The sequence below is a fragment of the Bradyrhizobium sp. CCH5-F6 genome (assembly GCF_001556045.1).
In the GTDB taxonomy this organism is placed as follows: Bacteria; Pseudomonadota; Alphaproteobacteria; order Rhizobiales; family Xanthobacteraceae; genus Bradyrhizobium.
The window spans coordinates 115,344-163,399 of record NZ_LSIC01000078.1 but is presented as its reverse complement, the minus strand read 5'-3'; the positions used below and the strand labels follow the sequence as shown (position 1 = coordinate 163,399).

The window sequence follows — 48,056 nt, the reverse complement described above, 5'->3', positions numbered from 1 at the left end:
CCCAGCAAAGCCACGCCGCCTGATCGGCTCCGTCACCCAGATTCAGGCATAGCTCCGCCGACAGGGGATATCGCGGCCACAACGCGCCGCCCGATTACAAGTTCAGGGTGTTCCTCTCCGGCCAGAAGCGAGGGGTAACGCCCGCGATCAAGCGTGAACTACGCCGCAGGGCGGCCGTCGAGCCCGTCATCGGCCATCTCAAAGCCGAGCACCGCATGGGCTGCAACTATCTCGCCCACCGCCGCGGTGACGCCGCCAACGCCGTCCTCGCTGCCGCAGGCTACAACTTCCGACGCCTCATCCGCTGGCTCAGGCTTTTGCTGCGCCAAATCCTCTCGGCTCTAACTGCCGGGCTTCAGACCGTTCCAGTCTGAGGCCAGAGTTCTTCACGGACGACTAACCAGAACCTTGCTGGAGGTCACCAACCATTGTCCTCTAGCACTTTGCCTTAGGCAATTGAGATCCCTCTATACAAAGGGCCATCCCAGAGTCGAATTTCGAAAAACCTTCCCGTAACATTTCGCCGGACTAGGGCGTCGGACAGTCTCGGCGTGGGCGCTGAGCCGGCACTTGAAATTCTCAATTCGGAAACGATCCTCTTGAGGAGTAACGCGATGCTAAATCTGGCGCCATAAACTTGGTCGCCCGAGAGCTTCTTTACGTGCTCCACGAGATCCGATATGATTTTTTTTTGCTCGTCACTCATCCGTTCCGACAACGCGGGGTGAGCTAGGAAGTGAAGAACGGTCACTTCAAAATCACGATATGACCATGCTGTACGGATACAACCCTCGCCGTTGATGACTTTCGAACATATAAGACTCTTGGCATCGCCATTACTGTGAAACTTGATCTCGCTACGACAGTACGCGCAAGTCGCCAGGCCGCTAAAAACATTCGCAATGTTGTTTCCTTTCCGCCCCCTCCCCGAGATGAGGTTTTGACGTCGTGCCGCTTGAGCTGCATTAAACGTCGCTTCGTCGATCGCGGCTGGATAGTAGCCCGCGACGGGACGGCCCACGGGCACGCCTTTCTTGCTTCCGCCTGCGTAGCTTTTCGGTTGGTGCTCGCCAAACGTAGCCCGATTCCTCAGCATGCTGTCGATGGTCGTGTGATCCCACGTCAGAGAAGGTCCGAATGGCGTAACTTTCTGTCGATTAAGGTGGTTCGCTATTGCGTAGCTACCTACACCTCCAATAGCCAATTCAAATATCTTCCGAACGATTTCGGCTCTCTCTGGCAAGAAGACAAAGCTCTGACGATCGTCAGTCAATGCGAGCCAGCTAGGGCACGCCGAAATCTTTTTCATACTAGTTCAGCGTTTTCTTGGTTTGAATCATATCAGGCGGCCTCGGCGAGCTTGTAGGACCATCTGTGGATGACGGGATGGCGGTTGACGTCGTCGATGCCGGCCATGATGCGCTCCTCGAGCTCATGTTTTGACGCCACCCGGATGTGGCGCAGGACTGAACGGGCGAACTTGGAGAAGAACCCCTCGATGAGATTGAGCCACGAGCCGTGCTTGGGCGTGAAGGTGAACTCGAAGCGCCCGGCTGGTCGGGTGGCGAGCCAGGCTCTTGTTTCTCTCGATATGTGTGCAGAATGATTGTCGAGTATCAGCTTGATCGCCGTGTTCGGCGGATAGGCGGCATCGATAAGCCTGAGGAGTTCGATGAACTCTCGACTGCGGTGGCGATCCTTGACGAGGGCGTGAACCTTGCCGGTGAGCAGATCAATCCCAGCCAGCAGGCTGAGCGTGCCATGGCGTTTGTATTCATGGTCGCGCGCAAAGGTGGCGTGGACGCCAAGCTTGGGCGGCAAATCCGGGGCCGTCGTTCCGATAGCCTGGATTCCCGGCTTCTCGTCGCAGGAGACGATCGTCACCGGCTTTCCCTGCCGCTTTCCCTTGGCAGCGGCTTTCTTCAGGACTTCGACTTCACGATAGACGCACAGGACCTCCGCCATCTTCTGCTCGAACTCGGCGTCGCGATTTTCAAGATAGTAGCGCACTTTGTGCGGCTTGATGCTCTCTTGGCCGAGGATCTTGCACATCGTGCCCTGGACCAAATTGGCCAAACACACATGCCCCGCCGCCGGCCCGTCTTCGCGCGCATGGCGCGCCAAAAGCCGCGTCGTCCACAACTCGTGCGGATAGCCGTGGTCCTTGGCCTTGTCGCACGCCAGCGACACCAACCAGGCTTTGGCCTCGGGCGTGATGGTCGGTTCCTTGCCCGGCCGCGGGCGATCGTCGAGGGCCGCCAGCGGGCCATCGGCCAATGCTCGCTCGACACAGCGCTGCACCGTCTGATGATGGACCTCAAGTCTTTGGCCCACCGCGCAGAACGACGGATTTGCCAAATACGCCAGCAACATCTGCGCGCGCGAGACCCGGCTCGCCAGCTCAGTTCGCGACCGCGACAGCGTCGTCAACGTCGCAATCTCTTCGTCGCTCATTGCCAATTCGACCGCTCGCCGCCATCCTGCCATGAGACAATCCTCGTTTCGCCGACCGCAAAACGAGGAATCCGCCAACAAACCGTCCGTTCCATCAATCAGCCTGATCCCAGGATGCAGGTTTCACAAAATCGATCGTCTAGCCGACCAAGGGAGGCTCCGCGGGCTCTGCCGGGAGGCAGCAGAAGTTTGTCATTTCAGACAGTCATCCACCGACGAAACTCGCGACTCGTGAGCCACCACGCGCACGAGACGGACTTTCCCGATGGACGTCTAGGCCAGCTTAAGCCATAGCAAATGGGAGTGCAAATGACTGTCGCGCTGCGCATGATTCTGTTTGCGATTGGACGGAATTGCCTTTACACGTCGGCGGAGGCTCGAAGCTGCCACGCGAAGCGATCCAGCGCAACGCACAAGGACAGCAGGTCCACCGTGGAAAGGCGGCTTTGCCCTGCGCAATCCGCCGGAGTTCGTCCACCGGATCGATATCCGTGAACGCGGCGGCGATCGTGCAGAGCCGCCCATTGCCGCGCGGCAAGCAGGATGCCGAGAGCTCCGTCCAACCGGCCGCAATATCCGTGAGCACCAGCGTCTGGATAGATCAAAAATTATGTCGCGATTTCAATAACATATGAGTTCGCAATTTTATTCTGAATGGCGCACCATCCTCTTGCAAGCCCAGCCTGGTTGCGACCGCTGCAACGCAGGCGGTGTGCGGCGCCCGCTTCTGCTTCGGCCCAGATGTGCGCGGTTCGGCCTTTTACCCGTTATCGATCACCGCATCCTGACTTAGCCGACGCATCCAGACGGCGGTGTCATGGAAGGCGCTGCCGCCGTTTGGCGGCACCGGATCGTCGCCGATTAGCTGGTTGACGCCAAGTCCTCCCGAGAAATCCGTATTCGGCCAGATGCCTTCGACAATCACGACCCCGGGGCGACCGCTTTGGTCGATTTTCGCCGGCAGTTCGAGCCGACCGCGGCGATTGCCGAGCTGCACGATGTCGGCATCGGCCACGCCTTGGCGCGCGGCGTCTTCGGGGTGGATGATCACGTGAGGCGCGCCTTCGCGTTTCCGCGAGCTCTCAATCTCCGTGAAGGTGGTGTTGAGGAAGGTCCGCGCCGGCGGCGCAACGAGGCGGAACGGGTGCTCGCTGTCGGCAACTTCATAGTTTTCCATGAAGTCCGGCAACGGTCGCATGCCATGACCGTTCGGACCGATCTTGGTCCAATCCGGCTTGAAATGGAATTTGCCGTCCGCGGTCGGGAAACGATTGGTGAAATGAGCGTCGTCGAACGGTTCGGCGCATTCCACCCAGCCGGTCTCGAAGGCCTCCGCCGCCGTTCCCCGCCCCGACGCAGTGAGCGTCTTGTCGATCAGCTCGAACGCGCTCATTCGAAAGCTCGGATTATCCGATCCCAGCCGCCGCGCGATGCCACAGACCACTTCGTGATTGGTCCAGCTCTCCCGATAGCGGTCGAGAACTCGCGGGCCCGCGGTAATGTAGGTGTGCCCAAGGCCGTAGTAGATGTCGTCCGCCTCTAGAAACATCGCCGCCGGCAGGACGATGTCGGCATAGCGAGCCGTCGGCGTCATGAACTGCTCGTGCACGCAAAGGAACAGGTCTTCCCGGCCGAGCCCCTGAGCCACCTTGCGACTATCCGGGGCCACATTGGCCGAGTTCGCATTCTGCATGATCATCGCGGCGACCGGCGGCCCGCCCTTGAGGGCGACCGGGTCGCCGGTCAGGATTGCGCCGATGCGCGACTGGTCGAGTATGCGGGTGTGGGGATCGCGCATGTCGAGACCATGCGCCAAGGTCGTATCGAGGCGCCAGTTGTCGAGCGCGAGAAAGAAAGCGCCGCCGCCCTTGTGCTGCCAGGAGCCCGTGATCGCCGGCAGGCAGGAAACGGCGTGCATGCTGGCGGCGCCGTTGCGCGAGCGGGTGAAGCCGAAGCCGAGACGCAGGAAGCTGCGCTTGGTCCGTCCGTAAAGCCGTGCGATGTCGACGATCTGCGCGACGTCGACGCCGGTCACCTGCGCCGCCCGCTCCGGTGGCCAGCTCTCGATGTGACGCCGCACGTCGTCGTCGAAATCCGTCAGGCGCGCGAGATAGGCCTCGTCCGCGAATCCCTCTTTCAAGAGGACATGCATCATGCCGAGCGCGAGGGCAGCATCAGTGCCGGGGCGGACAATGACGGCGATATCCGCCGCAGCGATGGTCGGCGTCCGATAGACGTCCACGACGATCAGCTTCGCACCGCGTTTGCGCGCCCGCGCGATGTGAGTCATCGCATTGACCTGGGTGGAGACGGGATTGCCGCCCCACATCAGGATCAGATCGGCCTCGACCATCTCGCGCGGGTCGCAGCCGCGCAATTCGCCGATGCCGGCCTTCCAGCCCGACTCTGCCGGCGTCACGCAGATGGTGGTCTGCTGACGCGAATAGCGGAAGGCGTGCCGCAGCCGGTCGAGACCCCAGCGCTGGATGACACCCATATTGCCACCCGAATGATAGGGCCAGACGGCTTCGGATCCATGGCTCTGTGTCGCGCGGGTGAACCGGTCCGCAATCTCGTCGAGCGCATCGTCCCAGCTGATCGGCGCAAACTCACCCGATCCCTTGGTGCCCACGCGCCGCATCGGCTGCGCGAGCCGGTCGGGATGATGCACGCGTTCGGCATAGCGCGACACCTTGGTGCAGCAGACGCCCGACGTATAGCTGTTCTCGGCGCTGCCGCGAACGCGTCCGATTCGGTTCGATGACAAGCGTTCGACTTCCAGCGCGCAGGCGCTCGGGCAGTCGTGCGGGCAAGCCGTCTTGACGAAGCTGCTGCTCGGCATGCGCGCCTCAATCGTTGCGGAATTCGGACGACCAATGCAGCAGTCGTCGCTCGATCGCGCTGATCAGATATACCAGACCCACGCCGACCAGACTCAGGATGACGATCGAGGCGAACATGTCCGTCGCATTGAGCGTCGCCAGAGCCGTCGTCAGAAGATAGCCGACGCCGGTCGTCGATCCCACGAACTCGGCAAGCACCACGCCGATCAGTGCGAAGCTGATGGCATTGGGCAGCGATGCGAAGGTCCATGCCGCCGCCGTCGGAATGCGCACGCGCCAGAGGATCTGCGAACGCCGGCCGCCGAGCGTCCGGCAGAAATTCACCAGTTCCTGCTCGACGCTGTTCGCGCCCTTGTAGGTGTTGAAGAAGACGAGGAAGAACACCATGAACCAGGCGGTCACGACCTTCGAGGCGAGACCCAGGCCGAACAGCATCGTGATCAGCGGCACGAAGGCGATGCGCGGCATCGAGTTCATCGAGACGATGAAGGGGTTGAGCACCTTTGCCCAGAACCGGCTCTGGGCGAGCATCACGCCGACGGCGAAGCCGGACGCAGTGCCGACCAGCAGACCCAGGCCGGTGGCATAGAGTGTCGACGCCAGATGGGGCCAGATGGCGTTCTTGCCCGGCTGCATCCACTGCCAGATGCGCGCGCCGATCAGCGAGGGCCGGCTGATAAAGAACGGATCGAAGATCGTATTCTGCTGAAACCAGGTGATGCGCGTCAGCGCTTCCCAGACTCCGAGCGCCACGGCCAGGATCAGAACTTGCGTGAGCGTGATCCGCAAGCCGCCTGCCGAACGACGTCGCGGCTGCATCCCGGATGCGCGGCCCGCAGAAACCTCCGGACCGGCGATCTGCACCTGTTCGCTGCTCATGCTGCCGCCCTGAACTGGTTGCCGAGCACCTTCCAGACGCGCTGGATATGAGAGGTGAACTGGCTCGATTGCCGCAACTCGAAGACGTCGCGCGGATAGGGAATGTCGATGACTTCTTCGAGCAGGATGTGGCTGGGTGGCGCCGACAGAACGATGACGCGGCTGGCGAGCGTGACCGCCTCGTCGAGATCATGCGTGATCATGACCACGGTTTGGCCGAGCTCGCGCCAGATCTCGAGCAGTTCACTGTGCAGATGCGTCTTGGTATGCGTATCGAGGGCGCCGAACGGTTCGTCGAGCAGCAGGATCTTCGGATCCACCGCGAGACTCATGCAAAGCGCGACCCGGCGGCGCATGCCGCCGGAAAGCTGATGCGGATAAGCCTCCGCAAAATTGCTGAGATGCGCGAGCCGCAGCAGCCGGTCGATCTTCTTGTCGGTATCCTGCCTGGCCGCGCCGGCGAATTTGAGGCCGAGACCGACATTCTGCCGCACCGTGTACCAGGGCAGCACGGTGTCCTTCTGGAAGATGTATCCCAGCGACGCCGGCACGTCGCGATCGACGCGCGCGCCGTCGACATACACCTCGCCGGCGGTCGGCGGCATGAAGCCGGCGATCATGTTGAGGATCGTGCTCTTGCCGCAACCGGACGGTCCGACGATGCAGACGAACTCCCCCTTCTCGACGGTCAGGGAGACGTCGCCTACGGCCTTCACGATCTCGCCGCTCTTGCTCTCGAACGACTTGCCGATGTGTCGAAGCTCGATCATCGCGCTCATGCCGCGCGCGCCTTGCGAACGAAATCCATGTTGATCGCCGCCTTGTACGGAATCTTCGCCATCTGATCGGGCGTGAACTGGCGGTCCTTGATGATGTTGGAGAGAAGCGCGTAGCTGTCCTCGGAAATGATGTTGTCCGGCGAGAAGACGTTCTGCTTGTAGAAGGTCAGGCCGCTCTTCACGGTCTCCTTCGGCAGCGAGTTCATATAGTCTTCGTGCAGCAACTCGGTGAGTTGCTCGGGCGAACTCGAGTTGATGAGGTTCTGCGCCTTCACAAGGGCGGTGACCGCCGCCTGGATCGCTGCCGGATTCTTGTCGATCTGCTCCTGCAGGACATAGCAGCCGATGCCCGGGACATCGCCACCGAAGGTCGATTTCCAGCTGGCATCGTCGCCGATGCTGAACAGCGGCACCGCCCAGTCCTCGCCCTTCATCTGTTCGAGCATGGCTGAGGTCGCGATCGTCGCCGCCACCTGCTTCGATTTCAGCGCACCGAGCATGGTCGCAAAGTCGCCGAGGCCGCGGATATCGACGTCCTTGGCGCCGCCCTTCTCGGTGATGAAGACGGCCATCAGCCAAGTGGCCGATTGGAGTTGAGTCACGGCCAGTCGCTGACCACTGAGGTCGGCGACCGACTTGAACTTGCCGGCGTCTTCCTTGCGGATCAGGATGTTTGCGTAGGTAATTCTGCGATCAAGCCCGAAGACAACCGTGGTGGGCTTGCCGGCAACGGTGGTGGCGAGTGCGTCATTGACGCCGCTGCATCCCACCAGCACCTGCCCCGCCGTGAGGATCTGCTTGGTGCGAGGCCCGCTCTGGGAATTCAGGTAGCCCACATCGATGCCGGCTTCCTTGAAGTACCCCTTTTTGAACGCGATGTAGGGCGCACTGTAGATGGGGTCGATGCCGGCAACGCCGAATTCGTACTTCGCGGACGACTGTGCTTTGGCCGCGGTGGACAGTACAAAGGGTGCGGCCAGCAACCCTTTGGCGACTTCGCGACGGCTCCACCGGCCATTGCCATTTCTGCTCGTCATTTTCCCTCCGGAACAATCTGCTAACCGGCGAGGCAATCTTCGGGCCTGCCTTAAAATTCATCAAACAGTAAATTGCGCTGACTGCGATCTGATTTTAAGATCGCTCGTGGATCGATCCCGGCTGCAATGGCGCACCCATGAATCTCAAACAACTCGTGCATTTTCAGAATGTTGCGACTCATGGATGCATCACAAAAGCCGCTGCACGTTGCAACATTGCCCAGTCGGCGCTTTCGAGCCAGATTGCGGCCCTGGAGGCCGATCTCGGGGTCCAGCTCCTTTTCCGCCACGCCCGCGGCGTGACCTTGACACCCTGTGGCGAGGTTCTGCTGGATCATGCCCGGCAGATCCGTGCCCAATTCGAACTGGCCCGCCGGGAGGTTCGAGAAGCTGCCGACGTGGCGGGGGAACTCACCATCGGTATCCCCGTAAGCATGGCGTCCGTGCTGACGCTGCCGCTGCTGCAGGCCCTGGAGGGCCAGTTTCCCGGCGCGCAGGTGCATGTGTTCGAAGGCCTGACGGGTGACCTGCGCGGCTGGCTCCGGTCGGGCAAGATCGATACCGGCATCCTCTATGGCGATGACCAGGCCGACGGCCTGTCGCTGACCGGGCTTGCCGAGGATGAGCTGGTGTTGTTCGGGAAAGTCGGCGAAGAGTCGGCCGGGCGCCAAAGCATTCCACTTGAGGAACTCCCCCGCTGGCTCATCTACACGACCGACGGCGAGCACCCGGTGCGCCCATTGCTGAGCAAGACCGCAAAGGCTCATCATCTCGCGCTGAAATTCGGGGCGCAGATCAATTCCGTGGGGCAGCTCAAAGCCCTTGCGCGCGAAGGCCGTGGTCACACCATCCTCCCGCGCGTGGCGCTCGCAACGGAAGAACCGACGGAACGTGCGCAGATTCTGGCGATCGAGCCCTCGATCAAATTGCGCAGCTATGTGGCCACCAAGACCAATCCAGGCCGCCTGGTCCGCAAGGTTGGCGATATCCTGCGCGACGTCGTCGAACGTCTCATTCGCAGCGGGGATTGGCCGGGAGCCCGTCTGCTGCAGGCGGATGCCTTGTCCGGGAATATCGAGCGACCCCTGCCGGCGCGACCTCGCTTCGAAAAATAGCCCGTGCGTCCGATTCCTTCGGGCGCCGGGTAGTTCGAGCGCACAGGGCCGTTGCGCCCTGAGCTGCGTCAGCTTTGGCGTGCAAAAACCAGCTGTCGGACGTCGATCTTTCCGGCCCTGAACCCTGCCTCGCAGTAGCACAGATAGTATTCCCACAGCCGGCGGAAGGGCTCGTCGAACCCGAGCGAGGTCAGGTCTGCCCATGCCTGGCTGAAGTTCTCTCGCCAGAGTGCGATCGTCTTTGCATAGTCCTGCCCGAACACACGCTCTCGGATGACAGGCACCTCGAAGCGATCGCCGAGCGAGCGCAGGATGTTCGTCGAAGGGAGCATCCCTCCCGGAAAGATGTATCTCTGGATGAAGTCCACGCGCTGCCGATAGCTGTCGAAGAGCTCGTCGCGGACCGTGATGGCCTGGATGCCTGCCAGCCCGCCGGGCTTGAGTCGCCGGTTCAACTGATGGAAGTATGCTGGCCAGAATTGCTCGCCGACGGCCTCGATCATCTCGATGGAGGCGATGCGGTCGAAATGGCCTTCCTGGTCGCGATAATCCTGCAACCGGACCTCGACTTTTTCGGAAAGGCCGGCTTCGTGGATTCGTCGACGGGCAAATTCGTGCTGCTCCTTGCTGATGGTCAGCGCCACCACGCTCGCACCGTAAGTCTTCGCGGCAAATTCGGCGAAGCCGCCCCAACCGCATCCGATCTCGAGCACGCTCTGACCGGGCCGCAATTCGATGGCCTTCGCCAGTTGCTCGTATTTGTGATGTTGAGCGGCGGGCAGGTCGGCTGTCTCGGCCGGGAACAGGGCCGACGAGTAGGTCATGCTCGAATCGAGCCAGGCAGCGAAGAACTCGTTTCCGAGATCATAGTGCGAATGGATGTTGTGCCTCGACCCCTGTTTCGTGTTCCGGCGCAGGCGATGAAGCACCCGCCGGCAGAGCCGGACCAGCATGTTCCCCGCAAAGGCGCTGTCGACCAGCTCTTCGTTGAGACAGAACACGTAGAGAAGCTGGGTGAGATCGGGCGTGGACCAATCGCCTCGAATGTAAGCCTCGGCCATGCCAATGTCGCCGCCTATGACGAGGCTGCGCGCGAACCTGTAATTGTTCAGCTCGATGGTGGCCGCCGGACCCGGAAGCGGGCCGCGCAACGTGACGATTCTCTGGTCGGGAAGGCGTACATGAACGGTGCCGTACCGGATCTGCGATGCAAGGCGCAGAGTCAGTCGCGCAAGGAATGGGACTCCATCGAATTGGACGGCCTGATGCGTGGCTGCGAGGTCCATGGTTCAAGTCTCGCGTTGTTTCAAACGTGGCACATACGGAGCACCTTTCAGCCAAAGCCGCAACGCTTCCCAGTGGATGGCTGCGATCACCTTGAAAGTCAGGAAGGGCAGACCGAACAGCGCCGCCAGTAGCGAGTGGCTGGTCAGAGGGCGGCGTCGTCCGCGGAACGCTGCCGCAAACATCGCGCCCTGCTCGCTCGTCTGCACGATCCTGACCCTCACATCTTGCTCCGGTGGAGAAATGCTGAAGCGGTAATGCGTCTCCATCTCCATGAAAGGTGAAACGTAAAACTCCTTCGCCCGGGTCTGTCGTATTGTGCAGCCCGGTCGCGCGTCTTGCACGGGCAGGACGTAGGAATGCATCTCCCCGAATGTGTTGCGGACCTCGTAGATCAACAGGGCGAGATCGCCGGACGCGCCGTAGCAGAAATAGACCGATAGCGGGTTGAACACGTAGCCCAGAAGCCGGGGATAACAGAGAAGCAGAATACGGCCTCCGGAGAGATCGATGCCGTGCTCCGCTGCCAGCCCGCGAACGTGCTGGCTGAGGCACATGCTCCTGTCTTCGCCGTGATCGCTCTCGTGGAAGCTGAACAGTGCTGCTCGATTGACGCCAAACAGCCGGGACTGGCGATCTGCCTCGTTCAACCGGTCGAGATCGATCAGCAGGCTCATCACCCGGTAGCTGAACCTGTGTTGCACGGGCCGCCAGCGCGCGTGCAACACTTTTCCCCAGTAGAGTGCGGCGGGCGCTATCGCATTCTCCGCTCTCGTCGATTTCGTTCGGACCATCATGCTACTCAGCGGCCTGGACCAGCAGCGGGTCGGCCTGACGCCATGGAACCTCGCCGCCAAGTGCCTCGGCAACGGAGATGCCGGCCTGCAAGCCGTCCTCGTGAAAGCCATAGCCGGTCCAGGCGCCGCAGAACCACGTCCGGCGGCGGCCTTGAATTGCGGGGAGCCGTTGCTGCGCCGCGAACGCTGCCAGATCGTATTGCGGATGGGCGAAGCTGAATTTTCCAAACGTCAGATGTTCCGCCGGCTCGAAAGGCGGGTTGAGACTGACGAACAATGGCTTGCTGTCGTCTATGCCCTGCAGGCGGTTCATCCAATAGGTCACGGCCACGTCGTTCTGCGCGGGCGTTTGTCGCGGCCATTGCAGGAAGTTCCAGGATGCCCATGCCTGGCGGCGCCTGGGCATGAGATTGCGATCGCGGTGCAGATAGACGGTGTTGGGGGCATACCTGATCGCGCCGAGAATGGATCGCTCCTGGGCGTCGGCGTCCGGCAGCGCCGCCAAGGCCTGATCGCTGTGGCAGGCCATGACCACGGCATCGTAAGTCTCCACACCGCCTTGAGTGTCGCGGACCGTCACGCCATGCTCCGATCGATGGATCGACGTCACTGCACAACCTAGCCGAATGTTGTCCTTGAACATAGCGGTGAGCTTCTCGACATAGCGCCGGCTGCCACCCTCCACGGTACGCCAGCGCGGCCGGTCCAGGTGCAGGAGCCGATGGTTGTCGAAGAAGGCGACGAAGTTTTCCGCCGGAAAGGACATAATGTCGTCCGACGAGGACGACCAGATCGCCGCCCCCATCGGTCCGAGATAATCGGAGAACAGGCGCGGGCCGAATGATTCCTTGCGCAGATACTCGCCCAGCGTCAGGTTGTGCAGCCGGCCGGCGCGCAAGTCCGCCGCGCTCTGCCTGTTGAAGCGCAGCACCTCGGCCAGCATGCGAAAATAGGAGGGCGATCCGAGATTGCTCGGCTGTGCGAACAGGCCGCGAACAGTTTGAAGGAAGGTCTCGCCGCCACCCCGCCATTCGAACCGACCGTGATCGGCGGACATGGCGAAGCTCATGCAAGTTTCGACGGTCCTCACGCCCAGCCGCGCGAACAGCGCCGTCAGTTGCGGATAGTTCGCCTCGTTGAACACGATGAAGCCGACGTCGACGTCTATAGCCTCGCCATCGTAGTCGACACGAACGGTATGGCTATGTCCGCCTGGGCGCAGCTCGCGCTCGTACACCGTCACAGCATGGCGTTTCGACAGGAGCCACGCGGCGGCATTGCCGGCAATTCCCGTCCCGATCACGGCGAAACGCATGCTCTGTCGCCCCCACTTGAGACCGCCAATGCGGTACTTGAAACGCTCGTTGTACAAGGAAACGTTCGACGGCCCGCCGCGGATCACCTTGCTGATCACCGGCCAGCCCCCCGTCGAAGGCGAAACCAGCTTCTGCAGCGAACGTATCGCGGAGAGGTCAATTCTGGTGATGGCATGATTTTGGTGCATGTTCAGGCATTAGGCGGCATTGCGCTGGCCTTTTGTCTCCTGATGGGGCTGGCTTGGGTCGTTCAGCAGCGCACGGGGAATTCCGGATGGGTTGATGCAATCTGGTCCTACGCGACCGGCCTCGTTGGCGCCGGCGCCGCCCTGTGGCCTCTGGACGCCAGCGCGCCGGAACGCCAGGTGCTCGTCGGAGGGCTCGTGCTGCTTTGGTCGGTGCGACTAGGCACGCACATTGCGCGCCGGGCCGCGGCAGGCATCGACGATCCACGCTATGCGAACTATGCGCGTCAATGGGGGGCTGCGGCCCCTCGCCGGATGTTCCTTTTCCTGCAATCGCAGGCGCTGGTCTCGTTGCCGCTGCCGTTCGCCGTCTTCCTCGCGGCGCACGCTCCCGAGCCCGGACTGCGACTGCAGGACTACGCAGGAGCCGCCATCATTCTGGCAGCCGTCGCAGGCGAGGCATTGGCGGACCGCCAGTTGCGCCGGTTCAAGCTGAGCCCATCCAGCGCCGGACAGGTCTGCGATGTCGGCCTTTGGCGGTGGTCGCGCCACCCGAACTATTTCTTCGAATGGCTGGGGTGGTGGGCTTATCCCATCATCGCGCTGTCGCCCGGATATGCATGGGGTTGGGCCAGCCTGGCGGCGCCGGCGATCATGTACTGGATACTCGTGCATGTGACGGGGATACCCCCGCTGGAGGAGCAGATGCTGCAATCGCGCGGCGACCGGTACCGGGCGTATCAGGCACGAACCAATGCGTTCTTCCCATGGCCGCCGAAACGGGCACAGTGACGAGCCGGGCGTTGCGGCGCTACGGCTGTCGACTGGCCGCAAACAAACGGGCGTGAATGCGCGGATGTGATCCGGGGTGGCTCGTCGCTCGTTGTTTGATCGTCCGCTCGACGAACAGGCCGGACTAGATCGCACGGGGAACGCGGATATGAACCTTCTCTTCATCTACCTTTCGGTGGCCGTGACCTTCGTTGCAATCGACATGGTCTGGCTCAATATCATGGTCGAAAGGCTTTACCGGCCGGTGATCGGCGACATGCTGCGGGCCGAGCCGAATCTGGCGGCTGCGGCGGCTTTCTACTTGCTTTATCCCATCGGTTTGATCTGGTTCGCCGTGCTGCCGGCGCAGCAGGACGGGAGCGCATTGCGTGCCTTCACGTCCGGCTTGATGCTCGGCTGCTTCACCTATGCGACCTACGATCTCACCAACCAGGCGACCCTGCGGAACTGGTCGACCGGGCTGACACTTGCGGACGTTTGCTGGGGATCGCTTCTCGCCGGTGTCAGCGCCTGGATTGGATTCCTCGTTGCTCAGAGGCTGGCGCACTGAGCAATCCCCGCCAAATCAGCGCGACAGGGCTGAATGACCTGGGCCACGCGCACTGTCGGGCCTGATCAGGGCTGCCTTGGTGTTACGAGCAGGTCGAACGTCTCCCTGGTTTCCGCGATCTTGTCGGCCAAGGAAATGAATGCGCTTTGGGCCTGCAGCTTGGTATCTTCGTCGAGCAGGAGGCATGCGAGATCGACCAGTTGATCGCTCATGCGCTCCATGGCGGCAAGGAGAAGATCGAGGCCGGCTCCGGGATCGTCGGCTGCGACACGTTCGATGTCCCTTAAAATCGCTTCGAGCCGTGCGATCGAAGAGACGAGCCGGTCTCCGCGATCGGGCTCGGGAAACGCAATGATCTCTGCGGCCATGCGCGCGTTCTCCGGATTCAGGCCGCGGCCGATGCCGCAAGGCAATCCTTGCGCACCGCCAGAATGGCTCGGTGAAGCCAGGTCTTGATGGTGCCGACCGGCACGCCGAAGCGTCGTGACAGGCTGGCGCGGCTCTCGCCTTCGATATAAGCCAGAGCCACCAGCCTGCGGCGATCTTCCGGCAAACGAGCCAACGCTCCGCGCGCAATCGGTTCTGCGCTGGCGTAGTCGAAATCCTCGTTTGGCGACGGGCCGGCCCCCGCCGGAACCAGAAGCGCTTCGTTCAATTCGTAAGTTGGCTGCCTTCTGGTCCGCTGATGATCGATTGCCGTATTCCGGACGATCGCGGACATCCAGGCCATCGCCGGGGCGCGTCCCGGATCGAACCGGTCAGCCTTGCGCCAGATCTTCAGAAACGATTCCTGAAGGATGTCGTCGACGTCGTGAGGCGATGATCCAACGGCGAGCGCTATCCTGCGCAGCCGACCTCGCGTCAATGTGTGGAGCTCTACGAAAGCACGCGTCTCGCCAGCGGAAACGCGTGCCAGCAGTTCAGGCAGCCTTTCGCTCGGCACCTGACCCGCCAGGCTTGAATCGGCCATGTCCTGTCTCCCTTGCGTCTGTTTCGAAACGCTTCGGGCGCGGGTCCGGATCACCCGCGGGAGAAGGACTGTCGAGAATCAAAGCCGCACGAACGGCCCGATCACTCGTCCGAGAAGACCGTTCATGCGCAGGTCGCCGGTCATCGCGACCAGGCAGACGCATGGGCCCTCGTTGCCGACGATAGGACGATGGTCGACCTCGTCATCGCCGTAATCGAAATCGCCGGGACCGAAGCGCCCGCCCTCGTGACTGAAGCTGCCCTCGAGCACGAGGGTCAGTTCGGTGCCGGTGTGAGTGTGTTCAAGCATGCGCGAGCCCGGCGCGGACCGAAGCAGAAAGGCGCGCGCCTTGCCCGGGCTGGACAGCTCGATCGGCCGCATGCTCAGACCCGGCGCGATGCGTCGGCGCTTGCCGATGCGATATCTTCGCAGTGCCGGCGGCAGGTCAGTGTCGGCGGCGGAAGCGAGGGGTGGCGCCGGTGCGTGATCCCGAGAAGCGCCAATTCGCGACATGACGCGATCGAACGCATCTGGCGCGATCGGTGCCGGCTCGACTTCCTCCAGCGCTGCGCCGGCGAGCTGCTCGATGGCTTGCACGAAACGGGCGCACCGGGCGCATCCTGCCACATGCACTCCCACGACCAGCTGGTGGGCCTCTTCCAGCTTGCCGGCCGCGAAATCGGCCAGAAGATCTTCAGGCGGATGGTGGCTGATCGTCATGATTCTTCGTCCAATATGTCTCTCAACCGGTTCATCGCCAGCCTGATCCGAGACTTGACCGTTCCGAGCGGAATACCGAGCTGGCTCGCGATTTCCGGATGCGCCCTTTCCTCGATGAACGACAGCCTCACCACCATGGATTGCTCTGTCGAGAGTTGCTTGATGGCCGACGCGATCCGTGCGGCATCTTGCACGCGCGAAATGACGGCATCGGCCGGCTCGGCTGGATCCGGTGTATCGGGCAGCTCGGAATCGGTTTGCAGACGGTCTGCCCGCGCCCTGCGGCGGAACAGATCGATCCGCAGATTGCGGGCGATCGTGAATATCCAGGCCGCGGCGCCCGCCGTCGCAGGATCGAACTGATTGGCCTTCCGCCACACAGCGATCATGGCGTTCTGGGCGATCTCTTCCGCCTCGTCGGAGCTGCACCCGGCTCTCTGCATCAGCCCTTTGATGCGGGGCGCGAAATGCTCAAATAGCCGCTTGAAAGCGGCCCGGTCACCATGAGCGGCGACGCGTCCGATCAAATCAGCCCAATCCACCTTTGCCTTCGGCCCTTTGCTCGCACCAATCGACAGCCGCGCCTCACCCCGTCGGGGCAAACCGGCCTCAGCCCAGATTGGCACATCTCTAGCCCGGATAGCAGCGATCATAGCGCCTCGACAAGCGACCTCTGGGGTGAGAACGACCGGGAACAGGCGCCGGATCACTGCGAAACGCTCGATTATCGGTTCCGGAGCGCGTGGCCGCGCGCCGGCCCGCGCCTGGCACTCGGCTTGCTCAGTCAGGACCAAAGCCAGGCCTCGGCGGAGGAGGCCGTTTCAGATTGAGGCAAGCGATGCAGGAAATGTCCCGTTCTGGTGCCGGAGAACTCCGGCTCGATGCGTTGATCGCCGATTTGTGGTGGCGCGTGCGGCTCTTGAACACCGACATCCTCGAAGAGGAAGCTCGAGCCGGCGTGTTCGACGTGAACCAGCCGACCTATCCACTTCTCGCGCTCAACCTGCGCGCCCGACGCGACAATCTGGTCGCGACGATCGGCATGCTGGAGCAGCGGGCGAAGGCGTCGGAAGCGGCTTGAGAGCGGTTCGCCGTCGCGCTCGCGCGTCAACGATTTCGCCCCCGGTTCGTTGCCGCTTGGAGAGCAGGGACGGGGTGCAACGCGCAGCATCGCATGGCTCGAATGCCTCCGGCGCTTGTCGGGGCATGAGGTGAATTCACGCCACGCCTGTCTGTGATATTGCTGGCCTCTGCAATCCCGCGAGGCCTCCATGCTCCCCATTCCCGCCGACATCTTCACCGAGCCCGAGGACGTCTCGCCCGACGGCCTTGCCAATCTCGGCCCGCTCCGCCGTCTCGCCGGGCTGTGGCAGGCGGACAAGGGCATCGACATCAATCCAAAGGCGGAAGGGCCGGAGCGGCGGACCTTCATCGAGCGCATCCGCATGGATCCGATCGACCCGCAGGCCAACGGGCCGCAGCTGCTGTACGGGCTGCGCTATCACATCCACATCAACACGCCCGAGGAAGGCATCACCTTCCACGACCAGGTCGGCTACTGGCTGTGGGAGCCCGCGACCGGGCTGATCATGCAGACGCTGGCGATCCCGCGCGGCCAGGTGCTGCTGGCCTCGGGCAAGGCCGGGCCCGATGACAGGACAATCACGGTCACCGCCAAACGCGGCGACACCGCTTACGGGATCTGCTCGACCGACTTCCTGGAACAGGCCTTCCGCACCGATGCCTACCGCTGCGACATCACCTTCAACGACGACCGCAGCTGGACCCACCTGATCCAGACCGAGTTGTTCGTGCGCGGGGCGCCGTTCAATCATCGCGACACCAACACGCTCCAGCTCGTCGCACCGCCGAAGCTCAACCCGCTGGCGGCGATCTTGAACGATCGCGCCAAGGACAATGCGGCAGCTGGCGATGGATCCGCGGCCTGAGCGCTGCCCGGAGGATTTCATGAAACCGCATGTCATCTGTCTGATGCACTCCAGCCTCGACGGCCGCACGCATCCCAGCCGCTGGCGCCCCAAGGGTGCCGGCACGGACTGGTTCGAGAAGATCCATGAGGAGCTCGGCGGCGATGCCTGGGTGATCGGTCGCGTCACCGGGTCGGAGTTCGCCAGGGGCAAACCCTATTCAGCGACGGACGCGACATTCCCGCGCGAGAACTGGTTTGCGCGGCGCGATGCGAAGACCTATGGCGTCGTGCTCGATGCCCACGGCAAGATCGGCTGGGGGCGCTCGGACATCGGCGGCGACCCGATCGTCGTCGTGCTGACCGAGAACGTCCCGGATTCGCATCTCGCCGGGCTGCGCGGCGAGGGCGTGTCCTACATCTTCGCCGGCAAATCCGAGATCGACCTGGGGCTGACCCTGGACATTCTCGCCCGCGAGCTCGGCGTGAAGCGTCTGCTGGTCGAGGGTGGCGGCGTCGCCAATGGCGCGTTCCTGCGCGCCGGTCTCATCGACGAGTTCAACCTGATCCTCAGCCCCGCAATCGACGGCGCAAAGGGCGCACCCTTCGTGTTCGACTCCACGGAGGCGGACAGCGACAAGCGCGCGCCGATCGTCGCGATGACGCTGGAGAGCACGCGAGAGCTCGGCGCTGGCGTCCTGCTGCTGCGATATCTGATCAAGAACGAGCCCCAAGCCGCGAGCCGGTAAGTCGCGGCCATGTCCGATATATCCGAGCACATCGTCATCGTCGGCGCCGGCGCGGCCGGCCTGATGGCGGCGCGCGAGCTGGCACGCGCCGGGAGGAAGGTGACGATCCTGGAAGCGCGACTGCGCTGCGGTGGCCGCATTCATCCGCTGCCGCCCGCGGAGTTCGGCTATCCCGCCGATGGCGGCGCTGAATTCGTCCATGGCGAGGCGCCGGTCACGCGCGCACTCCTGCGCGAGGCCGGGCTGTCGCTCCGGGAGATAGAAGGCGAGCAGTGGAGCTTTGACGGGACGACGCTTTCCCGTCACCATCGCCACGATCGCCATGAGGCGCAGCTCCAGGCCGTGCTGCGGGACTTGAAGGACGACCTCACGGTCGCCGACTTCCTGCGCCGGCATTTTTCCGGAGCTGAGTATGCGCCGATGCGCCGTTCGATCGAACGGATGGTCGAGGGTTATGACGCGGCCGATCCCGAGCGCGCGTCCACGCTGGCGCTGCGCGCGGAATGGATGGATGGCGGGCACGCTCCGCAGGCTCGCATCGATGGCGGATACGGTGCGCTGATCGACGCGCTGGCGGCTGACTGCCGCAGGCACGGCGTCAATATCCGCCTCGGCTGCGCCGTGTCGGCCATCGCGGAGGAGGGCGGCGCGGTGATCGTTCGCTGCGCCGGCGGCGACGTGAAGGCCTGCGATCGCGTGATCCTCACCGTGCCGCTGCCGCTGCTGCGCGAGATCGCGCTGCCGGCAAGCGTGCGCACGAAGCTGGCCGCCGCCGACGACATCGGATTCGGCAACGTCATCAAGATCCTGTTTCGCTTCGCGCGGCCATGGTGGCGCGAGCGCAAGGAGGATCTCGCGGACATGACCTTCCTGTTGTCTGACGAGACGATTCCGGTGTGGTGGACGCAGTATCCGGGCCAGCATCCGCTGCTCACGGGCTGGCTCGGCGGCCCGCGCACGGCGGAACTGGAGGCGCTCGATTCGCAAACACTGATCGATGCTGGGCTCGATTCGCTCGCCGCCATCTTCAAACGCTCACGCCAGGACATTGCGCGCGATCTCGTGGCGTCGGCTGCGATCAACTGGGCGCACGATCCCTTTGCCGGCGGCGCCTATTCCTGGGCGACGCCGCGAACGCGCGAGGCGCAGGCGATTCTCGCGTGCGCCGACGGCTTGGTGCTGTTTTCCGGCGAAGCGCTCTATCGCGGCCGCGACATGGGAACGGTGGAAGCGGCGCTGGCGAGCGGGCTCGAGACGGCGGAGATGATCCTGCAGAGCTGACAAAGAAGAGGCCCGCATCCCTGCGGGCCTCTCGTCTCATCAGCGTCTGGCTTTACCAGCGACCGCCGCCGAAGCTGAACGTTACGCCGGGACCGCCACCGTAATATCCGTACGGCCCGCCGCCATAGTAGCCATGGTGCCGCGGATAGTAGCCGTAACTTCGATAGTGGGGCCGATAATAGCCGTGATGATGCCGCCAATGATGATGGCGGTGGTGCCAGTTCCTGCGGTGGGCGCTGATGTCGGTCGACTGGCTTTCCTGCGCGCGCTGCTTGCCGCTGTCCCTGTTGGCTGCATTCGCCGTCGACCCGCCGGCCAGCGCCGCAGCACCGGCGACCATCGCGACAAAGAGATACTTCATGTCATCACTCCAGTTGAATGTATGGGACAACACATGAGCATCTTGCGCGTTCCGGCTAGTGCGGGCGTCGAAACGACGCAGCGGTTCCGGTTCGGGACGAATCGGGTCGCAGAAAGCATTGTCGTAGCTCTCGGCCGCGATCGGGACGTCGGTCATCACCTTGCCGCGATTGCCGCGATCGCGTCGCATTGTTGGCGACGATTCGCGAATGTGCCGTCGAGGTTCGGCAGCGTCATCGCGATTCTGTTCACGATGGGAATGGAGGAAGCCGTGGCGCCCGGAGAGCGCGGCGAGGATCGCGCCTTTGAAGCGTGGCCGGCTTGCTGAAGATCAACGCGTCCAGGGCCGGTCGGCCTAGTCTCCCCCAACTTCATTGGAATCGAAGGTTTCGAAAGGACGCCATGTCACAGCCGATCAGTCAACCGCGCGGGCTCGCCGACGTGACCACGCTGCCGCAGCTCCTGCGCTGGCGAGTGGATGCGACGCCGGCGGCCGAGGCCTATCGTCATTTCGACGCGGCGGCGGGATGCTGGATCGGCAAGTCCTGGCAGGAGATCGACGCGGAGTTCGAGCGTTGGCGGCGCGCGCTGGCGGCGGAGGATTTCGCGCCGGGCGAGCGTGTCGCCATCCTGATGCCGAACGGCATTCCGCATGTCGCGATGGATCAGGCGGCGCTGTCGCGCGGCCTCGTGCCGGTGCCGATGCATGCCGTCGACAATCCGGACAGCATCGCCTACATCCTCGCCGATTCCGGCGCGCGTCTGCTGTTCGTGGATACGCTGTCGCGCTGGCAGGCGATCACCGCCACCGGCCAGCCGCTCGATCATCTCAAGCGCATCGTCTGCGCGGATGCGGCGGGGCTCACTGCCGCCGACGCCCGTATCGTCGCGCTCGATCGCTGGCTCGCGGCCGCGCCGGACGCAGCCGCGCCGTTAGCTGACATCGCGGTCGCGCCGGGCGATCTTGCCGCCATCGTCTACACCTCGGGCACGACCGGCCGGCCCAAGGGCGTGATGCTGTCGCATGAGAACATCGTCGCCAATGTGAAGGCGGTCGCACGGCGCATCGCGGCCGTGCCGAACGACGTATTCCTGTCGTTCCTGCCGCTCTCCCACACCTTCGAGCGTACCGGCGGCTATTACTATCCGATCGCGGTCGGCGCCTGCGTCGCCTATGCGCGCTCGGTGCCGCAGCTCGCGGAAGACCTGAAAACGGTGCGGCCGACGGTGCTTGTCTCGGTGCCGCGCATCTATGAACGCATCTATGCTCTGATCATGCAACGTCGCGCGGCGGCCGGAGGCGCAGAACGCGCGCTGTTCGATCTTGCGCTTGCCGTCGGCGGCCGACGCTTCGATGCGCGGCAGCGTCGCGGCTCGCCGGCGCTGTTCGACCGGCTCGCCTGGCCGCTCCTGAAGCGTTTCGTCGCCGACAAGGTGCTGGCCCAGTTCGGCGGGCGTCTGCGCGTTGCGGTTTCCGGCGGCGCTCCGATTGCCGAGCCGGTCATCCGCCTGTTTCTCGCGCTCGGGCTCGACATCCTTCAAGGCTACGGCATGACCGAGACCTCGCCGGTCGTTTCCGTCAATACGCCCGACGACAACAATCCGTCCTCCGTCGGCCGCGTCCTGGACGGTCTGGAGGTCAGGCTGGGCGAGCTCGACGAACTGCTCGTTCGCGGGCCGAGCGTGATGCTCGGCTACTGGCACAAGCCGGAGGAGACACGCAGGGTCAAGGAGGCCGACGGCTGGCTGCACACCGGCGATCAGGCCCGAATCGAGAATAGGCGCATCACCATCACCGGTCGCATCAAGGATATCCTCGTCACTTCAACCGGCGAGAAGATCGCGCCGGTGGATCTGGAAACCGCAATCCTCGCCGATCCCTTGTTCGAGCAGGCGTTGGTGATCGGCGAACAGCGTCCGTTCCTTGCCGCGTTGGTCGTGCTGAATGCAAGAGCCTGGGTGCAGGAGAAGGAAAAGCTCGCGGCAAGCGGCAAGCAAGGCGCCGCGGCGGAACGAGCGGTGCTGCTGGCCAGAATAGCGGCCGCCGTGAAGGCCTATCCGTCCTACGCGACACCGCGCGCGGTATGGTGGACGCTGGATCCGTGGACCATTGCCGGCGGCCTGCTCACGCCGACGCTGAAGAACAAGCGCCCCGCGCTCGAGCGCCGCTTCGCCGCCGAGATCGAGCAGGTCTACGCCAAGAAGCCGGTGGCGATAACGTCGACGTGATTTCGCCTCGCCTCGCCCTTGATCCAGCGCAACCTCGACCGCATCCGCCGGATGCAATGTCGCCGCGACATTGGAATGAAAAATCGAGGCAGGTCATGAAGGCGTATTTCATCGGCGGCGGCATTGGATCGCTTGCGGGCGCAGCGTTTCTCGTCCGCGATGCGCAGCTGCCGGGCCCCGACATCGTGATCTACGAGGCGCAGCCGTTGGTCGGGGGCAGCCTCGACGGCGCGCAGCTCGCGAACGGCGCCTATTCGCTGCGCGGCGGACGCATGCTCACCACCGACCATTACGAATGCACCTGGGATCTGCTCTCGAGCATTCCTTCGCTTGAGCGTCCGGGCCTGAGCGTGCGGGACGAGACCGTCGCGTTCAACGTGGAGAATCCGGCGCACTCCAGGGCGCGGCTGGTCGACCGCAACCGCTTCAAGATCGACGTCTCCCACATGGGCTTCTCCGCACGCGACCGGCTCGAGCTGCTGCGGCTCACCGAGGCCTCGGAGGAGACCCTCGGCAACAGCCGCATCACCGACTGGCTGTCGCCGAAATTCTTCGAGTCCAATTTCTGGTACATGTGGCAGACCACTTTCGCCTTCCAGCCCTGGCACAGCGCGGTCGAGCTGAAGCGCTATCTGCACCGCTTCATGAACGAATTCCCGCGCATCGAAACCCTCGCCGGCGTCAAGCGCACGGTCTACAATCAGTATGACGCGATCGTGCGGCCGCTTGCCGACTGGCTGAAGCGGCAGGGCGTGCAATTCGTGCGCGGCACCCGCGTCACCGACATTGCCTTCGAGGCCGAAGGCGCGCGCTTGCGCGTGCGCCAGCTCACGCTCGACCGCGACAGCCGCACCGCCAACGTCCGCCTCGACGACGGCGATCTCGTCTTCTTCCAGAACGGCTCGATGACGGACGCCTCCAGCCTGGGCACCATGACCGAGCCGCCGCCCCGCCTGACCAAGGCGGACAGCCAGGGCTGGGCGCTGTGGGAGGCGATCGCGAAGGGACGTCCCGAATTCGGCAATCCGTCCGCATTCAACCATTCGATCCCGGAATCATACTGGCTGTCCTTCACGGTGACCTGCCGCGATCCACGGTTCTTCGAGCGGATGGAAGCCTTCTCCGGCAACAGGGCCGGCACCGGCGGGCTCGTCACTTTCAAGGATTCCAACTGGCTGATGTCGGTCGTGCTCTACCACCAGCCGCATTTCGCCGGACAGCCGAAGAACGTGCAGGTGTTCTGGGGCTATGCGCTGCATCCCGATCGCGTCGGCAACTTCGTCGGCAAGCCGATGTCCGATTGCGGCGGCGCCGAAATCCTGAAGGAGCTCTGCGGTCACCTGAACTTCGATCCCGCAATGTTCGAGGATGCGATCTGCATTCCCTGCCGAATGCCCTACATCACCAGCATGTTCATGCCGCGGAGCATCACCGACCGGCCGCTGCCCGTGCCGAGCAATTCGGTGAACCTCGCCTTCGTCAGCCAGTTCGTCGAGATCCCCGACGACGTCGTGTTCACCGTCGAATATTCGGTGCGCGCGGCGCAGATGGCGGTCTATCAGCTGATGAAGATCGACCGCCCTGTGCCGCCGGTGACGCGGCACGACAAGTCGCTCGCCGTGATCTTCGCGACGCTGGAAAAGGCATTCGCGTGATGGGGGGAGTTACTTGAACGGGTCCTGGATCGACGGTGCCGATTGGCGGATGCGGCGCACGCTGACCGGCGTTCCGTCGGAGACGAACAAGAGCTCGTATTTCCGGCCCTGGTTGTCGGTTGCCGAGCAGGTGACGTCGTTCACCTTCCTGGCGGCGAAATTGCCGGTCTGGCGGCAGACGCCGGTGGAGGTCTGCTCGGCCGGCACCGGCAGGCCGTCGACCCGGGGGCGGTCCTTGGAATTGAGCAGCATGCGGTCGATCGGCAACTCGTAGGAATTGTCGTCGGCGCGCTTGCCGTTCTCCCCGGAGAACGACACCACATGGCTGTCATCGGAGGGGTCATCCACCGCAACTGCGAAATTGACCCGGCCCTTGTCGCCGTGGGCATAGGCCACCGTTTTGCACGCGAAGGGGCGGCCTGCGACCTTGAATGTCTTGCAGTGACCGGACATCAGCGCCAGGAGATCGATGAAGGCGTTCTGCTGTGCCGGCGGATTGTTGACCGGGATGGGCTTGGAAGTCTCGGCAAAACAAGGACTTGCCAAGGCCATGCTCAAGGCGGCGAGGACTGGTCGGCAGAGGCGCATTGTCGGGCTCGTATGCCGGAGGGCCGTGGCGGCGGAAAGGTTCCGTCCGGCAACCATCGAACCGCAAATTCGTTGCGATCCCGTTCGCTCTGCAAGACCCGCCTGGAATACCACTGCGTCACCCCGACGGCAATTCGCCCGATCGCCCAACCCGTCCGGCCAGTACTTGCCGCCACGCCGGTGTTTTTTTCGTGGCGGACGCGGCGCGATCACGCCGCCTGCGTCATGCTCCGCGCAAAGGCCGGATAAGTCTCGGCGAGTTCGTCGAGAATCTGTCCGCGCAGCAAAGCCAGGGTTGCGTCGTCGGGCCGCGGCGTCTCACGGACGACCTCCGGCTCGGCATAGTCGAAGCCGGTATTCTTCTTGATGTCGGCCGGGGTAAAGGGCGGATGCACCGAGCGTAAGGCGAAGCCGCCCGCCTCGCGATCGAAATCGAACAGCGCCATGTTGGTCAGAAGCGCGTGGGGGCCGCCGCGGCGGGGCACTTCCGGCGTGATTGCCCGGGCGCTGACGAAATCGACCTTCGGCACGAACACACGCGGCGAATGCTCCTCGCGAAAGAGGATCACGCGCGGGATCAGGTGATAGAGATAGGCCGAGCCGAACGAGCCCGGCCAGCGCACGTCGTTTCTCGGATAATCGCCGGTGCCGACGAGGTTGATGTTGCCTTCGCCGTCGATCTGGCCGCCGCCGAGAAAGAACGCGTCGACCCGGCCTTGCGCTGCGCAGTCGAACAGTTCGATGCCGCCATTCGTGAAGAAATTGTGCCGCTGCGAGCCCAGGATCGAGATGTGCACCGGCGGCTTGCCGTCGCGCGCGTTCCGCGCGCGTAGCAGCATCGCGCCGGCGGCGGGAATCGGCGACGACGCGCCGACCGCGACGTGGCGGATTCCGTCGAGCAGATCGGCGATGGTGGCAATGAGGATCTCGCGGCGCTCGTGCTCGGACTGCATTTACGCCACCTGCTTGCGGTGCGAGAGGAACGTGGAGAGATAGGCGCGAAAGCCCTCTTCGCTGCGCGCCATCGCCGTGTATCGTGCGATCTCGGCCTCGTCCGCGGGATATTCGTCCCACAGTGCGAGCGGCCAGGCGCCGCGCTCGGCGACCGCGATGGCGTCGACGTAGAGCGAGGGCAGGACGCCGGCGGCGGAATCTTCCGTCTCCAGCAAATTGCGGTCGACGATGCGTTCAACGGTGACCAGCGTGCGCCTGGCGGCATAGGCCATGGTGGCGAGCTCGCGGAAGCGGCCGATTCTGACATTGCCGGCACGGTCGGCCTCCGGCGCGTGAAACAGTGCGACGTCGGGTTTGATCGCCGGCACGACGACGACTTTGCGCGGCTCGCCGACCGGGCTGTCGATCACCTTCCAGTCGGGCCGCACCTCGAGCAGGTCACTGCCGATGATGCCGGCGATCGGCATGAAGGGCACACCGTGCTGCGCCGCCACCAGGCCGGCATGAATGGCGGGACAGGTGGCGTCGCGCAGCGTCAAGGAGCCGGCCCGCACCGCAGCACCGAAGCGCGGCGCGCCACCGGCCTCACCGAGCGAGACGGCACTGGTTTCGAGCGTCTTGACTGCGCCGGCGCCGATCAGGAGATCGGCCTGCATGCCGCTGATGGGAACGCAGACCAGATGAAGATTGTCGATGCCCGCAGCGATGATCGCGGCGGTCGCGGCCATCGCGACGCCGGAGCGGTCCACGGGGACGGCCAGCGACTGTCCGGATGCGACACGTGCAGCCAGCGCATCAAGCGCAACGATCTCGGTCATGGGCGTCCTCCGGTCGGTTTTTTTGCATCCTGCCTCAAGCCATCGCCGCCTGCCAGCGCGTATCGCGCAGGGAGGGCCGGCGATGCAAGCGGGCGTCCAGCACGGCGCGGGCGCGAGGCAGATCGCCGCTGCGCATGAGCGCGACGATATAGGTGTCCTCGATCAGCTCGCGCTGGGCGTGGCTGCCGCCGATGCGGACGACCTCGGCCAGCACCGGCGCGAGCACCTGGACGCAAGTCCCGTAATCCTCATCCGCGAAAGCCAGGAGTGCGCGGCAGATTGCCGGCACCACGGGGCCGGCCGGCAGTTTGCCGTCGGCGAGCCGCTGCTCGATCGCCGCAAGGCGCGCGGCGAGCGCCTCGCGGTTCTGCGTGGCAGCCGCGAACAGCGCCATGTGGACGTCGGCAAAGGACAGGCTCGACCTCGGGAACAGCTTTTGCGCGGCGGCATCGGCGTCCAGCCACAGTGCCCTTGGCACGGCATGGCCGTAGGCCGACAGGCGCCAGAGCAGCGAGGCGCTGTCGGTGACGAGGTTGAGCGGCGGCGCCTGCGTGGCGGAGGGCTGGATCACGTCGGCATAGATCGACAGCGCCCGTGCCGCATCGCCATGTTCGAGCGCGCCGAGCGCCTGGTGCCAGCGGATATGGCTGTGCAGGATTCCGGCGCGGTCGTAAGTGGGGATCCATTCGTCGACGAGCCGGTCGGCCTCATCGATCGAGCCGTCCTCGAACATCGCATGCAGCACTGCGTGCGCGGCATGGGCATTCGCCCGGCGAAGATTGAAGCCGCGCTCGGTGACGGCGCGGCCGCGCACGATGTCGCCGTTCTCCGTCATCGCCCAGCCGGACATGGTGAGGAACCACCAGTCCTCGCCATAATGCTGTGCGACGCGCTCGCAGAGCTCGTGCCGGGCGCGATCGTGGTCGGCCATGCCGGAGAAGGCGAACAGGCCGAACGCGCCGAGCGGCAGCGACAGCACCACGGCGTCACGCGGCCATGCGTCGATGTGCTTCAGCGTCGATGCGATCGCCTCGGGCAGCCGGCCCTCGATCGCGAGCGCCAGCGTCTCGACATGCGAGCGCTCGCGCTCGTTGCCGCGCTTTGCCGCCAGCTCGCGCGCCAGCGCCGCCTTGCTTCGGGCGAGATCGCCCTGTTGGTAAAAGCCGTGCACGCGGGCGCGGGCGATATGGGCCAGCGCGAAATCGGGGTCAGCCGCAATCGCGTGCTCCAGCGTCTCTGCCGTGCCGGTCCAGCCCGCGAGCATGAGGTCGACGCCTTCGCGATAGGCGGCCGCCGCCTCGTGCGAGGTGGTGGAGAGCGGCAGGCCGTAGCGGTCTTCAAGCGGCATTTGATGCGCCTATGTATCGTCAATGTTGCCGTCGATCGGGCTCTCCTCTTCGACGTCTTCCTGAGTGAACTTTTCTGCGAAGAAGGCCTCGTCGATCTCGTAGATTTCAACAGGGCTGCGTCGAATACCAACTTGGTGCTTTATACACAGATCAAGAAGGCGTTTACCGTCAATTAGAGTTATTGGTGCGGCTCCAATGAATAGCGCCCCCTCCTGCGCACCTCTCGCGAAGCTGCCAAGGCTGATAATTGTGCCGCGAATGGCTTTGAAGTATGGGAGCGCTCCACGCAATTCATCAACCTTGGGGCGAGTAATTGTATTCTCAGTGCGCTTGACCTGCACCACCTCGGTTATTTCAGTTATACCAAACTGAACACGAGCAACTACATCAACGCCCTTGTCGCCGCTGACCTTTGTGACGCGAACGTCTTCATAGTCCATTGCATCAAGCAGTTCTTTGACGAAGTGCTCAAATTGAGTCGGCTCCAACTGCATCAAACGGGCTCGAAACGCGATCAACTGCTCTTCATTGTGCGCATGAGCAGCTTCCGCAACTGTGGTGCGCTTCGAAGAAGGCGCCGTGGTGGCTATGCTAGCTTCGATTGGTTGGGAAAAGCCCTTTAACCAGTGCAATCCCGTTTCAGTGATCGTGTAATAATTTCCTTCACGAGTGATCAAGCTGCGTTCGGCCATCGCAATCAGCCTGCGCCGCAGGGTGTCAGCAAAAGTCTTTGGCGTCGTGAATAGTGAAACGGCTTTTAGATAATCAGACCAAGCTGGAAGAATGTCTCCTCTCTTACAGGGAGAGCGCTCGGCAACAAGGGAAAGTAGTTTGGGGATACCTTCTGCCGCGTCAAGTTCACGAAGAGTGGACTCATCCTTCTCTAAGAACTTCTGGCCCCTATCTCCGAGCTGATAAACGCCACCAACTCGATCCAAGAGCCTCATTCTGTTAATGAAAAGATAGCACCCCCTCAGGTAGCGAGGATTCAGCTCCTTGTCGCTCCCTTCCCATATTTTGCGCGCCAGGTTTTGCAAGTCGCCCGAAAGACGCTCTCCGATCCAGGTGTCGGGATCTGACCAATCAACGGGATTTTGTGGTGTCCCCGTTTGGTCGGCAATTGCGCTGATCATATCGCGCACTCGTTGAACGGGCTCGCCATTGAGTAGACGAATGGCGTAGGCAACCTCAGAATAGGGTGCGTAGAGTGGCGCTTGAACAATAGGCTCTGCTTGTGGAGCAATCATGTAGTTGACCTGGATGAAATGGTACTAATCTCCGCGCAACCATCGCGAGTAATTGTTCAAGTTGTCAAGGAGTGGTGACGCGCATCATTGGGCGCGCCATATGCAATGCAAGGTCGGCATTGGCTGCACCATTTTGCTTGTCATCGGACTCGCGACTCTAGAAGACGATCGTCCGCGCGCGGCGGCCTTCGATCGGATAGGCCGGATCGTTGTAGCCGGGCGTCGAGGGATGGCCTGGAGTCACCAGCCGGTCGACCAGCGCCTCGTCGTCCGCGGTGAAACGATAGTCGAGCGCGCCGATGTAGCCGTCCCATTGCTCCTCGGTGCGGGGACCGGCGATCACCGACGAGACGAAGGCGGAGTTCAGCACCCAGGCGACCGCGAACTGGCCGGCGGTGATGCCCTTCTTCTGGGCGTGCGTCTTGATCTCCTGCGCGAGGCGAAGCGATTCCGGCCGCCATTCGGTTTGCATCATGCGGGTGTCGTTGCGGCCCGCGCGCGTCTCCTTGTCGGGGGCTGCATCTGGCTGGTACTTGCCGGTGAGCACGCCGCGCGCCAAGGGGCTATAGGGCACGATGCCGAGACCGTAATAGGAACAGGCCGGGAAGTGCTCGACCTCCGGCATGCGGTTCATGGCATTGTAATAGGGCTGGCTCACCGCCGGCCGGTCGATGCCGAGCCGGTCGCAGATGTTGCAGATCTCGGCGACGCGCCAGGCGCGGTAGTTCGAGACGCCGAAATAGCGCACCTTGCCTGCGCGGATCAGGTCGCCCATCGCGCGCACCGTCTCCTCCAGCGGTGTCGCGTGGTCTTCCTTGTGCAGGTAGTAGATGTCGATGTGATCGGTGCCGAGCCGCGTCAGGCTTTCGTCGGCGGCCTGCAAGACCCAGCGTCGTGACAGGCCGCCACGGTTCGGGTCGTTACCCATTGGGTTGGCGAGCTTCGTCGCGAGCACCCAGGCCTGGCGGTTGCCGGCAATGGCGCGTCCGACCACCTCTTCGGATGCGCCTTTCGAGTAGGCATCGGCGGTATCGATGAAGTTGATGCCGGCGCCGTGTGCCTTGTCGATGATCCGCTTCGAAGCGGCTTCATCGGTCGGCCCACCGAACATCATGGTGCCCAGGCAGATCGGCGATACCTTCAGGCCGCTGCGGCCGAGTTGGCGATATTGCATGGGCGGGTCCTCAACGCTGCGATGGGGCGCAGCATAGTCATCCGGTTCCGTCATTGCGAGCGCGGCGAAGCAATCCAGAGCTGCGTTCGCGGGGAATCAAAGCGGAGCCGGTGATGCGCGGCGGTGGCAGCCTGGCCGCTTCGCCTACGCCGGTCCCTTCAAGATCTTGAACACGCCATTCGCCATCACGACGCAACGATCGTCCACGCTGACTTCGGTGCTCATGAAAATCAGGCTGCGTGTCGAGCGCACCACGCGCGGGCGCGAGATCAGGATGTCGCCGATCTGGCCGGCCTCGACGAAGTGGGTGTCGAGCTGCACCGTCGCCAGATATTCCTTGCCGGAGACATAGCGGGCCGTCATGCCGCAGGTGCGGTCGGCGAAGGTCATCATGACGCCGCCCTGGACCATGCCACGGCGATTGTGGTGCTTGTCCTCGGTGGCGAGTGCGAATTCGTAATGGCCGTCGATCTTGCGCTCCCACAAGGGACCGACGAGGTGGAGGAAGCCCGTGGTCTCCAGGATGGTCCAGCCGTCTGATTTGAGCCTTGCGGCGGCCTTGGTCATGTCGTCGTCCGTTCCTGCGTGGGCCTTGCGAGCGCATTTCATCGGGGCCGGACGTGGTGTAGTCAAGCATCATGAGACCGTTCGACGATGCCACGCGGCGGAATATCGCTGATGCCTGCGCAGCCTTCATCCGTCTGCGGGAGGATGATACGCAAGCGACGCTGAAGCGCGCCGCGGTCGCGGTCGCGCTGACCGCGAGCGAGGGCGACGACACTGCGCTGCTGCTCACGTTGCGTGCGTCGCATCTGCGCGCCCATCGCGGTCAATGGGCGCTGCCCGGCGGCCGCTGCGATCCCGGCGAGACGCCGGTCGAAGCGGCGCTGCGTGAGCTCGACGAGGAGCTCGGCCTTCGCCTCACGAATGCGGATGTGCTCGGCACGCTCGACGATTATCCGACGCGCTCCGGTTATCTGATCACGCCGGTCGTGGTCTGGGCCTCCGATAGCGCCGCGGTCAGGCCGAACCCGGACGAGGTTGCTTCCGTGCATCGCATCGCGCTCGCCACGATCGAGCGCGAGGACGCTTTCGATTTCGTCGCGATCCCCGAAAGCAGCCGCCGCGTGGTCCGCTTCCATCATCAAATGAGCCTGATCCACGCACCGACGGCGGCGCTGATCTACCAGTTCCGCGAAGTGTTGGCGGGGCGGCATACCCGCGTCACCGATTTGGAACAGCCGGTGTTTGCCTGGAAGTGACCATGGTAAACGGCGCGTTAACGTGACGGTTACCGGGTGCCTGCTAAGAGGGCAGCATGCATCAATCGATTCGAAACAAGCTGGCGCTGGTTCCATTCGCGCTGGTCCTGATCTCACCCGCTGCTGCGCGCGGCTCCGAGGCCGACGCGCTGCCGCCGGCCGTTCGCAATGTCAACGCCCAGCTGCTCTCGCAGTTTTTCGCGCAAGGCGGGGCCTCGCCCGCCGTGCTCGAATATCGCCGCAAGCTCGCGGAATATCAGGCCGCGCGCGCTGCCTTCGACGCCGAGGCCGGCGCCTATTGGAGCCAGATCTCCGAGAAGCGGAAAGCCCGCAACGCCAAGCGGCGCAGCGGTCAGCAGATACCGCCGCTCTATAGCGGGCCGAAGCGCCCGGTGAACCCGGAGCCGGAGGAAACGCCGGAGCGGCCGCCCCGAAAGCCCATTCCGGTGGTCGCCGATTTCCTGCGCGCGGCGCAGGAGCTCTACCAGTTCACGCCGCAGCGCCCGACCAGCGAACTCGAGTTCAAGCGCGCCTATGCGCGCTACGCGTTGGCCAACGGCTTGACACGCGAGCAGGCGGTGCGGGTCTATTCGTTCGAGACCGGCGGCACCGGAAGTTACGACGTGCAGGCGGGCATCGAGCACGGCGGCAAGCGCGCGATCTCGACCGCGATGGGTTACAATCAACTCCTGACCACCAACAGCGTCGAACTGCTGGCCGAGCAGGGCCATGAACTGATCCGCGCGCTTTCGGAGAAGGTGGCGCGGACATCAGGGCCGGCGCGGCATGCGCTCGAGCACAAGCTCGCGGTCCTGAAGAAAATGGTGGCGCATGCGAAGTCGGTGCCCGACACCTGGTCGGAGCACGAGAAGATCGGCAACACCCCGCAGGGCTGGGCCATGCATGCGATGGTGCTCGACATCGACATCGGCCCGATGCTGCAGACCCACAAGCTGCTGACCTCCGTGCTGTTCGCACGCGCCAAGGGCCACACCCGACCGCTTTCCGCGGCCGAGCTCGAGATGATGAACCTTACCGGCGACGGCACCGGTCTCGACATGGTGACGATGCCGCAGGCAATGCGCGAGCGGGTGCCGACCTCGAATTTCTTCCAGCGCGGCGGCTATGAGCGCAACCCGGTCGCGATCCGCCATAATACGGTGGCCAAGCTGCTCGCCGTGACCGACGAGCGGATGGATGTGAACAGCAGCAAAGCCGGCGCGCGGGAGCTCGCGGGGGCATTTTAACCCTTCTCCCCGCCGTACCCTTCAGTCGCAACGGCCTCCGGGATGCTGGATAGTCCGCCTTCGCGGACGCTGTCACCGCGTGCGAGGCAGCGCGGTCGGCCGCGTGCTCAAGCCGTTACTGATCCGGCCCGAACTTGAACTTGCCGTCGCCCTCCAGATAGGGGCCGCTCCGCATGTAGAGCTGGCCGTTCTGCCCGATGAAGAACAGCGTGCCCTTCGGCACCTTCTTGGCGCCCTTCAGGAGTTCGCCGGCATTGCTGGTGCCCATCTTGTAGGAAAAGGTCTTGCCGTCCCTGTCATAGGCATAGCCCATGTCGGGCTTGAGCTCCCAGGGCGTCGCTCCGGTTTGCGCCAATGCGGGCCCTGCGCACGCGCCGAGCACGGCTGCGATTGCAAATGTCTTGATTGAAAATGCCGTCATCCCATCCTCCCACGGTCGGGACATTCCGAACTTGAACAAATCACGAACAATGTGTCCGGGTCAACTCGCGAAAGCGCCGCAGCGCGCATCACGTCTTGCCCAGCAGCTTGTGATTTTCCCTTCGTCCCCTCGCGACTATGTTCCGCTTTCCGTCTAGAACGCAACTCGACAAAATTACTGGTAGGGATGATTCGGATGCGCCATGTGATCAAGCTTTGTTGGGCTGCTGCATTGTCGTTGACGGCGCTGGCCCCGGCCGCCCGGGCCGATGATTACCAACTCAGCCACAACCAGCGCATTTCGTGCAGCCGCGGCCTCGCCCCGGGCAAGCTGAACACGGCGACCTGCAAGTCCTATACCTATCTCTTCAACACCAAGACCTCGGAATATTTCCGCTGCCAGGTTTCGCTGGCGCTGACCCGCGACAACAAGGAGGTCATCAACGTCCAGACCGACGGCGGCTGCACCAAGAAGCCGCGGATCTTCGAGACGGACGGCAAATATGATTTCGACGCGACCGAGACCGAGCCGCCGAACACCAATTCGTTCTTCGGTCCCGGCGGCTATTCGGTCTGGGCCGCCGACGTCGGCGCGCAGAAGATCCGCGGCTGCATCACCATCTCCTCCGGCCTCGGCTCCGACATCTCGAAGTGCCTGGACATGACGTTCCAGTGAGGACGCGCTCGATCGCCCACGGGCGGTGCACTCCCTCCCCCGCCTGCGGGGGAGGGTCGGGGAGAGGGTGTCTCGGCATCGGGACAATCCCCTAGAGGAGAAAGCCCTCACCCGCGCCTTCGGCGCGACCTCTCCCGCGAGCGAGCGGGAGAGGTGACGGAGCCCGCGGCGCGTGCGATTGAACCTCGCGCTGCGCCACCTCGCCGCACCCGCCGGTTCCCAAGATCGAGCCGGATCGGTCGTTCGCCGCAGTCCTGTTTTGTCTTTTGGATGGGTTGACCCGCACCCCTCATCCGGCCAATTTCGCGGCCGGTTTGGGGAGAACAACAACCATGAAACGGACGATATTCGGCGTGGCCGCGGCTCTTGCTCTGGCGGCGTCGGCGCCTTGCGCACAGGCGCAATCCTTCATCAACGTGCTGACCGGCGGCACCTCCGGCGTGTACTATCCGCTCGGGGTCGCGATCGGAAAGATCTACGGCGACAAGATTCCGAACGTGAAGACTCAGGTGCAGGCCACCAAGGCCTCGGTCGAGAATCTCATCCTGCTGCAGCAGGGGCGCGGCGAACTGGCGTTCACGCTGGGCGATTCGCTGAAAGCCGCCTGGGAGGGCGAAGAGGAGGCCGGCTTCAAGACCAAGCTCGACAAGCTCCGGACCATCGGCGCGATCTATCCGAACTACATCCAGATCGTCGCGACCGCGGACAGCGGCATCAAGACGCTCGCCGACCTCAAGGGCAAGAGCCTGTCGGTCGGGGCGCCGAAATCGGGGACCGAACTGAACTCGCGTGCGATCCTCGCCGCCGCCGGCATGAGCTACAAGGATCTCGGCAAGGTCGAATATCTGCCCTTCGCCGAATCCGTCGACCTCATGAAGAACCGGCAGCTCAACGCCACGCTGCAATCGGCCGGGCTCGGCGTCGCCTCGCTGAAGGATCTCTCGACCTCGAGCCCGATCACCGTGGTGTCGGTTCCCAAGGAGACCGTGGACAAGATCGGGCCGCCCTTCGTCTCCGCGATCATTCCGGCCAACACCTATACCGGTCAGGACAAGGACGTGCCCACCGCGGCCGTGATCAACTATCTCGTCACGAGCTCCGCCGTGTCGGACGACCTCGCCTATCAGATGACCAAGCTGGTCTATGAGTCGCTCCCCGAGCTCGTCAACGCGCATGCGGCCGGCAAGGAGATCAAGCTCGAGACCGCGGCCAATGGCAGCCCGGTTCCGCTGCATCCCGGCGCGATCCGCTATTACAAGGAAAAGGGACTGATCAAGTAATTCTCCGCTGACATTCCGGGCTCGATGCTTCGCATCGCCCCGAAACGACGGAGAACACGCAAATGCCCGGGTCGTCTGCGCGAAGACGCGCTTCTGCCCGGGCATGACGATTTCAGGGCACGGGGAAATATCGATGTCGCAGGCAGAGGCCACCCAGGCCCCCATCAAGGTCGAGTTCGACAATTTCGAGCACGGGTTTCCGGAAGGCTTCGGCCCGGGCTGGTGGGGACTGCTCGCCTACTGGATCGGAATCTCCTTTGCGACCTTCCAGCTCTATGTCGCCGCCTTCAACTATCTGCCGAGCCAAGTGGTGCGCGGCGTCCATGTCGGCTTCCTCGTTCTGCTCACCTTCGGCCTGATCGCGAACTTCACCGCCAGGAGCAATGCCGGCCGCGCGCTCGGCTGGGCGATCGGCGCTGCCGGCTTTTTCTGCGGCCTTTACCAATGGATTTTCTACGCTGACCTGATCGCCCGCGACGGCGATCCGACCCGGCTCGACCTCGTGGTCGGCACGTTGCTCGCGGTGCTGATCTTCGAGGGCACGCGGCGCCTGATGGGCGCGGCGCTGCCGCTGATGTGCGGCGCGTGCCTCCTCTACTGGTTCTTCGGGCAGTACCTGCCGTCGCCGCTCAACCATCGCGGCTATGATTTCGACCAGATCATCACGCATCTGTCGTTCGGGACCGAAGGCTTCTACGGCGTGCCGATCTACGTCTCGGCGACCTACATCTTCCTGTTCATCCTGTTCGGCTCGTTCCTGGAGCGCGCCGGCATGATCCAGCTCTTCACCGACGTCTCGCTCGGCCTGTTCGGCCGCACGCGTGGCGGACCTGCCAAGGTCGCGGTGTTCGCCTCGGGCATGATGGGCACGATTTCAGGCTCGGGCGTCGCCAACGTCGTCACCGTCGGCCAGTTCACGATTCCGCTGATGATCAGGTTCGGCTACCGCCGCGCGTTCGCGGCGGGCGTGGAGGCGACGGCGTCGATGGGCGGCCAGATCATGCCGCCGGTGATGGGCGCGGTTGCCTTCATCATGGCCGAGACGCTGGGCGTTCAGTACTCGGAGATCGTCAAGGCGGCGGCGATTCCTGCGATCCTGTATTTCGCGTCGGCCTTCTGGATGGTGCATCTGGAAGCCGGCAAGCACGGCCTCGTCGGCATGAAGCGCTCGGAGATCCCGAGCGCCTGGAAGGCGCTGGTGACGCGCTGGTATCTCGTGCTGCCGCTCGCCGCCCTCGTCTACATGCTGTTCGAGGGCTTCACGCCGCTCTATGCCGGCAGCATGGGCCTTGCGCTGACCGTGACGCTGATCCTTGGCACCGCCATCACGGCCGGCGTCTCCGCGACGGCGATTCGCTACATCTTCTGGATCGGGCTCGCGCTCGTGGTCGCCGCGCTGTCGCGCGACGGCTTGCAGATCGTGCCGGTCGCAAGCGTCGTGGTCGGCCTGATCGTGATCACGGCTTTCGTCCGCGGCGGCTTTGCGGCCTTGCGCGCCTGCCGCGATGCGCTGGCCGAGAGCGCGAAATCCGCCATCACCGTCGGCATGGCCTGCGCCATCGTGGGCGTCATCATCGGCATGATGTCGCAGACCGGCGTCGGCACCATCTTCGGCGGCTGGGTGATCGGGCTCGGCGAGAAGAGCCTGTTCCTGGCGCTGGTCATGACCATGCTGCTGTCGATCCTGCTCGGCACCGGCATCCCGACCATCCCGACCTACATCATCACCGCCGCGCTCGCCGCGCCGGCGCTCGCGAAACTCGGCGTGCCCCTGATCGCAAGCCACATGTTCGCGTTCTACTACGGCATCATGGCCGACCTGTCCCCGCCGGTGGCGCTCGCCGCGCTCGCGGCGGCGCCGATCGCCAAGGAGAATCCGGACAAGATCGGCTGGGAGGCGATGCGCATCGCGCTCGCCGGCTATGTCATCCCCTTCATCTTCGTCTATTCGCCGGCCTTGATGCTCCAGGCTGGCGATCCCATGGCGGCCAAGCTCGGCTTCTACGGCGCGGTGGCGCTGGCGGGCTTGAAGGCGCTGGTGGCGATCGGCCTGTTCGGCATGGTCGCGATCGGCTTCCTGTTCACGCGAATGACGCTGATCGAACGCCTGGTCGCGCTCGGCGCCGCGTTCTGCCTGCTCGGCGAATTCCCGTTCAGCGATACCGCCGGCTTCGTGCTCGCTGCGGCGCTGGCGCTGTGGCAATGGCGGCAGCGGCCGCCGAGAGCGGTCGAGGCGGTGTGAGCCTCTGCTTCGCAATGGCATCAGGCGTGAAGGCGCTGGCGCTGTCCGCCTTCACGCTGTCCTGGACGCATTCGATCGCGAAGGTCGAATGGCAGGAAGACTGGCGCATCACGCCCGCCGGCCTCGAACTGGTGCAGGCCCGCGTCAAAGGCACGGGCCCCGGCATGGAGCCGCCGCCCGAGGCGCGGCTCGTTGATGGCTGGTTTCAATGGCGGCCGCAGCGTCCGGCGATGCACGAGGTCGTGCTTGGTAACTCGGGCGCTGCCGGTGAATGGCGGCTATGCCATGACGGGGCGTGCCAGACGTTGTCCGAGATTGTCGGACACCCCATTGGTGCTAACGTCACGACGATGAAGATCTGCAACGATCCGTAGCCCGGATGAGCGAAGCGACATCCGGGAACGGCGGCCCCGGATGTCGCTGCGCTCATCCGGGCTACAAAAAAAAACGGGAGACACGCGATGGATCGGCTCAAGGGCAAGGTTGCGATGGTGGTGGGTGCCGGCTCGATCGGGCCGGGCTGGGGCAACGGCAAGGCGACCGCGGTGACGTTCGCGCGCGAGGGTGCGCAGGTGTTCTGCGTCGATCGCAACGGTGCTGCAGCGGAAGAGACCGCGAAGATCATCACCGACGAGGGCGGCAAGGCAACGGCGTTCACGGCCGACGTCTCGCGGCCTGCCGAGATCGAGGCGATGGTCGCGGCGTGCCTGAAGACCTATGGCCGCATCGACGTGCTCGACAACAATGTCGGCATCGCCGAGATGGGCAGCGTGGTCGAGGTGAGCGAGGAAAGCTGGGACCGCGTCTTCAGCGTCAACCTCAAGAGCGCCTATCTCACCATGAAGCACGTCATCCCCGTCATGGTGAGGCAGGGCGGCGGCTCGATCATCAACATCTCCTCGATCGCCTCGATCCGCCACATGGGGATCTCCTACGTCACCTATGGCACCTCGAAGGCGGCGATGAACATGATGACGCGCACCACGGCGGTCGAGTTCGCGCCCCATCATGTGCGGGTGAACGCGATCCTGCCGGGCCTGATGAAGACGCCCATGGTTGCGCATTCCGCCGGTCTTGCCGCCAGCTACGCCAGCGGCGACGTCGACGAGATGTGGCGCAAGCGCGATGCGCAGGTGCCGATGGGCCACATGGGTGACGCCTGGGACGTGGCGAATGCAGCGCTGTTCCTGGCGTCGGACGAGTCGAAATATGTGACGGGCATCGAGCTCGTGGTCGACGGCGGAATCACGTGCAAGGCGGGGGCCTAGGCTTCGCCTCATGCTCCGTCGTCGTCCCGGATCTGCGCTTCGCTTGTCCGGGACGACACCGAGCTACTGCGCCAGCGCCAGGATGCCTCCGGCGAACGCATGCCATGCCGCCGTCTCGCTGATCGGCCAGTTCAGCACCTTCACTGCCAGCAGCGCGAGCGTGCCGTAGATGTAGACCGGATGCACGCGGCCTTCGGTGCGCCAGTCGCGCACCATGGCGACGACGAGCAGGAGGGAAGCGACGACAGCCGGCGCAATCGTCACGGGCACCGGCGGCGGGCCGGGCGGTCCTGATGGGGCGAGGAACGTCAGGAACCAGCGCGCGATCGGGGCATCGAGGATCGAGACCGCCGCGAGCAGCATCAGGCGCCTGTGAATCTCGGGCCTGCGCGTGTTCATGATCGCCAACGCGAACACGACGGCGAAGAACGCGATGCCGCTCATCGGCACGATCGAGAAGCTGATGCCGGCGTCGGTTTGCCCCAGCGCGGCAGCGTGCTTCATCGAGGTGACCGAGGCGAGGAAGCCGAAGATCGTCATCGCGGTGGCGAGCGAGACGCCGGCGATCCCGAGCGCGCGATGATTGATCACGCGGCCGGAGGCCGCGAGCCAGGTCTGGATTACGAAGTAGAGTGTCCAGGTGAAGAACAAGAATCCGTGAAAATGAATCACGGGGCTCGCTGATAGCGCGCCGCGGGCGAGCGGCATCCAATAGGTCGGTGCGAAGCCGAGAAACGCAGTGGCCGCGCAGGCCAGGGACATGTTCAGATAAAAATATCGTGCAGGCGACGCATCACGCGCGCGGACACGACGGTCGTCGGTCAGAGTGGTCATGAGGGGTGAGTCTGGGGAAGGGCGGTTTGGTTCAAGCCCGATCGTCGCCTCGGATCGGCCGGGCGCTTCTGCGCGCTTGCGCGGGCTGTCGGCTCATCCCCCCGCGCTCAATTCCGCGCGATCGAGCTCTTCCTCGAGCCGGTGGAATGCGTCGTCGCCGATCACCTCGGTGGCGCGGAGATCGAAGATCGATCTGCGCGCGGCCTCGATCGCACGGCGGCGCAGCGGATCGGCGGGCAATTCGCCATTGGCAATGCCGCCGTTCGGATCGGTCTCGGCCTGCATCAGGATGGCGCGGTATTCCAGCCGCAGGATTTCCGCCTCCTCCGACGGATCGCTCTCGATGGCGTCGAGCGCGGCGCGATAGGCAACGGCCCGCCCGCGGGCGACCTCGACGCCGACCGGATCATCGTCCTCGAGGTTGAAGGCGAGGATCAGCGGCCGCAGCGTCAGGCCCTGGATCACCAGCGAGCCCAGCACCACCGCAAACGCGATGAAGACGATGAAGTCGCGATAGGGAAAGTTCTCCGGCAGGGCAAAGGCAGCGGCGAGCGTGACGAGGCCGCGCATGCCGCACCAGGAGATGATGAGTCCGCCCCTCGCCGAGGCGACCTGTTTCGGATCCTTCGGATGGTAGATCCCGCGCGCGACCAGCGCGCGCAACGTGGCGCGGTAGAACGTCACCCAGAACAGCCGCACCAGCACCACGGTGAGCAGGATCCAGCCGGCGGCCACGCAATATTCCCAGCGCACGTCCGCGTCCAGCCGCGTCCAGATCGGCCGCATCTGCATGCCGATCAGCATGAAGGCGAGCACGTTGAGCACGAACACCATCGTCTCCCAGACCGCATAGGACGGCACCCGCAGCCGCGCCGGCATGCGTGCCGGCGCCGTGCGTGCGATCGCTATGGCATAGACCACGATGGTGAGGATGCCGGAGAGGCCGAGGTGCTCGGCGGCGATCCAGATCATGAAGGTGGTGGCGAACTGCACGATGATGGCGCTCGGGGCCTCCGTCACGCGCTCCATGATCGGCAGGATGATGCGGGCCGCGACCAGGCCGGCGATGACGCTGCCGACCAGGGCCAGCGCCATGGTCGGCGCGACCTGGCTCCATGTCAGATGCTGGGTGGCGACTGCGCCGACCGCGATGCGATAGATCAGAAGCGCGCTGGCGTCGTTGAGCAGGCTCTCGCCCTCCAGCACCTTCACCATGCGGTGGGGCAGCTTCACCTGGCTCAGGATCGCGACGGCAGCGGCCGCATCCGGCGGCGCCACGATCGCGCCGAGCGCGATCGCGGCGGCCCAGGGCATGTCGGGCATCAGCCGGTGCGCGACATAGGCCACGGCGGCCGTGGTCAGGCCGACTGCGGCGACGACGAGGGTCGAGACGGGAACCCAGTTGTTGCGGAGATCGCGCAGCGAGGTGTCGAAGGCCGCATCGAGCAGGACCGGCGCGACGAAAAGGGCCAGCGCCAGGTCCGGCTCCAGCGTCCAGGACGGACTCGACGGCACGAAGGCGATCAGAGCGCCGCCGACGGCGAGAAAGGTCGGGTAGGGGACCTTGATCCGCCGCGCCAACGCCGATAAGCCAACGGCGCCGAGCAGAAGCGCGATGATCCATTCGAATGTCGACACGTTGATCCCCCGAAGCCGATCTGAGCGGCGCCACGAGCTGGCAGCAATCCCGCCGTATGATGGATAGTACGGTCCCAAGGCAAGACCTCAAAAGAAACCCCTGAGACAAGACCTTCCAACGGCAACGAGCATGCGTCTTCTCATTCACCTGTTCGGCGCCGGGCTGCTGCTCTACGCAACTTCGCTCGCCCCGGCCGATGCGGCGACCGGCGGCGAGCCGGTCGCCGTGACGCAGGTCGATCTCGCGCTCTGTCTCGCGGCGACCGCGGCCGATGACATGGACAAGGCTGCCACTGCCTGCGCTGCCGTGATCGACAATGAGAAGACGGCGAAGGAGGATCTGATTAAGGCGCTGATCGCGCGCGGCGCGCTCCATGCGCGGCACGACCAGGTTGACCGTGCCATCGCCGACGATAGCCGTGCTCTTGAGCTCGATCCGGGCCTTGCGGATATCTTCAACGCGCGCGGCGAGCTCTGGCTGAAGAAGGGCGACAAGCCCAGGGCGGTGCAGGATTTCGGCGCAGCCCTCAGAATCGATCCGAACCAGGAAAAGGCCAAGGCCAATCACAAGGCGATGGCGCGCGAGCTCGAGCGAATCGGCGCGCAGATGGCGGTCGCCGGCAAGCCCAGCTTCAGTTGCGCGCGAGCGCGTCGCGCGGTGGAAAGGGCGATCTGCGGCAATCGCGAGCTCGCCGATCTCGATCGCGAGGTCTTTGCCTCCAATGCCCGTGCCATCCGCCAGGCGCGCAATGCGGGCGAGGCCAAAGCGCTCCAGCGCGAGCAGGATGAATTCATCGCGCGCCGCAACGCCGATTTCGGTCGGGCGGGCTATGACCTCAAGAAGGCGATGCAGGACCGCTTGAAAAGGCTGAACGGGGGCGACGGATACTGACGGGCCTTCGCCAGAGGCAAGTCCGGGCATGGGCTGGACGGCGCCGAATTGAACCCGTCCGAGGCCAGGTGCGACAATGGAGAGAACCCGACGTCACGGAGCCCTATGCCATGTGCGGCACCCCAGCCTCCGCGCAAGCGCTTTCGCCTGCCAAAATCCCGCTTCGCGCCTTCTTCCTCGGCGCGGCAATGTGCCTTGTTCTCGCTTCCCCAGCCTCGGCGAGCGCCGAATGCGTGCTGGGCAGCAAGGCTGCCCCGGCCGAATTGATCCCGGCGTGCAGCGCCATCATCGACAAGCCCGAAAATCCAGCCTCCGACCGGAGCGCGGCCCTCGTCGTCCGCGCCGAGGCCAATGCGAGAACCCTTGGAGGCCAGTCACAGGCGCTGCGCGATCTGGACCGCGCCATCGCGCTCGACGGCAAGAACGCAAAAGCCTGGCGCCTGCGCGGCGACCTCCTGCGCGAGGCCGGCGGCAATCTCAACCGCGCCGCGGCCGATTTGACCAAGGCGATCGAGCTCGATCCGCAGGATGCGGAGGCTTACGAGTCGCGCGGCGTGGTCTACACCAATCAGCGCCGGCTCGATCGCGCGCTCGCCGATTACGACCAGGCCATCAAGCTGAAGCCGGACGATGCGCAAGCCTGGTCCGACCGCGGCGTTGCCTACTATCTCGGCGGCGACAACGAAAAAGCGATCAGGAATTTCGACGAGGCGTTGCGGCTCGACCCCAACCGGCCGCGCACCTACACCAACCGCGGCGCGGCCTGGAAGAAGCTCGGCCAGCACGACAAGTCCGTCGCCGACAACACCGAGGCCATCAGGCTCGACCCCAAGCAGCCGGAATATTACGACAATCGCGGCCTCGCCTATGCCGCGATGGGCGAGTACGACAAGGCCATCGCCGATTACGACGAGGCGATCCGGCGTGAGCGGCGCGCCAACTTCCTGACCAACCGCGGCGATTCCTACCAGTTCAAGGGCGAGCTCGGGGCTGCGCTGAGCGACTATGATGCCGCGCTCGAGCTCGATCCGAACTTTGCGAAGACCTACAACAACCGCGCCGTGCTCTACAAGAAAATGAGCGAGCGCAAGAAGGCGCTGGCGGACTACGAGACGGCGCTGAAGCTCGATCCGGGCAACGAGAATGCCGCCAACGGCCGCCGCGCCATGATCGCCGAGATCGCGAAGTTCGGTGCCGAGCCGCTGCGTCCGCTGAATGCGGTTTCCGGCAACGGCCCGTCCTTCGATTGCGCGACGGCGAAACGCGAGGTCGAGAAGGTGATCTGCGCCGATCCGCAGCTCGGCGTGCTCGACCGCCAGATCGCCGAGGCCTACGAGCGCGTGCTGAGGCTGGCGAACAAGCGCTCCGCCGGCGATTTGCGCAGGACCCAGCGCGAATTCCTGGCCACTCGCAACGCCAGCTTCGGCCGCCCCGACTATGATCTGAAGAAGATCATGCAGCAGCGGCTGCAGAAGCTGAACGCGATGGAGAGCTGAGAAGCGTTCCGCATTCGTCGTCTCTCCCCGCTCGCGGCAGGGCTATCGCACTTGAGGACCTTTCCCTGCGGCCATCCTTCGAGACGCCCGCCTTTGGCGGGCCCTCAGGAATGAGGACTGAGTGTGCGCTAGCAGTTTCAGCGGGCCCCAATGCCACTCAGCTTCATCCTGAGGAGACCGCGAAGCGGTCGTCTCGAAGGACGAGGCGCTCGCTCAGTCCCCGCCGAGAACTCGCATGCGATAGCCCAGCGGCTTGCGGGGGCTCCACTGCCACAGTCCTTTCGCGGCCCTACACCCCGCGAGCGTGGCGAGGGAATGTACCGCCCCGCGGCGTCTGCTGTGTCTTCCCCGAAAAGCCCGTCCTTTTGAGCTTGAACCGCGGCCCGTTCCCGCGAAAATAGGCCCACAACAAGGCCGGCAATTGATCCTGGTCATGGCGGGGCGCCTGTCCTGCCACAAGGGTCGGCGGCAGGCGAACAAAGGCACGGGAGCGCGGGATGAACGTCCAGGGAAACGTCGAAGGAAACGTCGACGGGAAAAGCCGTTATCATGAGGTCCACGCGCGCTCGCTGGCCGATCCCGAAGGCTTCTGGGTCGAAGCGGCGAAGGAGATCGACTGGATCGAGCCTGCGACGAAGATCTTCGATCCCTCGCAAGGAACCTATGGCCGCTGGTTTGCCGGCGGCGTCGTCAACACCTGCTACAACGCGCTCGACCGCCATGTCGAACGCGGCCGCGCCGACCAGGTCGCGCTGATCCACGATTCGCCGCTGACCAATTCGGTCACCAAACTCACCTATGCCGAACTGCTGAGCGAGGTCCAGGCGCTCGCCGCCGTCATGCAGGACTTCGGTGTCACCAAGGGCGACCGTGTCATTCTCTATATGCCGATGGTGCCGGAGGCGGTGGTCGCGATGCTCGCCTGTGCGCGGCTCGGCGCGGTCCACTCCGTGGTGTTCGGCGGCTTTGCCGCGAAGGAGCTCGCCACGCGCATCGACGACGCGCAGCCGAAGCTGATCCTGTCCGCAAGCTGCGGCATCGAGCCCGGCCGAATCGTGCAGTACAAGCCGCTGCTCGACGAGGCGATCAGGCTTGCCGGCAGCAAGCCGAAGGCCTGCATCGTGTTGCAGCGTCCCCAGCTCACCTGCGAGATGACGCCAAGTCGCGATTACGACTGGGCGAGCCTGCGCCGCAAGGCGCTGAACGACGGCAAGAAAGCTCCTTGCGTTCCTGTCGCCGCGACCGATCCGCTCTACATTCTCTACACCTCGGGCACCACGGGGATTCCCAAGGGCGTCGTGCGCGACAATGGCGGGCACCTCGTCGCGGTGAAATGGTCGATGTTCAACCTCTACGGCGTCAAGCCGGGCGAGGTGTGGTGGTGCGCCTCCGATATCGGCTGGGTGGTCGGCCACAGCTACATCGTCTACGGCCCGCTCATTCATGGCGCGACCACGATCATGTACGAGGGCAAGCCGGTCGGCACGCCCGATGCCGGCGCATTCTGGCGTGTGATCTCCGAGCACAAGGCGGTGGCGTTGTTCACCGCGCCGACGGCGTTCCGCGCCATCCGGAAGGATGATCCGGAAGGCAAGTTCATCCGGCAGTATGATCTGTCGAAGTTCCGCACGTTGTTCCTCGCCGGCGAACGCGCTGATCCGCCGACGGTGGAGTGGGCGGAGCAGCAGCTGAAGGTGCCGGTGATCGATCATTGGTGGCAGACCGAGACCGGCTGGTGCATTGCCGGCAATCCGGTCGGGCTCGGCATGCTGCCGGTGAAGCACGGCTCGCCGACGGTGCCGATGCCGGGCTACCAGGTCGACGTGGTCGATGAAGCGGCAAAGCCGGTCGGCCCCAACACCATGGGCTCGATCGTCATCAAGCTGCCGATGCCGCCTGGCTGCTTGCCGACGCTGTGGCATCAGGACGAGCGCTTCAAGGAGGCTTACCTCAGCGAATTCCCCGGCTACTACAAGACCTCTGACGCCGGCTACAAGGACGAGGACGGCTATGTCTTCGTCATGGGCCGCACCGACGACATCATCAATGTCGCCGGCCATCGGCTCTCGACCGGCGGCATGGAGGAGATTTTGGCCTCGCATCCGGACGTCGCCGAATGCGCCGTGCTCGGCGTCAAGGACGCGATCAAGGGCGAGGTGCCCTGCGGCTTCCTGGTGTTGAAAGCGGGCGTGACGCGCGCGCCCGCCGCGATCGAGAAGGAGATCATCGCACTGGTTCGCGACAAGCTCGGCCCGGTCGCCGCCTTCAAGCTCGCAATCACCGTCGGCCGCCTGCCCAAGACGCGCTCCGGAAAGATCCTGCGCGGCACCATCAAGAAGATCGCCGACGGCGAGTCCTGGACCATGCCGGCGACGATCGAGGATCCCAAGGCGCTCGACGAGATCGGAGAGGCGCTGAAGGGGAGGGTGTGACGCTAACGCCATTTGCCCGCGAGGCGTGAAGCCGCCCCACCAATTGCTACTGTCATCGCCCGCGAAGGCGGGCGATCCAGTATTCCAGAGACGGTGAGGTTAGAGCCGAGAGGCCGCAGCGTACTGGATTCCCCGCTTTCGCGGGGAATGACACCGGGCGGGAGCGGCGTCCAGGGACTTACATTCTCCCCATTCCGCGCTAAACAGTGCCGGCCAACAAGGGACCCCTGATGCCGCTTTCCGCCGCGCCGCGCCTGCTGATCGCTTTAGCTCTCGCCATCGCTCTCTCCGCCTGTTCCGCGCGTTACCAGACGCCGGTGGCGGTCGGCGGCGACGACGATGATGCGGTCTGCCAGAGCCGGGGCTATGCGCAGGGCTCGCCGGAATACGTGGCCTGCCGCAAGGACCGCGACGTCCAGCGCAATGCTGCTACCGCGCGTGCCGACCGCCGTCAGCGTGATCTCGGCGAGTACATGCTGAACCATCCTGAGCGGCCGTGATGTTGTGAGGCTCGGCACTATGATGCCGCGCCACGCGCCTCGCATTCGCGTTTTCCGTGACACATCTGCAACGTCGCACCCAAATCGTGGCGCGTTTGTCCTGATTTGATCGGCATCAAATCCTTCGCCATCCCCTTTCTGCTCTGACGCTGATGTCGCGCAACGATGCGCGAGAGATGGCTGAAGGGGATTGAAATGCAGAGAACGACGAGAAACCTGGCGCGGCTCGCCACGATTGGCGCGATGCTCGTGGGCACTTTTGCCTCGGCGCAGGCGGCCGATTTGCCGGTCTACAAGAAGGCGCCGCCGCCGCCGGTGGAGGCGTTCAATCCCTGGATGGTGCGTCTGCGGGTGCTCGGCGTGCTGCCGGATGGGGGCGGGAGCACCGTCAATGTCGCGGGCGTGCCTTCGCTGTCGTCGCCGAATTCCGGCCTCTCGATCAGCGATCAGGTGGTCCCCGAGCTCGATATCAGCTATTTCTTCACCAAGAACATCGCGGCCGAGCTGATCCTCGGCGTGACCAGGCACTCAATCAGCGGCACCGGCTCGCTCGCGAACCTCCCGATCGGCAAGACCACCCTGCTGCCGCCGACGCTGACGCTGCAATATCACTTCGACAATTTCGGCGCGTTCAAGCCCTATATCGGCGCGGGCGTGAACTACACCGTGTTCTTCAACAACTCCGCTGCGAATACGCCGGCAGCGATCGTCGGCCCGCCCGCGATCGTCGCCACCACCACCAACCTGCACGTCAGCAACGCCTGGGGCGGCGCCGTCCAGTTCGGCTTCGACTACATGATCGACCGGCACTGGGGTCTCAACGTCGACGTCAAGAAGCTCTGGCTGCGTCCGAACTACTCGGCGACCGTCGCCGGCCTGCCGGTCACCGGCACCGCGCATATCGATCCGTGGCTGGTCGGCGTCGGTGTGACGTACAAGTTCTGAGGGGTATCAGGAGAGCGCTGCACGACAGCGGGGGCTGGGGCGCACAAACGAAACGCGGCGGGTTTTCCCGCCGCGCTTTATTGCATTCGGATGCAGACGAAGAGCGGAGCCTTACTCCTCCTCGCCTTCGTGCTTCTTGCCGCCGAGCGTCTTCAGCTTGGCGAACACGGCGTCGACGTTGAGATCGTCGCCGGACTTCTCCGCCGGCTCGTACTCGTCCTTGCGCGTGGTCTCGGAGGCCGGCAGCAGGGTGGCGCCACCGTAGGCTGCGTCGATCGGCTTTTCCTTGGCCGCGCGCTGCACCTCGAAATCGAGTTCGATCTGCGAGCACAGGCCGAGGGTGACGGGGTCGATCGGGGTCAGGGACGAGGTGTTCCAATGGGTCCGGTCGCGCACGCTCGCGATCGTGCTCTTGGTGGTGCCCACCAGGCGCATGATCTGGGCGTCCTTGAGTTCCGGATGGTTGCGCAGCAGCCAGAGGATGGCGCTCGGGCGCTCGTGGCGGCGCGAGACCGGGGTGTAGCGCGGTCCCTTGCGCTTGGGCTGGGGCGGCAGCACCACCTTGCTCTCCTGGAGGCGGAGCCGGTAATCCGGGTTCTTCTCACCCTTTTCGATCTCCTCGCGCGTCAGCTGGCCGTTGGAGAGGGGATCCATGCCCTTGATGCCCTGGGCCGCGTCGCCATCGGCGATCGCGCGCACCTCGAGGGGATGCATCTTGGTGAAATCGGCGACCTGGTCGAAGGTCAGCGCGGTGTTGTCGAGCAGCCAGACGGCGGTCGCCTTGGGCATCAGAGGTGCGTTGCTCATGGCAAATCTCCTTTGTGCTTCGCCCACCCCTCTGGAGGCGAAACCGGTGGTCATCAGCGATGACA

General features: G+C 64.1%; 47 protein-coding genes and 1 pseudogene. 23 read left to right on the top strand and 25 right to left on the bottom strand.

Annotated features, from left to right (window positions below):
• Positions 1 to 56 precede the first annotated feature (56 nt).
• Positions 57 to 374 (top strand): annotated as a pseudogene (locus AX729_RS14960) (IS5/IS1182 family transposase); the annotation flags it as partial.
• 74 nt (positions 375 to 448) lie between these two features.
• On the opposite strand, the gene AX729_RS38635 reads toward AX729_RS14960, so the two are convergent.
• The 6 genes from AX729_RS38635 to AX729_RS14935 form a co-directional block, all read right to left on the bottom strand.
• Complete coding sequence (locus AX729_RS38635) at positions 449 to 1,309, bottom strand: recombinase family protein (protein WP_082770437.1); 861 nt, start codon at positions 1,307 to 1,309, stop codon at positions 449 to 451.
• A gap of 32 nt (positions 1,310 to 1,341) precedes the next feature.
• Entirely contained in the window at positions 1,342 to 2,454 is a 1,113-nt protein-coding gene (locus AX729_RS14955; protein ID WP_245325181.1) for an IS630 family transposase, read from the bottom strand.
• A gap of 760 nt (positions 2,455 to 3,214) precedes the next feature.
• Positions 3,215 to 5,296: a molybdopterin-containing oxidoreductase family protein gene (locus AX729_RS14950; protein ID WP_061024243.1), complete on the bottom strand. Its 2,082-nt coding sequence runs from the start codon at positions 5,294 to 5,296 to the stop codon at positions 3,215 to 3,217.
• Between the two features lie 7 nt (positions 5,297 to 5,303).
• A complete protein-coding gene (locus AX729_RS14945) occupies positions 5,304 to 6,176 on the bottom strand; it encodes an ABC transporter permease (RefSeq protein WP_061024241.1) in 873 nt (290 codons plus the stop codon).
• Complete coding sequence (locus AX729_RS14940) at positions 6,173 to 6,955, bottom strand: ABC transporter ATP-binding protein (protein WP_156456965.1); 783 nt, start codon at positions 6,953 to 6,955, stop codon at positions 6,173 to 6,175. The genes AX729_RS14945 and AX729_RS14940 overlap by 4 nt, the downstream gene beginning before the upstream one ends.
• Positions 6,952 to 7,992 (bottom strand): ABC transporter substrate-binding protein, encoded by a 1,041-nt coding sequence (locus tag AX729_RS14935; RefSeq protein ID WP_061024240.1) that lies wholly within the window; start codon positions 7,990 to 7,992, stop codon positions 6,952 to 6,954. The genes AX729_RS14940 and AX729_RS14935 overlap by 4 nt, the downstream gene beginning before the upstream one ends.
• A 137-nt stretch (positions 7,993 to 8,129) precedes the next feature.
• Between AX729_RS14935 and AX729_RS14930 the strand changes: the two genes are divergently transcribed.
• A complete protein-coding gene (locus AX729_RS14930) occupies positions 8,130 to 9,107 on the top strand; it encodes a LysR family transcriptional regulator (RefSeq protein ID WP_061024238.1) in 978 nt (325 codons plus the stop codon).
• 68 nt (positions 9,108 to 9,175) lie between these two features.
• Here the strand turns inward: AX729_RS14930 and AX729_RS14925 are convergent, their stop codons facing one another.
• From AX729_RS14925 to AX729_RS14915, 3 genes are read right to left on the bottom strand one after another with little or no spacing between them, the layout of a single operon-like run.
• Positions 9,176 to 10,393, bottom strand: a complete 1,218-nt coding sequence (locus AX729_RS14925) for an SAM-dependent methyltransferase (RefSeq protein ID WP_061024237.1) — start codon at positions 10,391 to 10,393, stop codon at positions 9,176 to 9,178.
• Positions 10,394 to 10,396: 3 nt separating this feature from the next.
• Complete coding sequence (locus AX729_RS14920; protein WP_245325177.1) at positions 10,397 to 11,188, bottom strand: DUF1365 domain-containing protein; 792 nt, start codon at positions 11,186 to 11,188, stop codon at positions 10,397 to 10,399.
• A gap of 1 nt (position 11,189) precedes the next feature.
• Complete coding sequence (locus AX729_RS14915) at positions 11,190 to 12,503, bottom strand: NAD(P)/FAD-dependent oxidoreductase (protein WP_061024236.1); 1,314 nt, start codon at positions 12,501 to 12,503, stop codon at positions 11,190 to 11,192.
• Between the two features lie 174 nt (positions 12,504 to 12,677).
• On the opposite strand from AX729_RS14915, the gene AX729_RS14910 reads away from it, so the two are divergent.
• Both AX729_RS14910 and AX729_RS14905 read left to right on the top strand, forming a co-directional pair.
• Positions 12,678 to 13,481, top strand: coding sequence for a DUF1295 domain-containing protein (locus AX729_RS14910; protein ID WP_061024235.1), 804 nt, complete (start codon positions 12,678 to 12,680; stop codon positions 13,479 to 13,481).
• A gap of 148 nt (positions 13,482 to 13,629) precedes the next feature.
• The gene (locus AX729_RS14905) at positions 13,630 to 14,031 is read left to right on the top strand and encodes a DUF2177 family protein (protein ID WP_061024233.1); all 402 of its coding nucleotides are present in this window, start codon (positions 13,630 to 13,632) and stop codon (positions 14,029 to 14,031) included.
• A gap of 65 nt (positions 14,032 to 14,096) precedes the next feature.
• On the opposite strand, the gene AX729_RS14900 is transcribed toward AX729_RS14905, so the two are convergent.
• From AX729_RS14900 to AX729_RS14885, 4 genes are all read right to left on the bottom strand, one after another.
• Positions 14,097 to 14,399 (bottom strand): hypothetical protein, encoded by a 303-nt coding sequence (locus tag AX729_RS14900; protein ID WP_156456964.1) that lies wholly within the window; start codon positions 14,397 to 14,399, stop codon positions 14,097 to 14,099.
• A gap of 17 nt (positions 14,400 to 14,416) precedes the next feature.
• Complete coding sequence (locus AX729_RS14895; RefSeq protein WP_061024222.1) at positions 14,417 to 15,001, bottom strand: RNA polymerase sigma factor; 585 nt, start codon at positions 14,999 to 15,001, stop codon at positions 14,417 to 14,419.
• 78 nt (positions 15,002 to 15,079) lie between these two features.
• On the bottom strand, positions 15,080 to 15,721 hold the full coding sequence (locus AX729_RS14890) for a ChrR family anti-sigma-E factor (RefSeq protein ID WP_061024220.1): 642 nt from the start codon (positions 15,719 to 15,721) through the stop codon (positions 15,080 to 15,082).
• Positions 15,718 to 16,263 (bottom strand): sigma-70 family RNA polymerase sigma factor, encoded by a 546-nt coding sequence (locus tag AX729_RS14885; RefSeq protein WP_061024218.1) that lies wholly within the window; start codon positions 16,261 to 16,263, stop codon positions 15,718 to 15,720. Before AX729_RS14885 ends, AX729_RS14890 begins: the two co-directional genes overlap by 4 nt.
• 296 nt (positions 16,264 to 16,559) lie before the next feature.
• Between AX729_RS14885 and AX729_RS14880 the strand changes: the two genes are divergently transcribed.
• From AX729_RS14880 to AX729_RS14865, 4 genes are all read left to right on the top strand, one after another.
• Complete coding sequence (locus tag AX729_RS14880; RefSeq protein WP_061024216.1) at positions 16,560 to 16,802, top strand: hypothetical protein; 243 nt, start codon at positions 16,560 to 16,562, stop codon at positions 16,800 to 16,802.
• Between the two features lie 190 nt (positions 16,803 to 16,992).
• Entirely contained in the window at positions 16,993 to 17,670 is a 678-nt protein-coding gene (locus AX729_RS14875; RefSeq protein WP_061024214.1) for an FABP family protein, read from the top strand.
• Positions 17,671 to 17,689: 19 nt separating this feature from the next.
• Positions 17,690 to 18,397, top strand: coding sequence for a RibD family protein (locus AX729_RS14870; protein ID WP_061024281.1), 708 nt, complete (start codon positions 17,690 to 17,692; stop codon positions 18,395 to 18,397).
• Positions 18,398 to 18,406: 9 nt separating this feature from the next.
• The gene (locus AX729_RS14865) at positions 18,407 to 19,678 is read left to right on the top strand and encodes a flavin monoamine oxidase family protein (protein ID WP_061024213.1); all 1,272 of its coding nucleotides are present in this window, start codon (positions 18,407 to 18,409) and stop codon (positions 19,676 to 19,678) included.
• Between the two features lie 52 nt (positions 19,679 to 19,730).
• Here the strand turns inward: AX729_RS14865 and AX729_RS14860 are convergent, their stop codons facing one another.
• Complete coding sequence (locus tag AX729_RS14860; RefSeq protein WP_061024279.1) at positions 19,731 to 20,039, bottom strand: hypothetical protein; 309 nt, start codon at positions 20,037 to 20,039, stop codon at positions 19,731 to 19,733.
• A 33-nt stretch (positions 20,040 to 20,072) separates the two neighbouring features.
• Here AX729_RS14860 and AX729_RS39635 point away from each other — a divergent pair, with 33 nt between their 5' ends.
• From AX729_RS39635 to AX729_RS14850, 3 genes are all read left to right on the top strand, one after another.
• A complete protein-coding gene (locus AX729_RS39635; protein ID WP_156456962.1) occupies positions 20,073 to 20,366 on the top strand; it encodes a hypothetical protein in 294 nt (97 codons plus the stop codon).
• A gap of 74 nt (positions 20,367 to 20,440) precedes the next feature.
• Positions 20,441 to 22,267: an AMP-dependent synthetase/ligase gene (locus AX729_RS14855; RefSeq protein ID WP_061024211.1), complete on the top strand. Its 1,827-nt coding sequence runs from the start codon at positions 20,441 to 20,443 to the stop codon at positions 22,265 to 22,267.
• Between the two features lie 56 nt (positions 22,268 to 22,323).
• Entirely contained in the window at positions 22,324 to 23,922 is a 1,599-nt protein-coding gene (locus tag AX729_RS14850; protein ID WP_082770436.1) for an oleate hydratase, read from the top strand.
• A gap of 9 nt (positions 23,923 to 23,931) precedes the next feature.
• Here AX729_RS14850 and AX729_RS14845 read toward each other — a convergent pair whose 3' ends face one another.
• The 7 genes from AX729_RS14845 to AX729_RS14815 all read right to left on the bottom strand — a co-directional run bounded on the left by AX729_RS14845 (position 23,932) and on the right by AX729_RS14815 (position 30,619).
• Complete coding sequence (locus AX729_RS14845) at positions 23,932 to 24,510, bottom strand: hypothetical protein (RefSeq protein WP_061024207.1); 579 nt, start codon at positions 24,508 to 24,510, stop codon at positions 23,932 to 23,934.
• Between the two features lie 209 nt (positions 24,511 to 24,719).
• A complete protein-coding gene (locus tag AX729_RS14840) occupies positions 24,720 to 25,463 on the bottom strand; it encodes a CoA-transferase (protein ID WP_061024204.1) in 744 nt (247 codons plus the stop codon).
• On the bottom strand, positions 25,464 to 26,282 hold the full coding sequence (locus AX729_RS14835; RefSeq protein ID WP_061024202.1) for a CoA transferase subunit A: 819 nt from the start codon (positions 26,280 to 26,282) through the stop codon (positions 25,464 to 25,466).
• Between the two features lie 34 nt (positions 26,283 to 26,316).
• Entirely contained in the window at positions 26,317 to 27,630 is a 1,314-nt protein-coding gene (locus AX729_RS14830) for a tetratricopeptide repeat protein (protein WP_061024201.1), read from the bottom strand.
• 9 nt (positions 27,631 to 27,639) lie between these two features.
• Complete coding sequence (locus tag AX729_RS40485; RefSeq protein WP_063817250.1) at positions 27,640 to 28,878, bottom strand: restriction endonuclease; 1,239 nt, start codon at positions 28,876 to 28,878, stop codon at positions 27,640 to 27,642.
• Positions 28,879 to 29,035: 157 nt separating this feature from the next.
• Positions 29,036 to 30,052, bottom strand: a complete 1,017-nt coding sequence (locus AX729_RS14820) for an aldo/keto reductase (RefSeq protein WP_061024276.1) — start codon at positions 30,050 to 30,052, stop codon at positions 29,036 to 29,038.
• A gap of 144 nt (positions 30,053 to 30,196) precedes the next feature.
• The gene (locus AX729_RS14815; protein ID WP_061024199.1) at positions 30,197 to 30,619 is read right to left on the bottom strand and encodes a PaaI family thioesterase; all 423 of its coding nucleotides are present in this window, start codon (positions 30,617 to 30,619) and stop codon (positions 30,197 to 30,199) included.
• A 71-nt stretch (positions 30,620 to 30,690) separates the two neighbouring features.
• Between AX729_RS14815 and AX729_RS14810 the strand changes: the two genes are divergently transcribed.
• Positions 30,691 to 31,314, top strand: a complete 624-nt coding sequence (locus AX729_RS14810) for an NUDIX hydrolase (RefSeq protein ID WP_061024197.1) — start codon at positions 30,691 to 30,693, stop codon at positions 31,312 to 31,314.
• Positions 31,315 to 31,370: 56 nt separating this feature from the next.
• A complete protein-coding gene (locus AX729_RS14805; protein ID WP_061024195.1) occupies positions 31,371 to 32,561 on the top strand; it encodes a hypothetical protein in 1,191 nt (396 codons plus the stop codon).
• 115 nt (positions 32,562 to 32,676) lie between these two features.
• On the opposite strand, the gene AX729_RS14800 is transcribed toward AX729_RS14805, so the two are convergent.
• On the bottom strand, positions 32,677 to 32,982 hold the full coding sequence (locus tag AX729_RS14800; RefSeq protein ID WP_061024193.1) for a hypothetical protein: 306 nt from the start codon (positions 32,980 to 32,982) through the stop codon (positions 32,677 to 32,679).
• A gap of 195 nt (positions 32,983 to 33,177) precedes the next feature.
• Between AX729_RS14800 and AX729_RS14795 the strand changes: the two genes are divergently transcribed.
• From AX729_RS14795 to AX729_RS14775, 5 genes are all read left to right on the top strand, one after another.
• Complete coding sequence (locus AX729_RS14795) at positions 33,178 to 33,657, top strand: hypothetical protein (RefSeq protein ID WP_061024273.1); 480 nt, start codon at positions 33,178 to 33,180, stop codon at positions 33,655 to 33,657.
• A gap of 332 nt (positions 33,658 to 33,989) precedes the next feature.
• Positions 33,990 to 34,937: a TAXI family TRAP transporter solute-binding subunit gene (locus AX729_RS14790; protein ID WP_061024191.1), complete on the top strand. Its 948-nt coding sequence runs from the start codon at positions 33,990 to 33,992 to the stop codon at positions 34,935 to 34,937.
• A 133-nt stretch (positions 34,938 to 35,070) separates the two neighbouring features.
• Positions 35,071 to 37,179 carry a TRAP transporter permease gene (locus tag AX729_RS14785; protein WP_061024189.1) on the top strand — a complete coding sequence of 703 codons (2,109 nt, stop codon included), beginning with the start codon at positions 35,071 to 35,073 and terminating at the stop codon, positions 37,177 to 37,179.
• Complete coding sequence (locus AX729_RS14780; protein ID WP_061024187.1) at positions 37,140 to 37,553, top strand: DUF1850 domain-containing protein; 414 nt, start codon at positions 37,140 to 37,142, stop codon at positions 37,551 to 37,553. Before AX729_RS14785 ends, AX729_RS14780 begins: the two co-directional genes overlap by 40 nt.
• A gap of 87 nt (positions 37,554 to 37,640) precedes the next feature.
• Positions 37,641 to 38,447: an SDR family NAD(P)-dependent oxidoreductase gene (locus AX729_RS14775; RefSeq protein WP_061024185.1), complete on the top strand. Its 807-nt coding sequence runs from the start codon at positions 37,641 to 37,643 to the stop codon at positions 38,445 to 38,447.
• A 63-nt stretch (positions 38,448 to 38,510) separates the two neighbouring features.
• Here the strand turns inward: AX729_RS14775 and AX729_RS14770 are convergent, their stop codons facing one another.
• Positions 38,511 to 39,281 (bottom strand): hypothetical protein, encoded by a 771-nt coding sequence (locus tag AX729_RS14770; RefSeq protein WP_061024183.1) that lies wholly within the window; start codon positions 39,279 to 39,281, stop codon positions 38,511 to 38,513.
• A 93-nt stretch (positions 39,282 to 39,374) separates the two neighbouring features.
• Positions 39,375 to 40,919: a cation:proton antiporter gene (locus AX729_RS14765; protein WP_061024182.1), complete on the bottom strand. Its 1,545-nt coding sequence runs from the start codon at positions 40,917 to 40,919 to the stop codon at positions 39,375 to 39,377.
• 130 nt (positions 40,920 to 41,049) lie between these two features.
• On the opposite strand from AX729_RS14765, the gene AX729_RS14760 reads away from it, so the two are divergent.
• The 5 genes from AX729_RS14760 to AX729_RS14740 all read left to right on the top strand — a co-directional run bounded on the left by AX729_RS14760 (position 41,050) and on the right by AX729_RS14740 (position 47,184).
• Positions 41,050 to 41,811 (top strand): tetratricopeptide repeat protein, encoded by a 762-nt coding sequence (locus AX729_RS14760; RefSeq protein WP_061024180.1) that lies wholly within the window; start codon positions 41,050 to 41,052, stop codon positions 41,809 to 41,811.
• A gap of 110 nt (positions 41,812 to 41,921) precedes the next feature.
• Positions 41,922 to 43,307, top strand: a complete 1,386-nt coding sequence (locus AX729_RS14755) for a tetratricopeptide repeat protein (RefSeq protein ID WP_061024178.1) — start codon at positions 41,922 to 41,924, stop codon at positions 43,305 to 43,307.
• Positions 43,308 to 43,804: 497 nt separating this feature from the next.
• Positions 43,805 to 45,739, top strand: coding sequence for a propionyl-CoA synthetase (locus tag AX729_RS14750; protein WP_061024176.1), 1,935 nt, complete (start codon positions 43,805 to 43,807; stop codon positions 45,737 to 45,739).
• Positions 45,740 to 45,969: 230 nt separating this feature from the next.
• The gene (locus tag AX729_RS14745) at positions 45,970 to 46,239 is read left to right on the top strand and encodes a hypothetical protein (RefSeq protein ID WP_061024271.1); all 270 of its coding nucleotides are present in this window, start codon (positions 45,970 to 45,972) and stop codon (positions 46,237 to 46,239) included.
• A 195-nt stretch (positions 46,240 to 46,434) separates the two neighbouring features.
• Positions 46,435 to 47,184 (top strand): OmpW/AlkL family protein, encoded by a 750-nt coding sequence (locus AX729_RS14740; RefSeq protein ID WP_061024269.1) that lies wholly within the window; start codon positions 46,435 to 46,437, stop codon positions 47,182 to 47,184.
• Between the two features lie 111 nt (positions 47,185 to 47,295).
• Here the strand turns inward: AX729_RS14740 and AX729_RS14735 are convergent, their stop codons facing one another.
• Entirely contained in the window at positions 47,296 to 47,991 is a 696-nt protein-coding gene (locus AX729_RS14735; RefSeq protein WP_061024175.1) for a DUF1013 domain-containing protein, read from the bottom strand.
• Between the last annotated feature and the right edge of the window lie 65 nt (positions 47,992 to 48,056).

Coding starts and splice junctions, on each gene's coding strand:
- AX729_RS38635 (WP_082770437.1), bottom strand. CDS start 1,309: ATGAAAAAGATTTCGGCGTGCCCTAGCTGGCTCGCATTGACTGACGAT.
- AX729_RS14955 (WP_245325181.1), bottom strand. CDS start 2,454: ATGAGCGACGAAGAGATTGCGACGTTGACGACGCTGTCGCGGTCGCGA.
- AX729_RS14950 (WP_061024243.1), bottom strand. CDS start 5,296: ATGCCGAGCAGCAGCTTCGTCAAGACGGCTTGCCCGCACGACTGCCCG.
- AX729_RS14945 (WP_061024241.1), bottom strand. CDS start 6,176: ATGAGCAGCGAACAGGTGCAGATCGCCGGTCCGGAGGTTTCTGCGGGC.
- AX729_RS14940 (WP_156456965.1), bottom strand. CDS start 6,955: ATGAGCGCGATGATCGAGCTTCGACACATCGGCAAGTCGTTCGAGAGC.
- AX729_RS14935 (WP_061024240.1), bottom strand. CDS start 7,992: ATGACGAGCAGAAATGGCAATGGCCGGTGGAGCCGTCGCGAAGTCGCC.
- AX729_RS14930 (WP_061024238.1), top strand. CDS start 8,130: ATGAATCTCAAACAACTCGTGCATTTTCAGAATGTTGCGACTCATGGA.
- AX729_RS14925 (WP_061024237.1), bottom strand. CDS start 10,393: ATGGACCTCGCAGCCACGCATCAGGCCGTCCAATTCGATGGAGTCCCA.
- AX729_RS14920 (WP_245325177.1), bottom strand. CDS start 11,188: ATGATGGTCCGAACGAAATCGACGAGAGCGGAGAATGCGATAGCGCCC.
- AX729_RS14915 (WP_061024236.1), bottom strand. CDS start 12,503: ATGCGTTTCGCCGTGATCGGGACGGGAATTGCCGGCAATGCCGCCGCG.
- AX729_RS14910 (WP_061024235.1), top strand. CDS start 12,678: ATGATTTTGGTGCATGTTCAGGCATTAGGCGGCATTGCGCTGGCCTTT.
- AX729_RS14905 (WP_061024233.1), top strand. CDS start 13,630: ATGAACCTTCTCTTCATCTACCTTTCGGTGGCCGTGACCTTCGTTGCA.
- AX729_RS14900 (WP_156456964.1), bottom strand. CDS start 14,399: ATGGCCGCAGAGATCATTGCGTTTCCCGAGCCCGATCGCGGAGACCGG.
- AX729_RS14895 (WP_061024222.1), bottom strand. CDS start 15,001: ATGGCCGATTCAAGCCTGGCGGGTCAGGTGCCGAGCGAAAGGCTGCCT.
- AX729_RS14890 (WP_061024220.1), bottom strand. CDS start 15,721: ATGACGATCAGCCACCATCCGCCTGAAGATCTTCTGGCCGATTTCGCG.
- AX729_RS14880 (WP_061024216.1), top strand. CDS start 16,560: ATGCAGGAAATGTCCCGTTCTGGTGCCGGAGAACTCCGGCTCGATGCG.
- AX729_RS14875 (WP_061024214.1), top strand. CDS start 16,993: ATGCTCCCCATTCCCGCCGACATCTTCACCGAGCCCGAGGACGTCTCG.
- AX729_RS14870 (WP_061024281.1), top strand. CDS start 17,690: ATGAAACCGCATGTCATCTGTCTGATGCACTCCAGCCTCGACGGCCGC.
- AX729_RS14865 (WP_061024213.1), top strand. CDS start 18,407: ATGTCCGATATATCCGAGCACATCGTCATCGTCGGCGCCGGCGCGGCC.
- AX729_RS14860 (WP_061024279.1), bottom strand. CDS start 20,039: ATGAAGTATCTCTTTGTCGCGATGGTCGCCGGTGCTGCGGCGCTGGCC.
- AX729_RS39635 (WP_156456962.1), top strand. CDS start 20,073: ATGAGCATCTTGCGCGTTCCGGCTAGTGCGGGCGTCGAAACGACGCAG.
- AX729_RS14855 (WP_061024211.1), top strand. CDS start 20,441: ATGTCACAGCCGATCAGTCAACCGCGCGGGCTCGCCGACGTGACCACG.
- AX729_RS14850 (WP_082770436.1), top strand. CDS start 22,324: ATGTCGCCGCGACATTGGAATGAAAAATCGAGGCAGGTCATGAAGGCG.
- AX729_RS14845 (WP_061024207.1), bottom strand. CDS start 24,510: ATGCGCCTCTGCCGACCAGTCCTCGCCGCCTTGAGCATGGCCTTGGCA.
- AX729_RS14840 (WP_061024204.1), bottom strand. CDS start 25,463: ATGCAGTCCGAGCACGAGCGCCGCGAGATCCTCATTGCCACCATCGCC.
- AX729_RS14835 (WP_061024202.1), bottom strand. CDS start 26,282: ATGACCGAGATCGTTGCGCTTGATGCGCTGGCTGCACGTGTCGCATCC.
- AX729_RS14830 (WP_061024201.1), bottom strand. CDS start 27,630: ATGCCGCTTGAAGACCGCTACGGCCTGCCGCTCTCCACCACCTCGCAC.
- AX729_RS40485 (WP_063817250.1), bottom strand. CDS start 28,878: ATGATTGCTCCACAAGCAGAGCCTATTGTTCAAGCGCCACTCTACGCA.
- AX729_RS14820 (WP_061024276.1), bottom strand. CDS start 30,052: ATGCAATATCGCCAACTCGGCCGCAGCGGCCTGAAGGTATCGCCGATC.
- AX729_RS14815 (WP_061024199.1), bottom strand. CDS start 30,619: ATGACCAAGGCCGCCGCAAGGCTCAAATCAGACGGCTGGACCATCCTG.
- AX729_RS14810 (WP_061024197.1), top strand. CDS start 30,691: ATGAGACCGTTCGACGATGCCACGCGGCGGAATATCGCTGATGCCTGC.
- AX729_RS14805 (WP_061024195.1), top strand. CDS start 31,371: ATGCATCAATCGATTCGAAACAAGCTGGCGCTGGTTCCATTCGCGCTG.
- AX729_RS14800 (WP_061024193.1), bottom strand. CDS start 32,982: ATGACGGCATTTTCAATCAAGACATTTGCAATCGCAGCCGTGCTCGGC.
- AX729_RS14795 (WP_061024273.1), top strand. CDS start 33,178: ATGCGCCATGTGATCAAGCTTTGTTGGGCTGCTGCATTGTCGTTGACG.
- AX729_RS14790 (WP_061024191.1), top strand. CDS start 33,990: ATGAAACGGACGATATTCGGCGTGGCCGCGGCTCTTGCTCTGGCGGCG.
- AX729_RS14785 (WP_061024189.1), top strand. CDS start 35,071: ATGTCGCAGGCAGAGGCCACCCAGGCCCCCATCAAGGTCGAGTTCGAC.
- AX729_RS14780 (WP_061024187.1), top strand. CDS start 37,140: ATGGCGGCAGCGGCCGCCGAGAGCGGTCGAGGCGGTGTGAGCCTCTGC.
- AX729_RS14775 (WP_061024185.1), top strand. CDS start 37,641: ATGGATCGGCTCAAGGGCAAGGTTGCGATGGTGGTGGGTGCCGGCTCG.
- AX729_RS14770 (WP_061024183.1), bottom strand. CDS start 39,281: ATGACCACTCTGACCGACGACCGTCGTGTCCGCGCGCGTGATGCGTCG.
- AX729_RS14760 (WP_061024180.1), top strand. CDS start 41,050: ATGCGTCTTCTCATTCACCTGTTCGGCGCCGGGCTGCTGCTCTACGCA.
- AX729_RS14755 (WP_061024178.1), top strand. CDS start 41,922: ATGTGCGGCACCCCAGCCTCCGCGCAAGCGCTTTCGCCTGCCAAAATC.
- AX729_RS14750 (WP_061024176.1), top strand. CDS start 43,805: ATGAACGTCCAGGGAAACGTCGAAGGAAACGTCGACGGGAAAAGCCGT.
- AX729_RS14745 (WP_061024271.1), top strand. CDS start 45,970: ATGCCGCTTTCCGCCGCGCCGCGCCTGCTGATCGCTTTAGCTCTCGCC.
- AX729_RS14740 (WP_061024269.1), top strand. CDS start 46,435: ATGCAGAGAACGACGAGAAACCTGGCGCGGCTCGCCACGATTGGCGCG.
- AX729_RS14735 (WP_061024175.1), bottom strand. CDS start 47,991: ATGAGCAACGCACCTCTGATGCCCAAGGCGACCGCCGTCTGGCTGCTC.